Origin of the sequence: Pseudomonas sp. B6002 (genome assembly GCF_013385985.1) — a bacterium.
GTDB lineage: Bacteria > Pseudomonadota > Gammaproteobacteria > Pseudomonadales > Pseudomonadaceae > Aquipseudomonas.
The window spans coordinates 353,750-409,910 of record NZ_JACAOY010000010.1; the positions used below are offsets into that span (position 1 = coordinate 353,750).

Genomic DNA, 56,161 nt, shown 5'->3' on the forward strand with positions numbered 1-56,161 from the left:
CAAGTGGCCGACCGCGTCGATCACACACTCCAGCGTTGCGGCATCGGTGATGCGCAACCCTTCGTGGTAAGCCGGGGTCAGGCCGCGTGCTTCAAGACGGGTTTCGATCTGTGGGCGCGAACCATGGACCAGCACCAGCCGCACGCCCAGGCTGTGGAGCAACACCAGGTCGTGGACGATATTGCCGAAGTTGGGGTGTTCCACACCGTCGCCCGGGAGCATGACCACAAAGGTGCAGTCGCGGTGGGCATTGATGTAGGGCGAAGCGTGACGAAGCCAATTTACGTAGTCGGGCATAACACCTGGGCCTGTAATAAAAAGCAGCCGAAAAGGATGAATCGTGAAAGCGCACAGCGGGCTGATGGTTATCGTCGGAACAGGCTTGGCGACACGCTCACTCTCCTTTCTATGTACGAACAGGTTGGGGTTAATTTATGCGGGTTTCAGGCAGTAGTGTTCGATCAGTTCCCGCAATAGACGCACTGTAGGCGTCAAGCGTGACATTTCGAGGTACTCGCCCGGCTGATGGGCACAGGCGATATCGCCAGGGCCAAGCACCAGGGTTTCACACCCAAGGCGCTGAAGATAAGGCGCTTCGGTGCCGAACGCTACTGCTTCGGCACGATGACCGGTCAAACGTTCGGCCACCCGCACCAGTTCGGCGTCTTCGGGCTGTTCGAACGGGGGCACTTCGGGGAACAACGGCGCGTAGTCGATCTTGACCTGATGGCGCTCGGCCAAGGGTTGCAGCTTCTGCCGGATCGCATCGCGCAGCACCTGGGGGTCCATGCCCGGCAGGGGGCGCAGGTCGAATTCCAGGGAACACTGGCCGCAGATACGGTTGGGGTTGTCGCCACCGTGGATACAACCGAAATTCATGGTCGGCTGGGGTACGCTGAATTGCGGGTTACGGTACTCGCGCTGCCAGGCCAGGCGCAGGCCGCGCAGTTCGCCGATGGCGTCGTGCATGGCTTCAAGTGCGCTGTGGCCCAGGCTCGGATCCGACGAATGGCCACTCTGGCCCAGAATGTCGATGCGTTCCATCATCACGCCCTTGTGCAGGCGGATCGGCTTGAGGCCGGTAGGCTCGCCGATCACCGCCGCACGCCCCAGTGGCCGCCCCGCCTCAGCCAGCGCACGGGCGCCGGACATGGAGCTTTCTTCATCACAGGTGGCGAGGATCAACAGCGGTTGCTTGAACGGTTGATCCAGCAGCGGCAACACCGCTTCGATGGCCAAGGCGAAAAAGCCCTTCATGTCGCAACTGCCCAGTCCTACCCAGCGGCCGTCGACTTCCGTCAGCTTGAGCGGGTCGGTCTTCCACAGCGCGGCGTCATACGGAACCGTATCGCTGTGACCTGCCAACACCAGCCCACCCGGGCCACTGCCGAAACTGGCCAGCAGGTTGAACTTGCCAGGGCTGACCTGCTGGATGTCGATGGCAAATCCCAGGTCGCCCAGCCAACTGGCAAGCAAATCGATCACCGGGCGGTTGGTCTGGTCGAGAGACGTCTGGGTGCAACTGACCGACGGCGCAGCAATCAGCGCGGCGAACTGCTCTTTCATGGACGGTAATGGCATGCGCGGTCTCTCAACTTCCCGGATGAGCCCCACTATAGAGCCATCTGCACGACACAATAAACCGTTGCGGCACGTTGCCGGGCTCAGTCCTGTACACTGCACGGCCTTGGCAGCCACTCTTTTCCCCGGCTGCACTCCCGATCCTGGATTTTCCGGCCATGCAGAAAGAAACCGAAATCAAGCTCCGCGTCAGCCGCGAAACACTCGCCGCGCTGCGCGAGCACCCGCTACTGAAAAAACGCAACAAAAGTGGCTGGGAACGCCGTGAGTTGATGAACCAGTATTTCGACACCCCCGAGCGCGACCTGGCCCAGGCCAAAGTCGCCCTGCGCCTGCGCAAGGACGGTGACGACATCATCCAGACCCTCAAGACCCGTGGCCAGAGCGTCGCCGGCTTGTCGGAACGCAACGAGTACAACTGGGACCTGCCCAAAGCCAAGCTCGACGTGAAGAAGCTGGACGGCGAATGCTGGCCCGAGCAACTGGCCGAGCTGGACAAAAAGACCCTTAAGCCGATCTTCACCACCGACTTCGTGCGTGAGCGCGCCGAAATCGCCTGGGGCCGTGGCAAGGCCAAGGTGGTTATCGAAGCGGCCCTGGACCTGGGCCACGTGGTGGTCGGCAAGCAGAAAGAAGAAATCTGCGAGCTGGAGCTGGAATTGCGTGAAGGCGAACCGGCTGCCCTGCTGGAACTGGCCGCCGAACTGGCCGCCACCCTGGCCCTGATGCCCTGCGACATCAGCAAGGCCGAGCGCGGCTACCGCCTGTACGACGCCAGCAGCTACTCCCTGAGCCTGCCGGCACCTGAGCTGCACGCCGAAATGCCGCTGGACGACGCTTTCGCCGCCATCATGTGGCACCTGCTCGGCAGCAGCCAGCGCCTGGCCGAACAATACCGCTTCAATGGCCACTGGCGCCTGCTGAAGGACTGGGTCGACAACCTGGGCGAACTGCGCGCCCTGGTCGGCAGCCTCGGTCAAGCTGCACCTCGTCAGTCCACCAGTGAACTGCGCAGCGCACTGGATGCCCTGCTGGAAGACTGGCGCCCGCTGGTGCAAGCCGGTGACGACGACGAAGACATCCGCAAAGCCGCGCCTGAGCAATTCATCGAAGAATTGGACGACGTGCGTTGGGGCCTGTTCTCGCTGAACGCTTCCCGCTGGTTGCTGGCCCGTACCTGGACCGCCGACCGCAACGTGCGTGGCAATCGCCAGGGCGCGGCCCAAATCACCAACTGGCTGCCGCGCCTGCTGGCAGACGACGCCGTCGCCCTGCAACTGCCGCGCTACCAGCAGCAGCCGGAAGACCTGGCCGAGCAACTGCCGCGTATCGAACGCATCCAGGCCTGGCTGCACCATGCGCGCCATGTGGTGGACATTCCGGAGCTGGACCGTTTGTACGGCGAGCTGAACAAGTTGGCGCAACTGGCCAACCAGCTGATCACCGATGAGTCGCTGGATGCGCGGATGCATCAGGCGATTGCGGTGTACCAGAACCGGGCCTGGAAGACCCTGCTGCGTCTGTAAAATCGCATTCGCGGGCAAGCCCGCTCCCACATTGAACTGGGTTTACACATTTACATTTGTGAATACAGTCAGTGTGGGAGCGGGCTTGCCCGCGAAGAGGCCCTCACTGTCAGCGCAACACTGGCAGGCTCGTGGTGGACTTGATCTCCGACAACGCCACAATCGAATTGACCTCCTGAATCCCCGGCACCATCGACAGCTTCTCGAAGAAGAACCGCTCGTACGCTTCGATATCCGCCGTCACGATGCGCAGCAGAAAATCCACCGCCCCCATCAGCACATAGCACTCCAGCACTTCCGGAAAACCGCGAATCGCCTCGGTGAATTCAGTGAAGTTGGACCGACCGTGGGCGTTGAGTTTGACCTCGGCGAAGATCTGCGTGTTGAGGCCGATCTTCTTGCGGTCCAGCAAGGTGACCTGGCCACGGATCACCCCCTCTTCCTTGAGCCGCTGGATACGCCGCCAGCACGGCGATTGAGACAGGCCCACTTGCTCGGCGATCTGCGCACTGGACAGCGAGGCGTCCTCTTGCAGCAGGGCCAGGATACGACGGTCGTAGGCGTCCAGCTCGCTATGCATAAAAATACCTTTGATAGTCGATATATTGAATTGAGTAATTCATATAGCGGCCAATATGGCTGATCTTAGATAAGAAATCTCCCGTGCCGAATGTAAAAATTTCTCTAGTCGAATCTGGAGAGCCAGCATGCACGCCGTCGAAACCGTCCACCCCGCCACCCGCGTCGATGCGTGGGCCGTCAACAGCGCACATTGCCAGGCGCATTACCGCATCGTCGCCGAAGCTGAGCCGGACGTGCTGTGCCGCGTGCTCAACTATTTTGCACTGCAGTTCCTGACGCCCAGCCAGGTCCAGGTGAACCGCGAGGACGACCTACTGAGCGTGGATATCGTGATGAATGGCCTAAGCTGGCACCGGGCCCAGGTGATCGGTGAAAAGATTCGAAATGTGATCAGCGTGTGCAGCCTGGAACTGTGGGCAGCTGATTCCGTGGAGCCTCAAGAGCGGGTAGCCGTCGCGCTGTAAAAGCCTGCAATACAAGCCGGGAGGCGCTGAGTCATGGGCTGACTAGCCTTGGGATTACGCCCCAAGCCAGCCCAGGAAACCTGCAATGCCCGTTGATCAACCTTTGGAACTGCATCGGCTGTTACCCGCCATGGTCGACAGCGGCGTGATAACACCCGAAACCGCCCGGCAGTTGTCTGCGCTACCCGCCAACAATGCGTTGCACCCCTTGGAGTGCATTGCAGCACAGGGGCCTTGCCTGGAAACCCTGACGCAATGGCTTGCCCGGCACGTTGGGCAGCCTTATCTGCGCATCGATCCGTTGAAGATCGACGCGGCGACCGTGGTGCCATTGATGTCCCACGCTTTCGCTTTACGCCACACCATTCTCGCGGTGGCCGTGGACGCGCACACCGTGACCATCGCCAGCGCCCAGCCCGGCATCACCGCCTGGGAAGCCGGCCTGGCACAGGTGCTCAAGCGTTCGATCAAACGCGTGGTCGCCAACCCACAGGACATACGGCGCTGCATCGGCGAGTTTTACCGCTTGGCCAAGTCGGTCAGCGGTGCCGATCAAAAGTCTGCTGTGCCTGGCACTGCCGAACTGCTCAACCTCGGCGCCCACGACAAGGAGCCGGATGCCAATGACGCGCATATCGTCAATATCGTCGACTGGCTGCTGCAATACGCCTTCGGCCAGCGGGCCAGCGATATCCACATCGAACCCTGCCGCGACCAGGGCCGCGTACGTTTTCGCATCGATGGGTTATTGCACGACGTCTACCAGTTCCCGCCCCAGGTCACTATGGCTGTGGTCAGCCGCCTCAAAAGCCTGGGCCGGATGAATGTGGCAGAAAAGCGCAAACCCCAGGATGGGCGAGTCAAGACCAAGAGCCCCACAGGCACCGAGGTGGAACTGCGCCTGTCCACCTTGCCCACTGCGTTTGGCGAAAAACTGGTAATGCGCATTTTCGACCCACAGGTCCTGCTCAAAGGCTTTGACCAGTTGGGTTTGTCTGCAGATGATCAGCAACGCTGGCACGCCATGACGCGCCAGGCCAATGGCATCATCCTCGTCACCGGGCCTACGGGTTCGGGCAAGACCAGCACCCTCTACACCACGCTCAAGCAACTGGCGACCCGCGAGGTCAACCTGTGCACGGTGGAAGACCCGATCGAAATGGTCGAGCCCGCCTTCAACCAGATGCAGGTACAGCACAACATCGATCTGACCTTCGCCAGCGGCATTCGCGCCCTGCTGCGGCAGGACCCGGACATCATCATGATCGGTGAGATTCGTGACCAGGAAACGGCCGAAATGGCGATTCAGGCCGCGTTGACAGGGCATTTGGTGCTGTCAACCCTGCACACCAACGATGCACCCAGCGCCATCAGTCGCTTGCAGGAACTCGGCATTGCTCATTATTTGATCAAGGCTACGCTGATAGGCGTAATGGCACAGCGGCTGGTGAGGGTGTTGTGCCCTCACTGCAAACGCGCTGTGAAAGACACTGAAGCCCATGAGGCGGTCGGGTGCGCGGAGTGTCGTGACAGTGGCTACCGGGGCCGGGCCGGCCTCTATGAAATCATGGTGGTGGACGAAGCACTCAAGGGCTTTATCACGCCCGGCGCCGATATACACGCGCTACGCCGCGCGGCGCTTGAACAAGGCATGTGCAGCCTGCGCATGGCCGGTATCGACAAGATGAACGCCGGCCTCACCACCCTGGCTGAAGTCTTGCGCGTAACGCCTGGGGATTCAGAAACAAATCCTTTGATTGTCGGGGCATGAAACCGTTCTTATCCGTGACGAGACCGTTACAATCGGCCGAACGTCGTTTCACTGACACTTTCAGATAGGGAATCGTTATGCAGATCGGAACCGTACTGCTTCTTTTCGTGGGCCTGGCCGTGGCCATCCTGTTCATGGGCTTCAAGGTGGTGCCCCAGGGCTACCAGTGGACCGTCGAACGTTTCGGCCGCTACACCAACACCCTCAAGCCCGGCCTCAACATCATCATCCCGGTCATGGACCGCATCGGTCGCAAGATCAATGTGATGGAGAGCGTGCTGGATATTCCGCCCCAGGAAGTCATCACTGCCGACAACGCCACCGTGCAGATCGATGCCGTGTGTTTCTTCCAGGTGGTCAACACCGCCCAGGCCGCCTACGAGGTCAATAACCTCGAACATGCCATCCGCAACCTGCTGCAAACCAACATCCGTACCGTATTGGGCTCCATGGAGCTGGACGCCATGCTCAGCCAGCGCGACGGCATCAACGAAAAACTGCTGAAAACCGTGGACGAAGCCACCGCGCCGTGGGGCATCAAGATCACCCGTATCGAGATCAAGGACATCAGCCCGCCCGCCGACTTGATGGCCGCCATGTCCGGTCAGATGAAAGCCGAACGGATCAAGCGTGCGCAGATTCTGGAAGCCGAAGGCCTGCGCGCCTCGGCGATCCTGACCGCCGAAGGTAAGAAGCAGGCACAGATCCTTGAGGCCGAAGGTAGCCGACAGGCGGCTTTCCTTGAGTCCGAAGCCCGTGAACGCCAGGCCGAAGCGGAAGCTCGCGCGACGCAGGTCGTGTCGGAAGCCATCGCGTCGGGCAACGTGCAGGCGGTCAACTACTTCGTGGCGCAGAAATACATCGACGCCCTGGGCAAGCTGGCGTCAGCCAACAACAGCAAGGTCATCCTGATGCCGCTGGACGCCAGCCAGGTGATTGGCGCCGTGGGTGGCATCGGCGAGATCGTCAAGGCCACCTTCGACAGCAAGAAAGGCTGAAGCCATGTGGGAATTCCTGCAGCACCTGTCGTTCTGGGACTGGCTGGCACTGGGCACGGTGCTGCTGATCCTTGAGGTATTCGGCGCCGGCGGTTACCTGCTATGGATGGGCATTGCCGCCGCCGCCGTGGGTGTCATCAAGTTTCTGGTGCCACCGCTTGGGCTGGAGTGGCAACTGCTGTTGTTTGCGGTGCTGTCGATATTGACAGCAGTGTATTGGTGGAAACGCCAACGCAGCAGCGCAAAGGCCAGCGACCAGCCGGGGCTGAACGAACGCGGTTCGGAGCTGGTGGGGCGTGTCTTCGTGGTGCACCAGGCGATCGTCGATGGCCGAGGCAAGATAAAAGTCGGTGATGGAGTGTGGATGGCAACCGGTCCGGACAGCCCTGTAGGCGCTCAAGTACGGGTGATTGGTCAGAATGGCGTGGTTTTAACAGTTGAAACTGTTTAGTCAGTGATGGAACTCGGCTGCGCTTACTACAATCATAAAGTACAGATAACCCACCCGGAGTCACCCATCATGCGTCTTAAATATGCTGTCGCAACCCTCGCTGTGCTTTCCCTCCCTGTCGGTTCAGCCATGGCCGACAGCTTCTGGCGCAATGTCATCTCGTCGGGCGCCACCACCGGCTCGACGTACCTGACCTTCAAGGACCACAAGCTGGTAGTCGCCGCCCAGGACGACGCCGGCAGCTTCGTTGCCAGCGACGGCGGCATTCGTGGCCCGTACCTGGAAGCAGCCATGCAGAAGGTTCGCGCTGACAATCCGGGCCTGCAAGCCACGGATATGGAATTGGCTAACGCCATCCTCGCGAAAAATGCTGTGGCCGAGTAACAAACGCCCCATAAAAAATGCCGCTTATTCAAGCGGCATTTTTTTGTCCGTAACATGACGATTCGTTCACGGGCGACAGGCTATATTCAGTCGAGCCGTGTAACCATGCCGGTACTGATACGTCCCTCACTCATTGCCAATCTGAAACGGATGCCTTCGTCGTTATGAGCCAACTGCCCTTTCTGCCGTTTTCCAAACCTACCATTGATGAAGCCACCATCTCGGCGGTCGGCGATGTATTGCGCTCAGGCTGGATCACCAGCGGTCCCAAAGTGCAGGCCTTCGAGGCACAGTTGTCGGAATACTTTGGTGGGCGCCCGGTGCGCACGTTCAACTCAGGCACCTGCACCATGGAAATTGCCCTGCGCATTGCGGGCATCGGCCCTGGCGATGAAGTGATCACCACACCGATTTCCTGGGTTGCCACGGCCAACGTGATTCTGGAAGTGGGCGCCACCCCCGTGTTTGCCGATATCGACCCTGTCACCCGCAATATCGACCTGGCCCAGGTCGAGGCAGCCATCACCCCGCGCACCAAGGCAATCATTCCGGTGTACCTGGCGGGCCTGCCGCTGGACATGCCGATGCTTTACGCCCTGGCCAACAAGTACAACCTGCGCATCGTCGAAGACGCCGCCCAAGCCCTGGGTTCCAGTTGGGATGGCGAGCGCATTGGCGCGACCGGTGACTTCGTGTCGTTCAGCTTCCAGGCCAACAAGAACATCACCTCGTCGGAAGGTGGCTGCCTGGTGTTGAATAACGCCGAAGAAGCCCGTCTGGCCGAAAAATATCGCCTGCAGGGCGTTACCCGCACCGGCTTCGATGGCTTGGACGTGGACGTGCTGGGCGGCAAGTTCAACATGACCGACATCGCCGCCGCCATTGGCCTGGGTCAGTTCGCTCATATCGAAAAGATCACCGCTCACCGCCAGAACCTGGCGCGACACTACTTCAAATGCTTCGGCAGTGACTTCGAAGAGCAATACGGCGCGCAACTGCCGCCCGCAGATTTCGAAAACAGCAACTGGCACCTGTTCCAACTGGTACTGCCGGAACGTCAGGATGGCCTGCCTGCCCGCGCCACCTTCATGGAGCAGATGCAAGCTCACGGCGTGGGTATTGGCTACCACTACCCGCCGATCCACCTGCTGAGCCTTTATCGGGCACAGGGGTTCAAGGAAGGCATGTTCCCGGTCGCGGAGAAGGTGGGGCGTTTGATCGTGTCGTTGCCGATGTTTACGGCGATGACAGAGGCTGATGTGGAGCGGTCGGTGGCGGCCGTAAAAGCGGTATTGAAACACTGACCCTGTAGGAGCCGGCTTGCCGACGATGAGGCCCTCAAGCATTGCAGCGAACTTGAGGCCGCCATCGCCGGCAAGCCGGCTCCTACAGTAGATTGCGGTGTTACTCGCCGATGGCGGCTTTGTAGCCGGCTGCATCCAGCAGTTTTTCCAGGTCAGCCGGGTTGCTCGGCTTGAGCTTGAAGATCCACGCACCGTAAGGGTCGGAGTTCAACAGCTCAGGGCTACCGCTAAGCTCTTCGTTGACAGCAATTACTTCGCCAGCAATTGGTGCGTAGATATCCGAAGCAGCCTTTACCGACTCAACCACACCCGCCTGGCCTTCAGCCTCAAACTGAGCGCCGACTTCGGCCAATTCAACAAACACCACGTCACCCAACGCTTCCTGGGCATGGTCGGAGATACCGACGGTCACTGTTCCGTCAGCTTCCAGACGGGCCCATTCGTGACTTTCGGCAAAACGCAGGTCGGCAGGGATATCGCTCATAGTCTGTGTCCTCAAGAAGAAATGTCAGCGGCCTTTGGCCTGCCGGAAATAGGTTAGATCAAGGTTTTGCCATGGCGCACGAAGGTCGGTTTGACCACTCGAACCGGGTACCACTTGCCGCGGATTTCCACTTCGGCCCGATCGGCAGTTGCCGTCGGTACGCGCGCCAGGGCAATGGATTTGCTCAGCGTAGGAGAGAAACTACCACTGGTGATCTCCCCTTCGCCAACATTGGCGATGCGAACCACTTGGTGGGCACGTAGAACGCCACGTTCTTCCAGTACCAGCCCTACCAGTTTGAACTGTACCCCGGCCGCTTTTTCCGCTTCCAGCGCGGCACGGCCGATGAAGTCTCGCTCGACGGGTTCCCAGGCGATGCTCCAGGCCATATTCGCCGCCAGCGGTGAAACATCCTGGTGAATGTCCTGGCCGTACAGGTTCATGCCGGCTTCCAGGCGCAGTGTATCGCGCGCCCCAAGACCAATGGGTGAAATGCCAGCACCCACCAGGTCGTTGAAAAAACCAGGGGCCTGATCGGCGGGCAGTACGATTTCCAGGCCGTCTTCGCCGGTGTAGCCCGTACGGGCAATAAACCAGTCGCCGTCGGCCTGGCCTTCGAAAGGCTTGAGCTGGTGGATCAGGGTGCTGCGCGATTGGGTGACCAGCTCGGCAATCTTCTGCCGGGCGTGAGGGCCTTGAATGGCGAGCATGGCCAATTCGGGCCGCTCGTGCAGTTGCACCTGATAGCTGCCCAGTTGCGCCTGCATCCAGGCCATGTCCTGGTCGCGGGTGGCCGCGTTGACCACCAGCCGGTAACCGTCGTCGGTTCGGTAGACGATCATGTCGTCCACCACGCCGCCCTGCTCGTTGAGCATGGCGCTGTAGAGCGCACGGCCGCAGCCATGCAAACGATCCACATCATTGGCCAGCAAGTGCTGGAGCCATTCCTTGGCCTGGGGGCCTGTGACATCGATCACGGTCATATGAGATACATCGAACACCCCGCAGTCGCGTCGCACCTGATGGTGTTCTTCAACTTGCGAGCCGTAGTGCAGAGGCATATCCCAACCGCCAAAATCGACCATTTTCGCGCCGAGGGCGAGATGCAGGTCATACAAAGGCGTACGCTGTCCCATGGGTTTCTCCTTCCGGGCTTGGCGAAGGTGCGCAGGGTTGCCGTTTGCGCTGGACACTTCTGATTACAAGGCCTGCAGCCACACACAGCGACCCGATCCGAAAGACGGACCGCACCGAATGCCGCGCATTGTAGCCGCAAGCCGTAGGACTGGCACCTAACCGATTTGCCGTGCGGAGCGACGGATCAGCCCGATCACCGGCAACAGGCCCACCAGCACCAGCGTCAGCGCCGGTAGTGAGGCCCTCGCCCACTCGCCTTCGCTGGTCATTTCAAAGATGCGAACCGCCAGGGTGTCCCAGCCAAACGGGCGCATCAGCAAGGTAGCGGGCATTTCCTTGAGTACGTCCACGAACACCAGCAACGCGGCGCTCAGGGTCCCCGGCAGCAATAACGGCAGATACACTTTGCAAAACAGTCGTGGCCCACTCACGCCAAGGCTGCGCGCGGCTTCCGGTAATGACGGCCGGATGCGCGCCAGGCTGTTTTCCAGCGGCCCATAGGCCACCGCCAGGAAGCGCACTAGATACGCCAGTACCAGCGCGGACAGGCTGCCCAGCAACAGCGGCTTGCCTGCACCACCGAGCCAACCGGACAGCGGCACCACCAGCTCACGGTCCAGGTAACTGAACGCCAGCATGATAGACACGGCCAGCACCGAGCCCGGCAAGGCATAACCGACGTTGGCCAGGCTGATGCCGGAGCGTATCGCCCGGGTCGGTGCCAGGCGGTTGGCAAAGGCCAGTATCAACGCCACGCTGACCGTGATCAGCGCGGCAATCCCGCCCAGGTACAGGGTGTGAAGGATCAGGCCCGAATAGCGTTCATCCAGGTCGAACCGGCCGCGCTGCCAGAACCAGGCCACCAGTTGTACCATCGGAATGACAAAGGCACAGGCGAATACCAGGCCGCACCAGGTGCTCGCCGCAGCAGCCTTGAACCCGTGCAGGTGATACAACGCCTTGCCCCGTGGCCGCTCATTGCTCGGCCGGCTGGCCCCTCGGGCACGGCGTTCGCCATAGAGCACCAGCATCACCACCAGCAGCAACAGGCTGGCCAACTGTGCCGCACTCGACAGGCTGAAAAAGCCGTACCAGGTCTTGTAGATGGCCGTGGTGAACGTATCGAAGTTGAACACCGAAACCGCGCCGAAATCCGCCAGGGTCTCCATCAAGGCCAAGGCCACGCCGGCTCCGATGGCGGGCCGTGCCATGGGTAGGGCCACGTGCCAGAACGCTCGCCACGGCGATTGCCCAAGCACCCGTGCCGCTTCCATCAAGCCTTTGCCCTGGGCCAGGAACGCCGTGCGCGCCAGCAGGTAGACGTAGGGGTAGAACACCAGCACCAGCACGATGATCACGCCGCTGGTGGATCGCACCCGTGGCAGGCGCAGACCGGTGCCGAACCATTCGCGCAACAGGGTTTGCACAGGGCCGGCAAAGTCCAGCAGGCCGACGAAGACAAACGCCAGCACATAGGCCGGGATGGCGAACGGCAGCATCAATGCCCAATCGAGCCAGCGCCGACCGGGGAATTCGCAGAGGCTGGTAAGCCAGGCCAGGCTGACGCCGAGGAGGGTCACGCCGACGCCGACGCCAAGCACCAACGTCAGGGTGTTGTCCAGCAGGCGCGGCATCTGGGTGTCCCAGAGGTGGGACCATATCTGTGGGTCGATGCTTTGCCAGGACAGCAACAGCACGCTCAGCGGCAGCAGCACCAGGGCGGCGACGGTGAAGACCGGCAGGTACCAGCGGCGTTGGGCGGGGTGGGCCAAGGAAAAGCTCTCAGAATTATGAAGAATTTAAAGTCGCCGCTAACCAATGTGGGAGCTGGCTTGTGTGGGAGCTGGCTTGCCTGCGATACAGACACCTCAGTACATCAGTCATACCGAGGTGATCCTATCGCAGGCAAGCCAGCTCCCACACAAACTGCTCCCACATATGAACTGCTGTGTTTTCTAAATGTGCATCAGTTCCAGCCGGCGCGATCCATCAAGCGGATAGCCTCAGCCTGGCGCTTGCCCGCCACTTCCACCGGCAGGGTGTCTGCCACGAACTTGCCCCAGGTCGCCACTTCGGCAGACGGCGGCACGGCCGGGTTGGCCGGGAACTCCTGGTTCACATCGGCAAAGATCTTCTGGGCTTCAGCCGTGGTCATCCACTCCACCAACGCCTTGGCAGCTTCCGGGTGTGGCGCGTGCTTGGTCAGGCCGATGCCCGACAGGTTCACGTGCACGCCACGGTCGCCCTGGTTCGGCCAGAACAGCTTCACCGCCAGGTTCGGATTCTGCTTGTGCAGGCGGCCGTAGTAGTAGGTGTTGACGATGCCCACGTCGCATTGCCCGGCGTTGATGGCCTCGAGCACCGCAATGTCATCGGAGAACACGTCGGTGGACAGGTTATTAACCCAGCCCTTGACGATCTCTTCAGTCTTCTCCGCGCCATGGGTTTCAATCAGGGTCGCCGTCAGCGACTGGTTGTAGACCTTTTTCGCCGTGCGCAGGCACAGACGGCCTTCCCACTGCTTGTCGGCCAGGGCTTCGTAGGTGGTGAGATCACCCGGTTTTACCCGGTCGGTGGAATAGGCAATGGTTCGCGCGCGCAAGCTCAAGCCGGTCCAGGTGTGTTTGGACGAGCGATATTGCAGGGGGATGTTCTTGTCGATCACCTCAGAGGTGAACGGTTGCAGGATGCCCATCTGCTCGGCCTGCCACAGGTTGCCGGCGTCCACGGTGAGCAGCAGGTCGGCGGTGGCGTTTTCGCCCTCGGCCTTGATGCGCTGCATCAGCGGGGCTTCCTTGTCGGTGATGAACTTCACCTGTACGCCGGTCTTCTTGGTGTAGGCGTCGAACACCGGTTTGATCAGTTCGTCGATGCGCGAGGAGTAGACCACCACTTCGTCGGCGGCCTGCACGGTGGTGCTGCCGATCAGGGTGAGTGCCAGGGCAGTCAGGAGGCGCTTGGGTGCCAACATGGGTGCGGTCTCTCATTTGCAAAAAGAGGGCAAATGATAAGGACTCACATTTGGTGGCGCTTGGTGGAGGCGTTACCAGATGTTGCGTAGCCGGCTTTTTGCGGTGGGGCTGAGGGCCTCATCGCCGGCAAGCCGGCTCCTACAGGGGTTGTGTTTCGAGGTCAGGGTTTGGCGAGGTCGGGGAGGTCGCCGGTCAGGCCGAGGGCTTGGCGTACGAAGACGGCCTTGGCTTCGGGCATCTGGTCGACCATCTTCAAGCCGGCGTTGCGCAACCAGCGCAATGGCAGTTGGTCGGCCTGGAACAGTCGCTCGAAACCTTCCATCGCCGCCATTAACGCCAGGTTGTGCGGCATGCGCCGGCGTTCGTAGCGGCTCAGCACTTTCACATCCGCCAGGCGCTCGCCGCGTTCAGTCGCCGAGAGCAGCACCTCAGCCAAGGTCGCCGCATCGAGAAAGCCCAGGTTCACGCCCTGCCCGGCCAATGGATGGATCACGTGGGCCGCGTCGCCGATCAACGCCAGGCCTTCGGCCACGTAGCGTTTGGCATGACGTTGGCGCAGGGGCACGCAAACGCGCGGGTCTGCACTGATCACAGTCCCCAGCCGCCCTTCAAAGGCACGCTCCAGCTCATGGCAAAAGCTTTCATCATCCAGCGCCATCAAGCGCTCGGACTCAGCCGGCGTGGTGGACCAGACGATCGAGCACCAATCTTCCTGCCCATCGCGCACCAACGGCAAAAACGCCAGTGGGCCGGTGTCGGTAAAGCGTTGCCAGGCCGTGCGCTGGTGCGGCTGGCTGCTGCGCACGCTGGTGACGATGGCGTTGTGCAGGTAATCCCACTCGCGGGTCGCGGTGCCGGTCAGGCGGCGCACGGCGGAGTTGGCGCCATCGGCGGCCACCACCAGGGGTGCACGCAAGGTGCGGCCGTCGGCCAGGGTCAGCAGCCAGTCATCGCCGGAGCGGCGCATCTGCTCCAGACGTGCGTTGGCCAGCAGGCCCAGATCACAGTCGTGCAGGCGGTCGAGCAAGGCGTCTTGCACCACACGGTTCTCGACGATATGCCCGAGCACCTCGGCATGCACGCTGGCGGCCGAAAAGTGGATCTGCCCGGTGCCGCTGCCGTCCCACACCTGCATCTCGCCGTAAGGGCTGGCGCGGCGCGAGACGATGCCGTCCCACACGCCCAGACGCTCCAGAATACGCTGGCTGGCGGCCGACAAGGCGCTCACACGGGGTTCGAAGGCGGCCTCGCGGTCGAATGGCTTGACGCTCAGCGGGCTGCCGTCGAGCAGCAGCACCTGCAGGCCACTGCCCTGCAACGCCAGCGCCAGGGCGCTTCCGACCATTCCGGCCCCGACAATCAGCACATCTGCGCGCATGTCCATGCTTTAAGCCTGTCTCGCTGGCGGCTTGCGCCGCACGTAAAGGGTTTTGTCGACTCGCGCCACCAGGGTGCCGGAGCCGTCATGAATCTGAACCTTGAGGTGAGGCAAGTACTTCTCGCCACCTTCGGTCTGCCGGCGAATCTCATCGAGCAACGCGTCGTCGATGGAAAACTCGGCGTACACCGGGCCTTTGCCCGGCGAAACGAAATCGATGCTCGCGGCCTTGTCCCAGACGATGTAATCGCGACCCAGGTTCTCCATCAGCATCAGCATGTAGAACGGGTCGACCATCGAATACAGGCTGCCGCCAAATTGCGTGCCTACATAGTTACGGTTGTACCAACCCAGGCCCATCCGCACTTTGACGTGACGAAAATCGGCGCTCATGTACCGTACGCTGACCCCCGCGCCCAAGTAGGGCGGATACAGGGTCATAATCCAGCGCAACAGCCGCGCCTTGCCCAGGCGCTCGGTCAGCCACTTACGCATCGGGACGCGTGCCCAGGCCCATGGCCTGACGGGCGAACCAGCGTTTGGCCGGTGGCAGCAAGTCCAACCCCAGCAGGCCGAGGTTACGGCCCAACGCCACCAGCGGTTGCGCGCTGCCGAACAGGCGCGTGACCTGGTCGGAAAAACCCACGGTCATCTTCTGGTCCAGGCGTTGGCGCTCAAGGTAGCCCTGCAAGGTCGCCAGGTCGCCCGGCACCGCAGGCCCGGCCAACAAGGCCTCGGCCAGGGCATTCGCGTCACGCAGAGACAGGTTGAAGCCCTGCCCGGCAATCGGGTGCAGGCTGTGGGCAGCGTTGCCGAGGATGGCCAGGTGCGAGCGTACTTGTTCTTCGGCCTCGACCAGGGTCAACGGGTACAGGTGGCGGGCACCGACTTGCTTCAAGGTGCCCAGGCGGTAGCCGAATACGCCCTGCAGTTCGCTGAGGAAGGCTCGCTCGTCGAGGTTGGCCAGGCGCTGGGCGTCCATGCCGATGCGCGTCCAGACCAGCGCGCAACGGTTGTCCGGCAGCGGCAGCAGGGCCATCGGGCCTTCATCGGTGAAGCGCTCGAAGGCTTCGCCGTTATGGGGTTCGCTTGGGGTGATGTTGGCGATCAGTGCGCTCTGGTTGTACGGGCGGGTCTTCACGCCAATGCCCAGTTGCTCGCGCAGGCCGGAACGGCCGCCATCGGCGAGTACCGCCAGGTCGCATTCCAGCACGGTTTCATCGTTGAGGGTCAGGCGGTAGCCATCAGGCAATGGCTCCATGCGGGTGACTTCGGCCGGGCAACGCCAGCTGACCACGTCCTTGTCCAGGCCTTGCCACAGGCATTGACCCAGCCAGGCGTTTTCCACGACGTAACCCAGGGCCGGCACGCCCTCCTCTTGCGCGGTCAACCGTGCGGTGGAGAAGCGCCCACGGTCCGACACGTGAATCTGCTTGATCGGCTCGGCACGCCGGGAAATTTCCTGCCACAGGCCCAGGCGTTGGTAAATCTGACGGGCGCCAAATGACAGTGCCGAGGACCGTGCGTCGTAGCTCGGCTGATAACTGTCACCGGGTGCGAAGGGTTCGATCAGTACGATCTTCCAGCCTCGTGCCTTGGCCCCGGCCTGCAACGCCAGCGCCAGGCTGGCACCCACCAGGCCGCCGCCGATGATGGCGAGGTTGACCCTGCTCATCGGGCGGCTGCCATCAGCGCTTCGATCTCGGCAACGGCCTTGGGCACGCCACCGGTCAGAATTTCACAGCCTTGCTTGGTCACTACCACGTCGTCCTCGATGCGTACGCCAATGCCACGCCATTTCTTTGCCACGTTCTGGTTGTCCGGCGAAATGTAGATCCCCGGCTCCACGGTCAACGCCATGCCCACTTCCAGCACACGCCACTCACCGCCCACCTTGTACTCGCCCACATCATGCACATCCATGCCCAGCCAATGGCCGGCGCGGTGCATATAGAAAGCCTTGTAGGCTTCGCTGGCGATCAACTCGTCAACGTCGCCCTGCAACAAGCCCAGCTTTACCAGCCCGGCCGTGATCACCTGGACGGTCGCTTCATGCGCCTGATTCCAATGCTTGTCCGGGGCGATCTCGGCAAACGCGGCTTCCTGGGAGGCCAGCACAATCTCGTAGATTGCCTTCTGTTCCGGCGAGAACTTGCCATTGACCGGCCAGGTGCGGGTGATGTCACTGGCGTAGCAGTCGATCTCGCAACCGGCATCGATCAGCACCAGGTCGCCATCCTTGAGCACTGCATCATTCTGCTGGTAATGCAGGATGCAGCTGTTGCGCCCGGCGGCAACGATGGAGCCATAGGCCGGCATTTTCGCGCCGCCCTTGCGGAACTCGTAATCCAGCTCGGCTTCCAGGCTGAACTCATGCAAACCGGCGCGGCTGGCCTGCATGGCCCGCACATGCGCCGCGCAGGAGATTCGCGCCGCTTCGCGCATCACCTTCACTTCTGCCGCCGATTTATACAGGCGCATGTCGTGCAGCAGATGATCCAGGGCAACAAACTCGTTCGGCGGCTGGGCGCCCAGGTGCGCTTTAGAGCGGATCACGTTGATCCACTCCATCAGGTGGCGATCGAACTCGGCGTTGCTGCCCATGGCCGAATACACCCGATCGCGGCCTTCGATCAGGCCGGGCAGGATGTCGTCGATGTCGGTAATGGGGAATGCGTCGTCGGCGCCAAAGTCACGGATCGCGCCTTCGGTCCCGGCACGCAGGCCGTCCCACAGTTCGCGTTCGGCATTGCGTTCGCGGCAGAACAGCACGTACTCGCCATGCTGGCGACCGGGCATCAGCACGATCACCGCTTCCGGCTCAGGGAAACCACTGAGGTACTGGAAGTCGCTGTCCTGGCGGTACACGTGCTCGACATCACGGTTACGGATCGCCACGGCGGCGGCGGGCAGGATCGCGATGCTGTTGGGTTCCATCTGCGCCATGAGCGCCTTGCGGCGCCGGGTGTATTCCGCTCTGGGGATATGAATCATGGGCAGATGGGCTTCCTTTCTTAGTGAAGCGACGGCTTGGGCGCAGCCGGCTCAGCGGACTTTTTGGTCTCGGTGAACAGCAACAGCGGCGCGACGCGCAGGTATTCCATCACTTCCATATAGTCGCTTTCGCCGTCTTCGGATTCTTCCAGTGCATCTTGCACCTGAGAGATGGCTGCCAAATCCTGCAACACTTCCTGTGCATCGGTGCTCAACTCCAGGCCGCCGGCGTTCACGCCGAAGCCATGAAGGAAACCTTGGCACCATTGGCCCAGGGCGGCGGCACGTTCGGTGAGCGGCGCGTCGTCGGTCGGCAGCAGCAGAACCACGGTGACGTCGTCACCGGTCAGCTCGCCCTTGACCATTTCCTGCAGGCCGATCAGCGCGTTGCGCACGTTGTCTTCGGGTTCTTTCTCCAGCAGTTCGGCCACATCGGCCAGCCAGTTGTCGGCATCGAAACCGACACCAGTGCAGCTGCGACCCAGCAACACGCCGTGCAGTTCGGCAGGCGAGCATGGGTGGCCGCTGGTGCTCAGCAGTTTGGAAAAAGCGTCGTACGGGGAGTTCTGAATGGGCATGGTGAGCTAGGCGCCAGACGGCGCAATGTCTAGAATGGAGCGCTGTATCCTAGCACCGGCAGACGTACCAAGACTATCGAGGGCGTCAGATCGTTTATCCTGAAGTTGCCATTCATCAGACAAATCCAGTGGAACCCAATGGAAGACACCGACCTGCAAGCGCTGATGGCCAGACTCGAACTGCTAATTGATCGGGTCGAGCAACTTAAGAGTCAAAACGGACTCCTATTAGCTCAGGAAAAGACCTGGCGCGAGGAACGCGCTCACCTCATTGAAAAAAACGAAATCGCCCGGCGTAAGGTCGAATCGATGATTTCGCGCCTGAAGGCCCTGGAGCAAGACTCATGAGTTCAAGCAATAGCGTAACCGTGCAGATCCTCGACAAAGAATATTCGATCATCTGCCCCCAGGAAGAGCGCAACAACCTGGTGAGCGCCGCCCGTTACCTGGATGGCAAGATGCGTGAAATCCGCAGCAGCGGCAAAGTGATCGGCGCCGACCGCATCGCCGTGATGGCCGCGTTGAATATCACCCATGATCTGCTGCACAAGCAGGAACGGCCTGACGTGCAGGCCAGCGGCTCGACGCGCGAGCAGGTGCGTGACCTGCTGGAGCGTGTCGATCTGGTGCTTTCCAGCGATTCAGACGCACCCAAGGGCTGATTGCCGAAGCTGTTTAAGGTATACTCGCCCCACTCCCTGGCGTGTTTGCCAGTCGGCGATGTCCCTGAGCCGATTCGCACTACCCTGGAAGTTGCACGTTGGGCTGGTGTGCATGTCCGCTAGACGGAAAGCCTTAAAGCCTACTGCATCTTCCACCTTGAACTTTCGGGTTCAAGGGCTAAGTCGACAGCGGCTCTGTCGGGGAGCCTGAATTCCCAAACTCAATGCCAGTCTTCGGACTGGCATTGTTTTATGAGCCGGAAAACCATGACCGAACCTGCGCCGCTTTCCCGTCCGCAACTTCGACGCATGTTGCGCAAAGCCCGCCGCGCCCTCACGCCGAGCGAGCAGCGCAAGGCCGCCCACGGCCTGTATCGGCAACTGGCACAGCAGCCGCTGTTTCGCCGGGCCAAACACATTTCCTTGTACCTGCCGACGGACGGTGAAATCGATCCACGCCTGCTGCTGCGCGCCGCCCAACGTCGGGGCAAAGCCACCTACCTGCCGGTGCTCAGCGCCTGGCCACGGACCAAGATGGTGTTTCAGCGCGTGCGGCCTGGGGATAAGTTATCGCCCAACCGCTTCCGTATTCTTGAGCCACGGGTGAATGCCAAACACCAACGCCAGGTCTGGGCACTGGACCTGGTGTTGCTGCCGCTGGTTGGGTTTGATGATGCAGGCGGTCGCCTGGGCATGGGCGGCGGTTTCTATGATCGCAGCCTAGCTTACCTCGCTCGCCGCCAACACTGGCGCAAGCCAACGCTGCTGGGCCTGGCCCATGAGTGCCAGAAGGTCGATCGCCTGGCACAGGCAAGCTGGGACGTGCCGTTGGCAGGCACTGTCACCGATAAGCAATGGTATGTCGCGGGAACGCCGCTGGAACCAGCGACGCCTTGAAGCCGTGTTAACGCTTGAACGGTTGCGGCTTCTGCTGAGCCAGTTCAACGGGTGCATCGGTCTTGTTCGACCACAAGCTTTGCGCATATCCGGTGGTCACGACGCCCAGACCAAACAAAATAACCAAAATCCATAGTAAATCCGGTTTACGTTGCATCGATTGCCCCCCTTCAGGCACCTCGTACACGATGACAACAACGTTCCAAAGTAGTCCGTTGCAGCTGCGTCAAGCTTAAAATCCCGGCATTCTGCGGTAACGTGAACCAACACGCAAACCTTGGCGCCAACCGACTGTCGGTTTGTCATAAAATTGCCAGACAACTTGCCCAACGCCTTTTTCAGGAGCCCCAAAATGGCCTACTGGCTGATGAAATCCGAGCCCGACGAACTCTCGATCAAGGGCCTGGAAAAGCTGGGCGAAGCCCGCTGGGACGGAGTGCGCAACTACCAGGCGCGCAACTTCCTGCGCGCCATGGCGGTGGGCGACGAGTTTTTCTTCTATCACTCCAGCTGCCCCGAACCTGGCATTGCCGGCATCGGCAAAATCGTCGAGGCGGCCCACCCGGACCCCACCGCGCTTGAACCGGAAAGCCACTACTTCGACGCCAAGGCCACCCCAGAGAAAAACCCGTGGAGCGCGATCAACGTGACGCACGTCAAAACCTTCCCCAACGTGCTCGGCCTGGGCTACCTGAAACAGCAAGCCGCCCTTGCCGAACTGCCGCTGGTACAAAAAGGCAGCCGCCTTTCGGTAATGCCCGTGACCGCCGAACAATGGGCGGCGGTGATCGATTTGCTGTGAAGCGTTACTGGATGATCAGGTTGTTGAACAACAGGTCTTCCACCACCGGCTTGCCGGTCTCGTCGTTCATCACTTGTTGAGTCTGCTTCAGGGCTTCCTGGCGCAGCTTCTCTTTGCCTTCGACACTGCTCATGGTGTCGTTGGTCTGTTGGGTAAACAGCGCCACCAACTGGTTACGAATCAGCGCATCGTTGGCTTTGACGGCGGCGGCGGCTTCTGGCCCGGTCACACGCAGGGCGATGTCGGCCTTGTAGACTTTGAGTTTGGCCGTACCGTCCAGCCCGTAGTTGCCTACGAAGGGCGGGGTCAGGCTGATATAGCTGACCTTCGGCGCCTCCCCTTCTTTCGCTTCTTCGGCCTGGGCTGCCATCGGCAAGGTCAGGGCCAGCATCAACAGGATCCACGCTTTCACAGTTCATTCCTCGAATTCGGTTGCCGGGTAGCATAACGCTAGCAAGGCTGAGCACAAGCTTATGGCGGCTTATCAGGCCCGGGCATGCTCGTTGACCCACGGGCGTACCCTCCTACACTTATCGGCCACGATGCCAAAAGGAATAGTCCGATGAAAGCTGTGCTCTGCAAAGCCTTCGGCCCCGCCGAAACCCTGGTGCTGGAAGAGGTCGCCAGCCCGGCGATCAAGAAGAACGAAATCCTGTTGGACGTGCACGCTGCCGGGGTCAACTTCCCGGACACGTTGATCATCGAGGGCAAGTACCAGTTCAAGCCGCCCTTCCCATTTTCGCCGGGTGGCGAGGCAGCCGGCGTGGTCAGTGAAGTGGGTGAGAAGGTCAGCCACCTCAAGGCTGGCGACCGGGTCATGGCGCTGACCGGCTGGGGCAGCTTCGCCGAGCAGGTCGCGGTACCAGGCTATAACGTGCTGCCGATTCCGCCGAGCATGGATTTCAACACTGCCGCCGCGTTCAGCATGACCTACGGCACCTCGATGCATGCCTTGAAACAACGCGCCAACCTGCAGCCCGGCGAAACCCTGTTGGTGCTCGGCGCCTCGGGCGGCGTGGGCCTGGCCGCCGTGGAAATCGGCAAGGCCATGGGCGCCCGCGTGATCGCCGCTGCCAGCAGCGCCGACAAGCTGGCCGTGGCCAAGGCGGCCGGCGCCGATGAGCTGATCAACTATAGCGAGACCAGCCTCAAGGACGAAATCAAGCGCCTGACCGATGGCAACGGCGTCGATGTGATCTACGACCCGGTGGGCGGTGGCCTGTTTGACCAGGCCGTGCGCGCCATCGCCTGGAACGGCCGTCTGCTGGTGGTGGGGTTTGCCAGCGGGCGCATTCCCGAGTTGCCGGTGAACCTGGCACTGCTCAAGGGCGCATCCGTGGTCGGCGTGTTCTGGGGCTCGTTCGCCCAGCGCCAGCCGCAGGACAATGCGGCGAACTTCCAGCAACTGTTCACGTGGTACGCCGAGGGCAAGCTCAAGCCGTTGGTGTCGCAGGTTTATCCACTGGAACAGGCCGCGCAGGCGATCAATGACCTGGGGCAGCGCCGGGCGGTGGGCAAAGTGGTCGTCCAGACCCGCTAACGGACCTGAAATGCAATCCCTGTGGGAGCTGGCTTGCCTGCTCCCACATTTGATCTCCAACACGTTCAAGAACCTCATCCCGACCCACACTTATCCATTTGCGACATGTTCGTAAGAGAACATGCGATTGCTCTCATTTCCTGTGTTTGCAGATAAGAGGCGATGCTATTTTCGATAACGAAACTGTAACATTCGCATCCGCAGTCAAAACAAGAAATTTGGAGCTCTTGAATGTTTGCTTTCTTTCGACCTGCCGCACACCAGGCGCCCCTGCCTGAAGAAAAAATAGACAGCACCTACCGACGGCTACGCTGGCAGATCTTCGCCGGTATCTTCTTCGGTTACGCCGGCTACTACCTGCTGCGCAAGAACTTCTCCCTGGCCATGCCCTACCTGATCGACGAGGGTTACACCCGCGGCGAGCTGGGCCTGGCCATGTCGGCCATCGCGATTGCCTACGGCTTATCCAAGTTTCTGATGGGCCTGGTGTCCGACCGCTCCAACCCACGCTACTTCCTGACCTTCGGCCTGCTGGTGTCGGCGGGGGTGATGTTCATTTTCGGTTTCGCACCCTGGGCAACGTCCAGCGTGACCATGATGTTCATTTTGCTGTTCATCAACGGCTGGGCCCAAGGCATGGGCTGGCCGCCAAGCGGGCGCACCATGGTGCACTGGTGGTCGCAGAAAGAACGCGGCGGCGTGGTGTCGGTATGGAACGTGGCGCACAACGTCGGCGGCGGCCTCATCGGCCCGCTGTTCCTGCTGGGCATGGCCTGGTTCAACGACTGGCACGCAGCATTCTATGTACCGGCCACCGTAGCGTTGCTGGTGGCGGCGTTTGCCTTCATCACCATGCGCGACACCCCGCAATCGGTAGGCCTGCCGCCGATCGAGCAGTACAAGAACGACTACCCGGAAGGCTACAACGCCAGCCACGAAGAAGAATTCAGCGCCAAGGAAATCTTCGTCAAGTACGTGCTGCGTAACAAAATGCTGTGGTACATCGCCTTCGCCAACGTCTTCGTCTACCTGCTGCGCTATGGCGTGTTGGACTGGGCGCCGACCTACCTCAAGGAAGCCAAGCACTTCGACGTGGATAAAACGTCCTGGGCGTATTTCTTCTACGAGTGGGCGGGTATTCCAGGCACGCTGCTGTGCGGCTGGATGTCGGACAAGATCTTCCGTGGCAACCGTGGCCTGACCGGTGTGGTGTTCATGGCCCTGGTGACCGTAGCGACCCTGGTTTATTGGCTCAACCCACCGGGCAACCCGACCATCGACATGATCGCGTTGTTCTCCATTGGCTTCTTGATCTACGGCCCGGTGATGCTGATCGGTCTGCAGGCCCTGGAACTGGCACCGAAGAAAGCGGCCGGTACGGCAGCAGGCTTCACCGGCCTGTTCGGATACCTGGGCGGTTCGGTGGCAGCGAGTGCAGCCATGGGCTACACCGTGGACCATTTCGGCTGGAACGGCGGGTTTGTGTTGCTGGTGGGCGCATGCCTGTTGGCCATCGCGTTCCTCATCCCGACGCTGTGGCACACCAACAGTGTCAGCGAGGCGCGGTCAGCTACCGCCTGAGCAATCCTTGGCACAACGCTTGAGCCGCGCCTCCAGGTTCTTATCTGGCATGGCGTGGCTACGCAGGGCGTTAACGGTCTGCTCGACATAATCGCGAGTCGTGCCGTAACGCCCGCAAGCGCTCTGTAGCACGTGGTTGAGCACGATATCGGGCAAGTTGCCGGCGTAGCTCGGCAGATGCCGCTCCAGGACAAACCCCAATGCCTGCACCTGGCTGCCATCTTCAAGACGGCAACTGAGCCAGTGTGGCCGGTAGGAGGGATAGGGCATTTCGCGGCACCACAGCGCGTAAAGCGAAGCTTCCAGTTGGTCTTCCGGCAAACGGTAGGCGAACCCGCTGCATGAGCCGCCGCGATCCAGGCCAAAGACCAGCCCCGGCAACTCCGGCGTACCCCGATGCTCCTGGGACCACAGGTACAGGCCCCGGTGATAACCGTGGACCCGGGCCCGCACCCGCTCGGTGGACGAGCATTCCGGGCGCCAGATCAAAGAACCGTAAGCGAATAGCCAGACCGGCCCACCCTTATGCCGCGCCATGGTGGCCTGCATCGAGCTCATCAACTGTTCGTGAGTGAGTTGCGGCCCAAGGTCGAGCCGCGGAGGGTAAGCCAAATGCGAGAGATCGGTTTCAATAACGGTCATGGCGAATCGCTTAGGTCTCCTGCGTACTACCAGTTATAGGCAACTTTACCGTAATAGAACGCGCCGCTGTAACCGTACGGCGAAAAAGTGCTATAGGCGAGGTTGCCGCCGCTGCTGGCGAAAGCATTGACCTTTTCCGGGTATTTGTCGGTGACGTTGTCGCCGCCCAGGGTGAAGGTCCAGTTCTTGAGCTTGTAGTCCGCCGACAGGTCCAGCACCCACGCGGCCTTGAAGGTCTGGTCGTTGACCTTGTCCGCCTGGTAACTGGTGAATTCACCATAGCGCACCAGGTTGCTGTGCAGCGCCCAATGGCCGTAGGTGAAGTCGTTGCCCAGGCTCAGCTTGTGCTGGGGCGTCGTGTCGCCGAGCAAACCAATGCGCTCGCGACGGTCGACCCGCACCAGGTTGGCGCCCAGGCTGTCGAGGATGGCCGGGTTGGCCTTCACGTCCGTGACCTTGGTGTGGTTGTAGTTGTAGCCCACGGTGCTGTTCCAGCGGATGCCGTTGTCGAACTGGTAACGATAGTTGGCAACCAGGTCGACACCGTCGGTGCTGGTGTCGGTGGCGTTGGTGAAGTAACGGGCGCTGGTGTAATTGATGTTGCCGACCCCATTGGCTTGCAGGTAGGCAATGGTCGCCGGGTTGAGGTTAAGGTTGGAGGACAGGCTGATGCGGTCGCGGATGTCGATGCGGTACACATCCACCGTCACGGTCAGGTCATCCGCCGGTTCCAGTACCAGGCCGAGGCTGTAGTTGCGCGACTTCTCGGCCTTCAAGTCTTCGGCGCCGAGCAAACGGGCCACTCTGCTGTTGGCTGGGAACGTGCCGGCTTCCTGGATGGTGCTGCCGATCAACTGCGACGAGGTGTAGGCAAAGTTCTGCTGGGCCAGGGACGGCGCGCGGAAGCCGTTGGAAATACTGCCGCGCAAGGCCACCTGTGGGGTGAAGTCGTAGCGGGCCGACAGCGAACCGCTGACGTTGGAGCCAAAATCGCTGTAATCCTCATGCCGCACGGCGGCCGACGCGCTGAGTTTTTCAGTGAAGTTGGTTTCCAGGTCCAGGTATTGGGCCCAGTTGTGTCGCGAACTGCTGCCGGCGTCGGCATCCCGGAAACCACCCAGGCCCGAACTGCCGGTCTGGTAGTAGGACGCCGGTTCGCCCGCTTCGATTTCATAGCCCTGGTGCAGGTACTCGCCGCCAAACGCCACGGAAACCGGGTACGGCAAAAAGCCCACATCGAATTCACGGGACAGGTCCAGGCTGACCTGTTTCTGGTCATTGCTCAGGGTGCCGTTGTCGAACTTGCGCGGCGTGGCCAGGCCCAGGGAGGTGTTGATGGTTTCAGTGCTCAGCGCATATTGGTTCTTGCCGTAGTTGGCCGACAGGTCGTAATGCCAGTCGTAGGCCAACAGGCCGCGCAAGCCCACTACCAGCGAAGTGTCTTCGAGGTTGCCCTTGATCAGCGGCAGGTAGCCATTGGGGTTGAGCGCCACAATGTTGTTGGAGGCATTGCTGGCGCGATAGAACGCGGCGGTCTCGCCACGCCGCTTGCTGTAGCCGCCGAAGGTGTAGAACTCCAGCCCGTCGTTGAAGGCGTAGGCGGAGTTGAACTGCAGTTTGCCTTCATTGGTGGCCGGCTCGCCTTGGCGGAAGACCCGCTGACCATAGGTGGTCGAACCGACGCTCGCCGGCCGCAAGTCATTGCCGGCGCGGTTGGTGTAGTCGTTGTCGGCACCTTCGCCGGAGAGGTTGAAAAAGCCATTGTCGCCCAACGCAAAGCCGGTATTGCCGCTGAGATTGCGCTGGATACCATCGCCCTTCTTGTACTCGCCAAACTTGGTGGAAACCGAACCGCCGTGGTCGTCGTGCTTGAGGATCACGTTGATCACACCGGCAATCGCGTCGGAGCCGTAGCGCGCAGACGCGCCGTCGCGCAGCACTTCGATATGATCGACCGCCGACAGCGGAATCGCATTCAAATCGGCAGGCGCCGAACCGCGGCCCACCGCACCACCCAGGTTGACGAACGCGCTGGTATGGCGGCGCTTGCCGTTGACCAGCACCAGCACCTGATCCGGCGACAGGCCACGCAACTGTGCCGGACGCACCAGCTCGGCGCCGTCCACCAGGCTTGGGCGTGGGAAATTGATCGAAGGAATAAGTCGCGCCAGCACCGCCCCCAGTTCATCGGAGCCAGTGCTGCGCAAGGTGTCGCCAGAGATCACATCGATGGGCGACAGCGACGCACTGGCCGTGCGCTCCTGGGCGCGGGTGCCGGTGACAATAACCGTGTCGAGCTTAGGTGCATCGGCCGCAGCTGTTTCCGCCGCCTGTGCTGGATTGAATCCCACGGCGGTCAGCAAATTGGCCGACAAAATCGCCGTGTACAGCGCGTGTTTCTTGTAACTCCCCATACCGCTCCCCTTGGAATCAAAGTCAGAACGTCAATGCTCTGAATGCATACGATCGATCCGGCTGGCGGGCGGTGGCGGTCAGTTATTGGTTAGTGGCAGATAATCGGTAGTCCGTTGCGATATAGCCTAAAGATATCTATTGAATAAATTAAATACCCAAAAAGAATAAGCGAAAGCATAAGCGCCCGCGCCCGTTCATCAGGATTGGCCCAGGCAATCCCGGTACTTTCAGCCCCGGTTCAGCCTGGGCCGGCGTCAAGCCGTCAAAATAGTGCCCATGTCACGACCCAACTAGCCGCCTTTCAAACCGACTATCGAGGTCGCACCCATGAAAAAATCCACACTGCCTGGCCTGCTGTTCCTCGCCCAGGCCTCTGCCGCCCTGGCCGGCGAAATGCCTGCGGCCAATGACGACAAGGGTTTCTGGTACGCGCAGACCAGCCTCTACACCCGCCACTTTTCGCCCGACCCCGACCACAACAACCACCAGGACCTGATCGGCCTGGAGCGCAATCAAGCGTCAGGGCTGGTGATTGGCGGAGCGACCTTTCGCAACTCGTTCAGCCAGCGCTCGTATTACGCCTATGCAGGCAAGCGCTACGACATGGCTGACTACCCGGTGTATTTAAAGCTCACAGCGGGGGTGATCCAGGGCTATCGCGGCGAATACCGCGACAAGATCCCGTTGAACCGTTTTGGCGTTGCGCCGGTGATCATCCCGTCGGTCGGCACGCATTACGGGCCGGTGGCGGCGGAAGTGGTGTTGCTGGGGTTCAACGCGGCGATGGTGACCACTGGTGTGCGTTTCTGACAGCAACGCAAATCATTGTGGGAGCTGGCTTGCCTGCTCCCACATCAAATCCGCGTGAAGTCAGGGACGGGGGGCGTAGGCGAAGACGTCGGCACGCATCTGGTGTGCATCCATGCCGGCTTCTACCAGCGCGTCCAGCGTGCCGTAGATCATCGCCGGCGAACCGCTGGCGTAGACATGCACGGCCTTGAGGTCGCTGATGTCTTCGCACACCGCTTCATGCAACAACCCGCAACGCCCTTCCCAACCGCACAGGTCGCTGACGACTTTGTGCAGGAACAGATTGGGCAGTTGCTGCCACTGGTCCCAGTGTTCGATCTCATAGAAATCTTCTGGACGACGCACGCCCCAGTACAGGTGCACCGGGTGCTTGAAGCCGGAGGCGCGGCAATGCTCGATCAGGCTGTGCATCTGCGCCATGCCGGTGCCCGCAGCGATCAGTACCAGGGGCCCGTCCGGCAGCTCGGCCAGGTGGGTGTCGCCAAACGGCAGCTCAATGCGCGCCATCTGGTTGCGCTGCAGCTGTTCGAGCAAGTTGCGGGCGCTGTCCTCGCGGGCCAGCACATGCAGTTCCAGCTCGCGCCCGGCGTGGGGCGCGGACGCCAGGGAGAAGGCGGACTTCTCGCCATTGTCCCGCTCGATCATCAGGTACTGCCCGGCGTGATAGCGCACCGCCTTGCCGGCCGGCGCCCGCAGGCGCACGCGCCACACGTCGCCACCGACTTCCACGCATTCGCTCAATTGGCACGACAACTTGCGCAACGGCAACTCTCCCGGCGCCAGCACGCCATCCCACAACACAATGCAATCTTCCAGCGGCTCGGCGATGCAGGTGTAGAACTCGCCATGATCACGCACCTCACCAGCCTGCGCCACCCGGCCTTCCACCAACAGCGCCGCACACACGTGGCACACACCATTGCGGCAGGCCTGGGGGCATTCATAGCCCAGGCGACGCGCGCCTTCGAGGATTCGCTCGCCAGGGACCAGCTCCAGCACAGCGCCGGAAGGTTGCAGGGTTACACGCATCAATCTATTCCCAATTCTTTCCAGATCGCATCGACACGGGCTGTCACGGCTTCATCCTTGACGATCACCCGGCCCCACTCGCGGGTGGTTTCACCTGGCCATTTGTGGGTGGCGTCCAGGCCCATCTTCGACCCAAGGCCCGACACCGGCGAAGCGAAGTCCAAGTAGTCGATCGGCGTGTTGTCGATCATCACCGTATCGCGCTTGGGGTCCATGCGCGTGGTGATGGCCCAGATCACGTCGTTCCAGTCGCGGGCGTTGATGTCGTCGTCGGTGACGATAACGAACTTGGTGTACATGAACTGTCGCAAAAACGACCACACACCCAGCATTACCCGCTTGGCGTGGCCCGGGTACGACTTCTTCATGGTCACGACGGCCATGCGGTACGAACAGCCCTCGGGCGGCAGGTAGAAGTCGGTGATTTCCGGGAATTGCTTTTGCAGGATCGGCACGAACACTTCGTTGAGCGCCACGCCGAGAATGGCCGGCTCATCCGGTGGACGGCCGGTGTAGGTGCTGTGGTAGATCGGTTTGATCCGATGGGTGATGCGCTCGACGGTGAACACCGGGAAGCTGTCGACTTCGTTGTAGTAGCCGGTGTGGTCGCCGTACGGGCCTTCGTCGGCCATTTCGCCCGGGTGAATCACGCCTTCAAGGATGATCTCGGCAGTGGCGGGCACTTGCAGGTCGTTGCCACGGCACTTCACCAGCTCGGTGCGGTTACCGCGCAGCAGGCCAGCGAAGGCGTACTCGGACAGGCTGTCCGGCACCGGGGTCACAGCGCCAAGGATGGTCGCCGGGTCGGCGCCCAGGGCCACGGAAACCGGGAACGGTTTGCCGGGGTGCTTTTCGCACCACTCGCGGAAGTCCAGCGCGCCACCACGGTGGCTGAGCCAGCGCATGATCACCTTGTTGCGGCCGATCACTTGCTGGCGGTAGATGCCGAGGTTCTGGCGGTCCTTGTTCGGGCCCTTGGTGACGGTCAGGCCCCAGGTGATCAGCGGGCCGACGTCGCCGGGCCAGCAGGTCTGCACCGGGAGCATGGCCAGGTCGACGTCGTCACCCTCGATAACCACTTCCTGGCAGACCGCGTCCTTGACCACCTTGGGCGCCATGGCAATGATCTTGCGGAAGATCGGCAGCTTCGACCAGGCGTCCTTCAAGCCCTTGGGTGGCTCGGGCTCCTTGAGGAAGGCCAGCAGCTTGCCGATCTCGCGCAGCTCGCTGACCGACTCGGCGCCCATGCCAAAGGCCACGCGTTCGGGGGTGCCGAACAGGTTGCCAAGCACCGGGATGTCAAAGCCGGTCGGGTTTTCGAACAGCAGCGCCGGGCCCTTGTTGCGCAGGGTACGGTCGCAAATCTCAGTCATTTCCAGTACCGGTGAAATCGGCATCTGGATACGTTTCAACTCTCCGCGCTGCTCAAGTTGCTGCACGAAATCCCGAAGATCCTTGAATTTCATTAACCATGCCACCCGTAAAATAGGCGTACATCCTACCTGCTCTGAGGGCGGCTGGCAGCTTAATTGGCCGTCAGCCCTCGGGATTGCAGCGAACGGAATAACGGTTCCAGGAAGGCCTCGACGTGCCGTGCGCCGACATCAGAGAGGTGATTGTCGTCGGTGTACAGCGCTCGGCCGTTGAGCTCGACCCGGCACAAGCCATCGGCGCCGCACAGCAAGGGCGCGGGGTCGAGCACCGTGACACCGCTGTCGGCCGCTGCCAACTCGGCAAACAGCTGGGAGATAAAAACCTGGCGCTTGAGGTGCTCGGCCACGGGCAGGCCTTCTCGGTCCACCGGCCGGTGCATCATGGCCAGGCGACTGAGCCGGTAAGGCACGATGATTTCCTGCAGCGGCACCTCCTTGACCAGCCAGACCCTGTGGCCTGCGGCCCGCAACCCTTTGATGCGCTCTCGCAGCCCCTGGGCGAAGCGCTGCTCGGCGATGGCGCGCACGTATTGGCCGGTGGCGGGGTCCTTCAGCGCGTGCTCTTTGTCACCGGACATCTGCCCGTAGAGGTACAAGCTCCAGCGCGCCGCCAACACCACATCGCTGAAGGATTGCTCGGCCATCGCCTTTTCCACGCGATGATTGAAATGAGCGCAGCGGGCAATGTTCTCCAGGCCATCCAAAGGCACACAGCCCGCAAAACTGGCCTCGACCAAGCTGATGTCATGCCGCTTGGCCGCTATCTCAAGTGCTGGAATCAAGGCAGTGGCGTGACTGTCACCCCACACCAGCGCGGACACCGAGCTGCCTTTAGGACCAAAATGGCAAAACAGCCGTTCGTCGGGGGTGTCTTTGTCTGCCATGCACGCCATCAACTCAGGGCTCCACTTTTTTGCCTGGGCATAACGCAGGGCCTGCTCGGACAGACGCGACGGCACACCATCGGCCTTGCGCAACGCCACACCGGTTAAGCCCAGGCACAGGATCCCGACACACGCCGCCGCCAGAATCGCCTCGCGCCCAGGCAGCAAGCGCTTTTCCCGAAACGGGGTTTCCACAAGCCGCCAGGAAAGGTAGCCCAACACCAGGCTCAGCAGCATCAGACCGCCCAGCTCCATCGGGCTCAGACCATCAACCGCGGCATAGCTGGCATACACGAACACCGGCCAGTGCCACAGGTACCAGGAATAGGAAATCAGCCCCACGCCCACCATCACCCGTGAACTCAGCACGCGCCCGACCCAGGTGGGTTGCTGGCCGTTGGCCCAGATCAGGCCGACCACACCCAGCACCGGCAACAACGCGGCAGCGCCGGGAAACGGTGTGGCTGAATCGAAGGCGAATACGGCGATCAGTATCAGCGCCATCGACAACAGGCTGACCCCTTGGGCCAGGGCGGGCGACGCACGCCAGTCGCGCACGGGCATCACCGCCAGCATGGCGCCGGCCAGCAACTCCCAGGCGCGCAGGTGCAACAGGTAGAACGCCTTTTGCGGCGTATGGGCCACCGCCCACAGGCTCATGCCGAACGACACCAGCAAAATCCCGAACAACGCCAGGCGCCAATGTTTCAGGCGGCTGGCCAGTAAGGTCAGCAGCAGCGGGAAGATGATGTAGAACTGCTCTTCTACCGCCAGCGACCAGGTGTGCAACAGCGGCTTGATGTCGGAGGCAGCTTCGAAGTAGCCGTGCTGGCGGGAAAACAGCAGGTTGGAGGTGAAGATCACCTGGTAGTGCACTGACCGCCCAAGCTCCTCGTAGTCCTTGGGCGCCAGCAAGAACCAGCCCACGGCCAGGGTGGCCGCCATCATCACAAACAGCGCCGGCAGAATGCGCCGGGCACGCCGCGCCCAGAAATCCACAAAACTGAAGCGCCCCGCCTGGCGCTCCCGCCAGATGATCGAGGTGATCAGGAAGCCTGAAATCACAAAAAACACGTCAACGCCGACGAAGCCGCCCGTGACACCGGGCACCCCAAAATGGAACAGCACCACAGCCAGAACCGCAACGGCGCGCAGGCCATCGATGTCTCTTCGGTAAGCAAGAGCAGTCATAAAACGTAGTCAGCCTGATACGAATGGAAGTGAGCGTAGCCTCGCTCACCTTTTTTGTTTCTTTACTGACACTTATGCCGCACAAACCTCCCTTTTCTGACGCAAAAAAAATGGCGCCCCTTAGGACGCCATTTTTTCGGACCTGAAACGTCGTTTTACTTACGCTTCATCGACAGGAAGAACTCGTCGTTGGTCTTGGTGGTTTTCAGCTTGTCGACCAGGAACTCGATGGCGGCTACTTCGTCCATCGGGTGCAGCAGCTTGCGCAGGATCCACATGCGCTGCAGTTCGTCGTCGGCCGTCAGCAACTCTTCGCGGCGGGTGCCGGAACGGTTGATGTTGATCGCCGGGAATACGCGTTTCTCCGCGATACGACGGTCCAGGGGCAGCTCCATGTTGCCGGTACCCTTGAACTCTTCGTAGATCACTTCGTCCATCTTCGAGCCGGTTTCAACCAGTGCGGTGGCGATAATGGTCAGCGAGCCGCCTTCTTCGATGTTTCGCGCAGCACCGAAGAAACGTTTCGGTTTCTCCAGGGCGTGTGCATCGACACCACCGGTCAATACCTTGCCGGAGCTCGGGATCACGGTGTTGTAGGCACGGGCCAGACGGGTGATGGAGTCCAGCAGGATCACTACGTCCTTTTTGTGTTCGACCAGGCGCTTGGCCTTCTCGATCACCATTTCGGCAACCTGCACGTGGCGGGTTGGCGGCTCATCGAACGTCGAGGCAACCACTTCGCCGCGCACGGTGCGCTGCATTTCGGTCACTTCTTCCGGACGCTCATCGATCAACAGCACGATCAGGTGAACTTCAGGATTGTTACGCGCGATGTTCGCGGCAATGTTCTGCAGCATGATGGTCTTGCCGGCTTTCGGCGGGGCGACGATCAGGCCACGCTGGCCTTTGCCAATCGGGGCGCACAGGTCGATCACACGACCGGTCAAGTCTTCGGTGGAACCGTTACCGGCTTCCATCTTCATGCGCACGGTCGGGAACAGCGGGGTCAGGTTCTCGAAGAGAATCTTGTTCTTCGCGTTCTCGGGACGATCAAAGTTGATCGTGTCGACCTTGAGCAGCGCGAAATAACGCTCGCCTTCCTTTGGAGGGCGGATCTTGCCAACGATGGTGTCACCGGTGCGCAAGTTGAAGCGACGGATCTGGCTCGGCGAGACGTAGATATCGTCTGGGCCGGCGAGATAGGAGGCGTCTGCAGAGCGGAGGAAGCCGAAGCCGTCCTGGAGAATCTCCAGCACGCCATCACCGGAGATTTCCTCACCGCTTTTCGCGTGCTTTTTCAGCAGGGAGAAAATCACGTCCTGCTTGCGCGAACGGGCCATATTTTCTATGCCCATTTCTTCGGCCAGCTGGAGCAGGTCGGTAATCGGCTTTTGCTTGAGTTCAGTCAGATTCATATAGGAATGACGTAATCATTTATGGAGGGGGGAAATTAAGCTTTTGGCTTAATGAGGCCGCGCCGCGGAGAAGGCGACAGGATCGCGTACTAATCGAAAAGGAGTGCGTCGGCGACGGCATGCAGGGGGCAGTGGAGAAACCAGTGCGGGGCCGAATGTAACACCTGAGTTTGGGAGCGTCTAGCCCTGTTTCACGAAAAAGCCCCGCTATTTGCGGGGCTTTTTTGACGACGCTTAGATGTTCGCGTCGAGGAAAGCTTGCAGCTGGGACTTCGACAGCGCACCGACCTTAGTCGCCTGAACTTCGCCGTTCTTGAACAGCATCAACGTAGGAATACCACGCACGCCGTGCTTGGCGGGGGTTTCCTGGTTGTCGTCGATGTTCAGCTTGGCAATGGTCAGTTTGCCTTCGTAAGTGGTCGCAATGTCGTCCAGAACAGGCGCGATCATTTTGCAAGGGCCACACCATTCAGCCCAGTAGTCAACCAGCACCGGGCCCTGAGCCTTGAGTACTTCGGCCTCAAAGGTCGCGTCGGTGACGTGCTTGATAAGATCGTTGCTCATGGATGTCTCCGGATTGTAAGCAAAAAAAACGTGGCCCATCATAGCCGCCCTTCCCCCGTTCAGGAAGCCGCCTCTGATTGAGTCTTGCTATGGTGGTGCATGAGTTTGGGTATAGCTCAACTCACGGCGCGACGGGAGTCACGAAGGCGATGCCGGTGCGCAATGCCGCGTTGCGTACGTGTTCCTGCATGGCTTTCTGCGCGGCAGCACTGGCGCGCCGGGCCAGGGCACGCAAGATCTTGCGGTGTTCCTGCCAGGTCTCCATGGCCCGCTCCGGCCGGATAAACGGTAGTTTCTGGCTCTCCAGGAATACCTCGGCACTGGCACTCAGGATGCTCACCATCGCCTGGTTGCCGCTGGCCAGCAGAATGCGCTGGTGGAATTCGAAGTCCAACCGCGCCGCCGCTTCAAAGTCACCCGCCTTGAGCACCTTGCGCATCGCTTCAACATTGTCTTGCAGGCTATCAAGCTCATCGAGTGTCAACGTGACCGCCGCCAGCCCTGCCGCAAAGCCTTCGAGGGCATAGCGCAACTGAAAGATATCCAGCGGCGTGGCCTGCGCCGCAAAAGGCCAGGCAAACCCCGGCGACTCCTCCACCGCCTGCACGAACACCCCTTTGCCCGGTTGCACACTGACCACCCCCAAGGCGCTCAGAGATGACAGCGCCTCGCGCAAAGACGCCCGGCTGACCCCCAACTGCACCGCCAGGTCGCGCTGGGACGGCAGGGCATCACCCGGCCCGAAGCCTTGCTCATTGATCAGTTTGCGGATGGCCTGCAGGGCCGCTTCCGGTACGGCTTGGGCGATGGAATTCATGGAAAACTCAAGGTTGCAGTCAACGGTGCGGCTAGTTGTAAAGCTATTCGCAGCCCACGGCAAGCCACGCCCCAAAGGGGCTCGCGGGGTTTTGTCGACGCTCGAAAAGGGTGCGAAAAATCTGCGCACTGTTCAGACCAGTAAGACCACCGCACCTCAACAAACACCAGCGTTGCAAGCCAACTTGAAGGGGCTGGCATGGGCTGTGCACTGGACCAAGACAGATTTCCCTTCGCCCTTCCCGGAGAGTTGCCATGACCAAGCGCTACAGCGCCCTGCTCACAGCCCTGTTTGCCAGCCTGATGCTGAGCCAGGCCCCCGCCCAGGCCAACGGTCTGGACGATATCGTCGCCCGTGGCACCCTCAAGGTCGCCGTGCCCCAGGACTTCCCGCCGTTCGGTTCAGTCGGCCCGGACATGAAACCCCGCGGCCTGGACATCGACACCGCCAAGCTGCTGGCCGACCAACTCAAGGTCAAGCTGGAACTGACGCCCGTCAACAGCACCAACCGTATCCCGTTCCTCACCACTGGCAAGGTCGACCTGGTGATTTCCAGCCTGGGCAAGAACGCCGAGCGTGAAAAAGTCATCGACTTCTCCAGGGCCTATGCGCCGTTCTACCTGGCTGTGTTTGGCCCGCCTGACGCGCCTGTCAGCACCACCGACGACCTCAAGGGCAAGACCATCAGCGTGACACGCGGTGCGATCGAAGACATCGAGCTGACCGCCGTAGCCCCCAAGGAAGCCACCATCAAGCGCTTCGAAGACAACAACTCGACCATTGCCGCCTACCTGGCCGGCCAGGTCGACCTGATTGCCAGCGGTAACGTGGTGATGGTGGCGATCAGCGAACGCAACCCCAAACGCGTACCTGCGCTGAAGGTAAAACTCAAGGACTCGCCGGTGTACGTGGGCGTGAACAAGAACGAGCCGGCGCTGCTGGAAAAGGTCAACCAGATCCTGGTCGCCGCCAAGGCCGACGGCAGCCTGGAAAAGAACGCGATGCAATGGCTTAAAGAGCCGCTGCCCGCCGACCTTTGACGCAACGGAGCTGATTGATGGCGTATCAATTTGACTTTGTGCCGGTGCTGGCCAATACCGACCTGCTGTTGCGCGGCGCGCTGTTCACCCTGGAACTGACGGCCATCGGCGCGATCCTGGGGGTGGCCCTGGGCACCGTCGGCGCCGTGGTGCGGGCGTGGAAGATCCAGCCGTTCGCCTGGTTCTTCGGGGTGTATGTCGAGTTGATCCGCAACACGCCGTTCCTGGTACAGCTGTTCTTCATCTTTTTTGGCCTGCCGTCCCTGGGGCTGAAAATCACCGAGTGGCAAGCCGCAGTGTTGGCGATGGTGATCAACCTCGGCGCCTACTCCACCGAGATCATTCGCGCAGGCATCCAGGCCGTTCCACGTGGCCAACTGGAAGCGGCGGCAGCGTTGGCAATGACCCGTTTCGAGGCGTTCCGCCACGTGGTGCTGCTGCCGGCGCTGGGCAAGGTATGGCCGGCCCTGAGCAGCCAGATCATCATCGTGATGCTCGGTTCGGCGGTGTGTTCGCAGATCGCCACTGAAGAACTGAGCTTTGCCGCCAACTTTATCCAGTCGCGCAACTTCCGCGCCTTTGAAACCTATGCACTGACCACCCTGGTGTACCTGTGCATGGCGCTGATGATTCGCCAGTTGCTCAACTGGATCGGCCGCCGTTACGTGATGAGGAACAGCCGATGAGTGATTTCTCTTTCTGGGACATCGTGCGCAACCTCGCTACCGGCCTGCAATGGACCTTGCTGCTGTCGCTGGTGGCGTTTGTCGGCGGCGGGGTGATCGGCCTGCTGGTGATGACGATGCGCATCAGCACCAAGGCCTTCCCGCGCAATGTGGCCCGTACCTATATCGAACTGTTCCAGGGCACGCCATTGTTGATGCAGCTGTTCCTGGTGTTTTTCGGCATCGCGCTGCTCGGTGTGGATATCTCGCCCTGGCTGGCAGCTGCGATTGCGCTGACCTTGTTTACCAGCGCCTACCTCGCCGAAATCTGGCGAGGCTGCGTCGACTCCATCGCCCACGGGCAGTGGGAAGCCTCGGCCAGCCTGGCGCTTAACCCGCTGGAGCAACTGCGCTACGTGATCCTGCCCCAGGCCCTGCGAATTGCCGTGGCGCCCACCGTGGGTTTCTCGGTGCAGGTGATCAAAGGCACCGCGGTGACCTCGATCATCGGCTTCACCGAACTGACCAAGACCGGCGGCATGCTCGCCAACGCCACCTTCGAACCCTTCATGGTCTACGGACTGGTGGCCCTTGGTTACTTCTTGCTCTGCTACCCCTTGTCCCTCAGTGCGCGCTACCTGGAAAGGAGACTGCATGCCTCTGCTTAGAATTTCCGCCCTGCATAAGTATTACGGCGATCACCATGTGCTCAAGGGCATCGACCTGACCGTTGAAGAAGGCCAGGTGGTGGCGATCATCGGCCGCAGCGGCTCGGGTAAATCCACCTTGCTGCGTACCCTCAACGGCCTGGAATCGATCAACGACGGCGTGATCGAAGTCGACGGCGAATACCTCGACGCCGCCCGCGCCGACCTGCGCACCCTGCGGCAGAAAGTCGGCATGGTGTTCCAGCAGTTCAACCTGTTCCCGCACCTGACGGTGGGCGAAAACGTCATGCTCGCGCCACAAGTGGTGCAGAAGGTGCCCAAGGCCAAGGCGGCCCAGTTGGCCAAGCAGATGCTGGAGCGCGTCGGGCTGGGCGAGAAGTTCGACGCCTTTCCTGATCGCCTGTCCGGGGGCCAACAGCAACGCGTGGCGATCGCCCGCGCCCTGGCCATGTCACCCAAGGTGCTGCTGTGCGATGAAATCACCTCCGCCCTCGACCCGGAACTGGTCAACGAAGTGCTCAGCGTGGTGCGTCAACTGGCCAAGGACGGCATGACCTTGATCATGGTGACCCACGAAATGCGCTTTGCCCGGGAAGTGGGCGACAAGCTGGTGTTCATGCACCAGGGCAAGGTGCATGAAGTGGGGGACCCCAAGGTGTTGTTCGCCCACCCGCAAACGCCCGAGTTCGCCAACTTCATCGGCTCGGTGGAACAGGCAGACTGACCAGCTCGAAACTGCCCTGCCCCTCCAGCACCGTGTAGCTGCGTACGCGCAGGGCGTCGGCGGGCAGGTCGGTATCGATCTCAACCTGGGCCGTCAATCGACGACCAACCCAGGGCGCCGACAGTATCCGGCCCGGCAGTAGCTGGCCGCCGGACTGCTCCCCCATCATTGCCCACTCCACCGCACGTCCATCCAATTGGGCATGCTTGAGGCTTATTCGAAAGCGCCCCTCGCGCCCAAAGCGAAAACTCTCCCCATCGGCCGCTGTACCGTTGAAGCGCAACGCCATTGTCGAGGGCTCCACGCACAGAATGTTCAGATGCACCGTGCGCGTGCCCATCGCCACCGAAGCACGTTCAACCAGGCGCTCACTGCGGATAGCACCATAATCGACACGAGGCTGGCTGATGGACAATCGACAGTCATTTGCCCGTGCACTCAAGGCAATTACCGCCCCACACAAGAGCAGGCCCAAATGCATTGCTTTAACGGCCATGGCACACCGCCGACGTGGTTTCATACAGTTTGTCATTGTTGAGTTCTGCTTCGGGGGCCAGGCGCAGTTGGCAGGAGGATGAGTCAGACAGTGAAACCCGCAGGCTCTGCGGCTCTCTGACGTCACTCAGGAAAATCATGCCATCACCCACCACGCTGGTCAGGAAGCGGTTATCCGCGCCGAACACCGACGCGCCCTGGGGCAGTGGCCGACCTTGCTCATCGCTGGCCTTAAGCAACACGCGGCGCACCTTCACCACCTCGAAGTCGACGGTATTGAACGACCCTCGGCCGGCGGCAATCACCTGAGTGCCATTCTTCAAATCGACCCGCTTGGGCAGGGATCGGGTTAGCACTTCGATACGGCTGTTGGTGTAGGCCGGCAGGCCGGCGATGACCGCCTTCCCACGTGGGTCGGTCCAGACCGGGCCTTGAGGGGTGTCGATTCTTGCCGAGCCGATGTCGCCCACCGAGACGATGCCGAATGTGTCCTGGACCGTGTAGGGCGAGAAGGTCACTCCACGCTCGTGCGCCACGACACCGCCGCGCAACTGCCCCGAATAACTGGTGCTCTGCGAGTCACGGCTGGCGCCCAGGCCGACCTGGGTATAACGCGGTATCAGGTTGAGTTGGCCGCGCACCGATTGCTCCCGGGCCTTGAAGTCCCGCTCGCTTCCCACTTCGTAACTCACCGCGTCGTTGACCCGCTCACTGAGCGCCGTCCCGGCGTTGAACTGCTGGCCCCGACGACTGGCATAACTGCTGACGCGACGATCACCGCCCAATGGCACACTGACCTGCAGACGCAAGGAAAGCCCCTCATCCAGTGCTGTCTCCCGCCTGCGGTTTCCCGGTGTGGCGTCGTGCCTCGCCCCTCGACCGCCAACCTGTGAATCGGCAATCAACGCGACGTCCGTGCCACTGAACGATTTGTTCCATGATGCAAAAACATGCTCCACCGACCGCCCATCAAATTGGGCGCTGCGCGTATAGCCCAGGGAGAACCCACCCATCACAGGGTCAACCCAACTGAGGCCCGCCGTGTATTGGTTCTTGAAACGGGAATTGAGATCGCCCGCCCTGAGCGTTCGACCGGTTTCAACTACTTCGCGATAGCCAGGGGTCTGATGGGTGGCACTCAGGTTAAGGTCAAGGTCGGCGTACACCGGGCTGCTTACCGACAGGGTACTGCGGGCCCCGGAGACTGATTGGCGGTTGTCCCGGGATACGTTCTGACGTGCGGCCACATTTACCCGCTGAAAAAAAACGCTGCCCAGGGTGCCGCCCGCCGCCCAGTAATCTTCGGCACTCAACAGGCCCAGGCCCAAGCTTGAATCACGCCCCAGGCCCCAGGTGCCACTGCCCATCGCAAACATTGGGGTATGACTGTCACCGTCCGAAAGCCCCCGCACCTTGCCCACCGAAAAGTAATAGCCGGGTGCAGCAGGCGCTACGCCCCTGAACGACGCCGCCGACACCACAAAACTACGCTTTGCGCCTCGTACATCGATCACGGTGACGTCCAGGTCGCTGGTGCCGTTGAGCAACGGCAGTCCGGTCAGCCGAAAAGGCCCTTCAGGCACCAGCGTGCTGTGAATCAGCACCCCGGACTGGCGGACTTCAATACGCGACTGGCTCTGGGCAAGGCCCTCGACCACTACGTTGTTTGCGCCTGCCTGGGTTCGGGACAGTCCATCGGGGGATAACTGGAAACCCGAAAACTGCGTACCCCCGAATACCGGATTACTACTGGACAACTGCCCCACCTGGAAGGTTGATTGCAGCGCAGCCAGATCCCGCTGGGCATAGGCATAAAGGTGTTCGGTACGCGACTCACCGTTGTCGGAAACATAAAATTGGCGGCTTCGCACAATCCAGTCCCCCAGGTTGAAACCGGCCTCCGTGTAGGCCGACACAAACCGGCTGGGTTCGCCCCGTGTACGGCTGTCAAAACCCAGCACGTCGTAATTGAACACGGCGGCCGTGCCCCCCGACGAAAAGCGCCCAGCCTCCCATTCGGGCTCGCGCAACGATTGGGTTGGCACGACCAGCACCACCTCGTCATTGCCCGGACGCAACCGCACCATGGTCGTCGGGAACGCGCCAAGAAAATCATGGCAAGCCTGATCCGCTGTCGCCCTTTCATGGGCAACCTCGGCGGGCGTCACCAAACCGGCCTTTTCCAGGAACCCCGGGGTAAAACACAATTGGCCGCGCTGATCGAACCGCGCATCGACCAACCCCAGTGGGTTGCCATTGACCCGCAGCCCCACCACTTGGACACCCTCACGAAAACGCGCGGCACTGCGAAAGTAATCAGAGACCTTAGGATCAATACCATGGGTAGTCAGGGCCGCGAGGTCGAACCCTTCGCCCAGCTCCAAGGCAGACACCAAGCCAGGCAGCCCGCACAGCGTCGCCAGCCCCACGAACAATGAGGGGCGACCAAGCCAGAGCGTGGCGAAACCGTTGCTGGCTCGCGTTGTTAGGTTGGACATGGCCCCCTCAACCCTCGCTGGCGTTGATAGGAGCCTGATAGCTGTCGGCTGCAAACCCATAGACCGTAGCCGGCTGGATCTCAACGGTCGTCCCCTCAAGCCGGCCTTCCAGCCGTGCCGTCAGGGTTTCCCCCGGCAAAATGTAAGTGCGCGGCAACGTGGCCAGCCCATTGTGTGGCAGCAACTTCACATCAGGTGCCAGCCGTACGACGTACGCACTGCTGTTGTGAACAACCAGGCGTTCGCCATCACGGGCCCACCTCAGCAGCTCCCAAGGGGTGGCGTGTCGGGGCAGGCCCTCTGGGTGCAGGATCAGCGGCAGGTTCTGTCGCAGGGTGATACCAATGGTCGCAGCGCCCGCAGCCCGAGCCTGAGGAATGCCTTCAAAGGACACACGCTTCAAACGCTGGGTCTTCAAGGGCTCCTTGAGTGTGCTGATGAAGCGCACTAACTGCGTCTCGCCCGCCTCTACACGGGTGATGGGTGGGGTGACGACAAGCAAGGGTTCCTGATCTTCCGGGAGGCTCTCCACCACTGAATGAAGCAGTGCAGGGCCATCATCCGTGTTCTTCACATTAAGGGTGGCCTCACCCTCCTCCTCATAAAGAACAATCAACGTGGTTTCAGGCCGCATGCCGTCCGCTACAGTAATACCCGGCAAACAGCCGTTAACCATTGCACTTAAAGCAAAAGCCTTACTTATTATGGAAAGACCGCGCACTTAGTTCCCCCGGAGCTGGCCACGCCAACTTCTAATAATCAAACACCCACACAAAAACAGCCGACAAGAAACAAATGGATTCTTTATCGGCTGTTGCCAACTATTTAGAGGTAGCTCAATACCAGTGTGGCGCGCCCATCAATGGAAACGTCGCGGCTCAGGTCCAGATCCTGCGCTTTGTTGATAACAGCCTTCACGGCGATGGTGCCAGTCAACTGGGCAATCGATGCCGGTGTTGCTGCGGTGCCGCTGCGCCACGAGTACTGAGCAGGCGCTTGGGCAACTTTGCCATCGCTGTTCTGCCAGGCTCCCGTGCCGGTGCGCATGATTGGGTTGAGCACCAGGCCCGGAGCCCTCAGGTCCTTGAGCGTGATCGAGTAGCCTCCGGTTCGCCGGGCGCCTGTGGAGCCAAGGCCGTAGTTCTGCGCTTCGCTAAAGCCCGTACCCAGGATACCGGGCACCTTGCTACCGGCCTGCAGATCGGTGAAGGTCAGGCCAAACATCGCAGGCGTGGCCCCACAGCTGACCACCAGGGAAGTGCTGCGCTCCTCACGCGGGTTGAACGCCGTCTGGGACAACTCACCCGACCGTATGACGCCGTAATCGATAATGCCGCTGCCGGTCAGGCTGAGGTTGCAGGACGCCGGGGTAATCGTCCCTCTTACCACCAATTGCGCACTGGTGGTGGCTTGTGCACTGACTGCCACAGACAAGCACGCCAAGCTGATTGCAAATCCAACTATTTTTTTCATATTCGACCTGTCACTGAAGTTTTCCGGTGTATTTATTTTTGCCCTGCCAATACAAATTCATAAATAAATAACACCACGGCAAAATTGCCGAGTGACAGTCTGTCGCTTTGGCACTTCACTTAAGAATAAGACGGAACCTTCTTTATTGTGGGAACGATTAAAACAATAGGTCGCCCGTGCCTGATCAAACAGTAGTCCCAAACATATCAATGGTGTTGCCAGCAGCTTTTAACTTGTAGGCCAAATCGAAATCTTAAGAACAACCACTGAAAGTTAAAGACTCCTACAGAGTCGTCAAACATCTCGACTCAAGCCTGGAATGACAGCCTACATTTCCTACATTTACTTCCCACAAGCCCCCTCAGAGAAATTCCCGGCGCACTACGCGTTGGCGTCAGCGGTCGATCGTGGCACGATGGCAAGGTTATCGACCGAGACCCCCAAACCATGCCGCAATCCCAAGCCAAGAATCTGTCCCTGATCGCCGCCATCGACCTGGGCTCCAACAGCTTTCACATGGTCGTGGCCAAGGCCCAGAACGGCGAAATCCGCATCCTTGAGCGGCTCGGCGAGAAAGTGCAGCTGGCTGCCGGCATCGACGACGAGCGCCAGCTCAACGAAGAATCCATGCAACGCGGCCTCGATTGCCTCAAACGTTTTGCCCAACTGATCAACGGCATGCCCCAGGGCGCTGTGCGGATCGTCGGCACCAACGCCCTGCGTGAAGCGCGCAACCGCGGCGAATTCATCCGCCGCGCGGAAGAGATCCTGGGGCACCCGGTAGAAGTCATCTCCGGCCGTGAAGAGGCCCGCCTGATCTACCTCGGCGTATCCCACACCTTGGCTGATACCCCTGGCAAACGCCTGGTCGCCGACATCGGTGGCGGCAGTACCGAATTCATCATTGGCCAGCGGTTTGAACCGTTGTTGCGCGAAAGCCTGCAGATGGGCTGCGTCAGCTACACCCAACGCTATTTCAAGGACGGCAAGATCACGCCGGCGCGCTACGCCCAGGCCTACACGGCAGCCCGCCTGGAGATCATGAGCATCGAGCATGCCCTGCACCGCCTGACCTGGGATGAAGCCATCGGCTCGTCCGGCACCATCCGCGCCATCGGCCTGGCCCTCAAGGCCGGCGGCCATGGCACCGGCGAGGTCAACGCCGAAGGCCTGGCATGGCTCAAGCGCAAGCTGTTCAAGCTGGGGGACGCCGAAAAGATCGACTTCGATGGCATCAAGCCCGACCGCCGTACCATTTTCCCAGCCGGCCTGGCGATTCTCGAAGCCATCTTCGACGCCCTCGAACTGCAACGCATGGACCACTGTGACGGTGCCCTGCGCGAAGGCGTGCTCTATGACCTGCTGGGTCGCCATCATCATGAAGACGTGCGTGAGCGCACCCTCACGTCGCTGATGGAGCGTTATCACGTCGACCTGGAACAGGCCGCCCGCGTAGAGCGCAAGGCCCTGCACGCCTTCGACCAGGTGGCCGAGGACTGGGACCTCGAAGACGGTGTCTGGCGCGAGCTGCTGGGCTGGGCCGCCAAGGTGCATGAAGTGGGCCTGGACATCGCCCACTACCATTACCACAAGCATGGCGCCTACCTGATCGAGCACTCGGACCTCGCCGGCTTCTCCCGCGAAGACCAACAGATGCTCGCCCTGCTGGTACGCGGCCATCGTCGCAACATTCCCCGGGACAAGTTCGCCGAGTTCGGCGACGAAGGCATCAAGCTGATTCGCCTGTGCGTGCTGCTGCGCTTTGCGATCCTGTTCCACCACATCCGTGGCACCCAGGAAATGCCCCAGGTGACCCTGCGCGCCGACGGCGACAGCCTGGACGTGGTATTCCCCAAAGGCTGGCTGGATGAAAACCAACTGACCCAGGCGGACTTCGCCCAGGAAGCCGAGTGGCTGACGCGGGTGGGTTTCAGCCTGAACCTGCGCTAACCCAAACGACGCCCCCCCTGTAGGAGCCGGCTTGCCGGCGATGGCAGCCTCAAGCCCAGCGACGACTGCACTGACGTCATCGCCGGCAAGCCGGCTCCTACAGGGGTAAAGCGCCAGCATAAAAAACGGCCCTCGATGGGGCCGTTTTTTATGCTGCTGGGTAACGCCTCAATTCACCGACAAAATCGGGCTACCCAACTTCTCCAGCAACGTCGCCTGCGCACTGCGCGGGTTCTGGTTGCCGGTTGGCGTGTTGCGCACGTAACGGCCGTCCGACTGCAGGCTCCAGCTGTGGGTGTTGTCGGTGAGGTAGCTTTCCAGCTCCTTCTTGACCCGCATAATCAGCTTCTTGCCTTCCACCGGGAAGCAGGTCTCTACCCGCTTATCGAGGTTGCGCTCCATCCAGTCAGCGCTGGAGAGGAACATCTGCTCTTCGCCGCCGTTGAGGAAGTAGAACACCCGCGTGTGCTCCAGGAAGCGCCCGATGATCGAGCGCACATGGATGTTGTGCGACACGCCGACAATGCCCGGGCGCAGGCAGCACATGCCACGCACTACCAAATCGATGCGCACACCGGACTGGCTTGCCTTGTACAACGCGCGGATGATCTTCGGATCGGTCAGCGAGTTGAACTTGGCAATGATGTGCGCCGGTTTGCCGTCGAGGGCGAACTGAGTCTCGCGGGCAATCATGTCGAGCATGCCCTTCTTGAGGGTGAACGGCGCGTGCAGCAGCTTCTTCATGCGCAAGGTCTTGCCCATGCCAATCAGTTGGCTGAACAACTTGCCGACGTCTTCGCACAAGGCGTCGTCGGAAGTCAGCAGGCTGTAGTCGGTGTAGAGCTTGGCGTTGCCGGCGTGGTAGTTGCCGGTGCCCAAGTGGGCGTAACGCACGATCTCGCCGGCTTCGCGGCGCAGAATCAGCATCATCTTGGCGTGGGTCTTGAAGCCGACCACGCCGTAGATCACCACCGCACCCGCCGCTTGCAGGCGGCTGGCCAGTTGCAGGTTGGACTCTTCGTCAAACCGCGCTCGCAGCTCGATCACCGCGGTAACTTCCTTGCCGTTACGCGCGGCGTCGACCAGGGCGTCGACGATTTCCGAGTTGGCGCCGGAACGGTACAGGGTCTGGCGTACGGCCAACACGTGCGGGTCCTTGGCAGCCTGGCGCAGCAGGTCGACCACCGGGGTGAAGGACTCGAATGGGTGCAGCAGCAGGATGTCCTGCTTGCTCACCACGCTGAAGATGTTCTCGCTGTTTTGCAGCAGTTTCGGGATCTGCGGGGTGAACGGGGTGTATTGCAGCTCCGGGTGACTGTCCAGGCCGGTGATGCTGAACAGGCGCGTCAGGTTCACCGGGCCATTGACCTGGTACAGCTCGGTCTCGCCCAGGTTGAACTGCTTGAGCAGGTAGTCCGAGAGGTGTTTCGGGCAGGTGTCCGCCACTTCCAGGCGCACCGCATCGCCGTAACGGCGCGAGAACAGCTCGCCGCGCAGGGCACGGGCCAAGTCTTCGACGTCTTCGGAGTCCAGCGCCAGGTCGGCGTTACGGGTCAGGCGGAACTGGTAGCAGCCCTTGACCTTCATGCCCTGGAACAGGTCATCGGCGTGCGCATGGATCATCGACGACAGGAATACATAGTTGTCGCCAGGGCCACCCACTTCCTCGGGTACTTTAATGATCCGTGGCAGCAAGCGTGGCGCCGGGATGATCGCCAGGCCAGAATCGCGACCGAACGCGTCGATACCTTCCAGCTCGACGATGAAGTTGAGGCTCTTGTTCACCAGCAGCGGGAACGGGTGCGTCGGGTCAAGGCCGATCGGGGTGATGATCGGCGCGATCTCGTCGCGGAAGTAGCGGCGCACCCAGGTCTTGATCTTGGTGGTCCAGTGGCGGCGACGGATGAAGCGGACCTGATGTTTTTCCAGTTCCGGCAGCAGGATGTCGTTGAGGATCGCGTACTGGCGGTCGACATGGCCGTGCACCAGCTCGCTGATGCGCGCCAGCGCCTGGTGGGGTTGCAGGCCGTCTGCGCCGGCCTGTTCACGGGCAAAGGTGATCTGCTTCTTGAGGCCGGCCACGCGGATCTCGAAGAACTCGTCCAGGTTGCTGGAGAAGATCAGCAGGAACTTGAGCCGTTCCAGCAACGGATAGGACTCATCCAGCGCCTGTTCCAGCACGCGGATGTTGAATTGCAGTTGTGACAGCTCGCGGTGGATGTACAGGCTGCTGTCATCCAGGTTGGTGACGGCCGCCACCGGGGCCGGCACAGGCGGCTCGGCCACCACGGCGGGCGGTGCGGGCTCCAGCTCCGGCGGGGTCTCGGTGACTTGTTCAACCACCGGGTGAGCGTCTTTTACAGCAACTTCGGAGAGTCCTTCGGTATTCATCGAGTGTTCCTGTGAGGGCTATTGTTGCTCTCTAAGCAATTGGGCAGCGCGGGCGGCGAAGTAGGTCAGAATGCCATCAGCGCCAGCACGTTTAAAGGCAGTCAGGGATTCGAGGATCACCCCTTCACTCAACCAACCATTCTGGATCGCGGCCATGTGCATGGCGTATTCACCGCTGACCTGATAGACAAAGGTCGGCACTTTGAATTCCTCTTTGACCCGGTAAAGGATGTCCAGGTAGGGCATCCCGGGCTTGACCATCACCATGTCGGCGCCTTCGGCGAGATCGGCCGCCACTTCGTGCAGGGCTTCATGGCTGTTGGCCGGGTCCATCTGGTACGAGGCCTTGTTGGCCTTGCCCAGGTTCAGCGCCGAGCCCACCGCATCGCGGAACGGACCGTAATAGGCACTGGCGTACTTGGCCGAATAGGCCATGATCCGCACGTTGACGTGGCCAGCCAGCTCCAGGGCTTCACGAATCGCCTGGATGCGGCCGTCCATCATGTCCGACGGTGCAACCACCTGGGCGCCTGCAGCGGCATGAGACAAGGCTTGCTTGACCAGCGCATCGACGGTGATGTCGTTCTGAACATAGCCGTCTTCGTCGAGAATGCCATCCTGACCGTGGGTGGTGAACGGGTCCAGCGCCACGTCGGTGATCACCCCCAGCTCCGGGAAACGCTCGCGCAGGGCGCGGGTGGCGCGCTGGGCGATACCCTCAGGGTTCCAGGCTTCAGCGGCATCGAGGGATTTGAATTCAGAAGGCGTCACCGGGAACAGCGCCAGCGCTGGAATCCCCAGTTCGACCCAACCCGCCGCTTCGATCAGCAATTGATCAATGGTCAAGCGCTCCACACCCGGCATCGAGGCCACCGCTTCGCGCCGGTTTTCACCGTCGAGCACAAATACCGGCAGGATCAGATCATTCGTCGTCAGTACGTTTTCACGGACCAGGCGGCGAGAAAAATCATCACGACGATTGCGGCGCAGACGGGTGGCGGGGAACAGGCGATTGGCAGGGGTAAAGCTCACGACAGACTCCTGAGCCCGCGTTTACGGGCGAGCGTTGCAGTTATAAGCGGCCATTATGACGAAGGAATGACAGTTGTGCTTATCGATGCGACCTGTAGTCGCATTCGTCGTTTATGTAGGAATTGTTCACTTCGTGACACATCTCGATACTTTCATGAATGTTCGCGAAGGCGTAGGCTGCGCGTTCATTTCGCCAGCACCCCAGACCATGCTTCAACAATTTCTGCATGACTTCGGCTACTTTGCGCTCTTCCTGGGCACCTTCTTTGAAGGCGAGACCATTCTGGTTCTCGCAGGCTTCCTGGCATTCCGTGGCTACATGGATATCAAGCTGGTGATGATCGTTGCCTTTTTCGGCAGCTACGCCGGCGATCAGCTCTGGTATTACATGGGCCGCAAACACGGCCGCAAGCTGTTGGCGCGCAAGCCGCGCTGGCAATTGATGGGTGACAAGGCCCTGGAGCATATTCGCAAGCACCCGGATATCTGGGTGTTGAGCTTCCGCTTCGTCTACGGGTTGCGCACGGTCATGCCTGTGGCGATTGGCCTTTCCGGCTATCCGCCGCTGCGCTACCTGATCCTCAACGGCATTGGTGCCGCGATCTGGGCCGTGGCCCTGGGCGCTGCGGCGTATCACTTCGGCGCCGTGCTGGAAGGGATGCTGGGCAGCATCAAGAAATACGAGCTGTGGGTGCTCGGCGCGTTGCTGGTATTGGGCTTCGGCCTGTGGCTGCGCCGTCGCTTCAAGAACGCGCGCATCGCCCGTGAGGCCTGCGCCGACGCCAAGGCCCGGCTCGCTGCCGGGCAGGCTCCGGTAGAAGCACCTAAGACGCCAGTCGAGTAAGCCGGCTTCTACAGCAGTAGAGGCCAATCACGCTGAGCAGGCTGTAACTCACCAGGCCCAGCCAACCCAGGTTGCTGGCCGGCCACAGCCCCACCAGTGGCGCCAGCCATACCAGCGGCACATTCAACGCCAGGCGTACCAGCTCGGCCTTGAAGGCCCAGGGGCGGTTCTCCAGCGCGACCCCCAGGGTAAACAATCCCAGCGCCATCGCACTCCAGCCCAGGACGAGCGCGGCGGTGGGTAAACCCTCGCCAAAATTCATCAGATAGCTGCCAAACCCCACATACGCCGCAAACTGCAGGGCGATGTACACCTGTTGGCGCACATCCAGCGGCACTTCAAATTTGCGGAACTGGCTCAGGTCCGGCTTGGCCATCGGGTACTTGGCCTTCACATCGGCCGGGCGCCAGCCAGTGCGCATGAACCAGATGCGCAGTTTGTCCCACCAACTCTCGGTACGCCGCGCATCACTCCACAGCTGTGCATAAAACTGCAGGTTGGCCCACAGCGGGTTCCAGCTGGCCAAAGGCGTGGTCACGCCGAAAATTACCGGTTCGTTGTCGTCTTCTTCCTGGAACGACCCAAACAGCCGGTCCCAAACAATGAACACCCCGCCGTAGTTGCGATCCATGTAGAGAGCGTTCTGTGCATGGTGGGCCCGATGATTGGACGGCGTGACGAAGAACCACTCGTACCAGCCAAGCTTGGGCACGTGACGGGTATGCACCCAGAATTGGTACAGCAGGTTGAGGGACGCCACGCTGATAAACACCACCAGCGGCACACCGACAACGGCCAGCGGCAGGTAGAAGATCCAGCTCAGCAGAAAGCCGGTGCTGGTCTGGCGCAGGGCGGTGCTGAGGTTGTAGTCCTCGCTCTGGTGATGCACCGAGTGCGCGGCCCACAGGATATTGCGCTCATGGCCCATGCGGTGCAGCCAGTAGTAGCAGAAGTCGTAGAACACAAAGGCGAATACCCAGGTCCACACGCTTTGGGCCGGCAATTCGAAGAGCGCCAGGTGCTTGAGGGCGAAGGCGTAGGTCAGGATCCCCACCCCCTTGGTCAACAACCCTGTGGTGGTGGACAGCACGCCGGTGCTGAGGCTGTTGATGGCATCCGCCACCCGATAGTTGCGCTCGCCGCGCCAGTGGTCGGCAAGCAGCTCCACCACGATCAAGGCGATGAAAAACGGTACCGCGTAAGGCACGAAGTCCATGGTCTGGTCCGGTTTGTTTTTGTTACATCTAGATTAGGTGCAGCCGCGCAAGAGCCCATTGGCAACAGGTGACAAATTAGTAGACATTTAACGCCATGACCCCAGGAGAAATGCCCATGAGCAAAAAGATTGCAGTGATCCTTTCCGGCTGCGGCGTGTACGACGGCGCAGAGATCCACGAAAGCGTGATCACCTTGCTGCGCCTGGACCAGCGCGGTGCTCAGGTCCAATGTTTTGCCCCCGATATTGCGCAACTGCACGTGATCAACCACCTCACCGGTGAAGAGATGCCCGAATCGCGCAACGTGCTGGTGGAGTCGGCGCGGATCGCCCGCGGTGACGTGAAGGATATTCGCGAAGCCAATGCTGAAGAATTTGATGCGCTGATCGTGCCGGGTGGCTTTGGCGCAGCCAAGAACCTGTCCAACTTTGCCGTGCAAGGCGCCGGTTGCAGCGTCAACCCGCAGGTGCTGGAACTGGCTGAAGCGTTTGCCGAAGCGGGCAAGCCGGTGGGGCTGATCTGCATCTCGCCGGCGCTGGCCGCGAAGATCTACGGGCCGGGCGTGACTTGCACCATCGGCAACTGCGCCGACACGGCGGCCGCCCTGGACAAGATGGGCGCCACCCACCAGGAATGCGCCGTCGAAGATATCGTGGAAGACAAGGCGCGCAAGCTGGTAAGCACACCGGCCTATATGCTGGGCAAGAACATCAGTGAAGTGGCGTCAGGCATCAACAAGCTGGTGGACCGGGTGCTCGAACTCACTCACGAAAACGACTGAGCACCCCATTGAATGGAGTGAGCGGGCTTGCCCCGCGCCGCGGTATACCAGGCGCCTCACGCTTACCTGACACACCGCGGCGCGGGGCAAGCCCGCTCACTACAAGGTCAAGCCAGACGCATCAACTGGGTGAGAAGGCGGTCCAGGGCATTGGCGAAGGCTTGCTTGTCCTTTTCACTATGGGGCGGTGGCCCACCGCCCATCTGGCCCTGTTCACGCAGGTCGGTAAACAGGTTGCGCACCGCCAGACGCTCGCTCATGTTCGCCGGGCTGAACTCCTTGCCACGGGGGTCGAGCGCCGTCACGCCCTTCTTTACCAGCCGATCAGCCAGGGGCACATCGCTGCAGATCACCAGCTCACCAGGAACGGCGTGCTCCACCAGGTAATTGTCCGCCGCATCCGGGCCACTGGGCACTACGATCAACTTCACGCACGCAAAACTCGGCTTGATCTGGCTCTGCCCCGCCACCAATACCACCTCGAACTGGCGCTTGAGGGCGAACTTGACCACCTGATCCTTGGCCGCCCGGGGGCAGGCATCGGCATCGATCCATACGCGCATCCATCCACCCTCTCATTAACAACATAGATCCAATGTGGGAGCGGGCTTGCCCGCGATAGCGCCGGATCAGCCAACACCTACATCGGCTGACACACCGCAATCGCGGGCAAGCCCGCTCCCACATTTTTTGACCGCGTTCGTTCAAGCGGCAATGCGGCGCTTTTCGAGCAACCGACTGCGACCATACAACACCACAATTGCCAGGATCGCCACGGCTTGCGCACTCAGCGAGTAAGCGTCGGCGTGAATGCCCAGCCAGTCAAAGTCAAAGAACGGCACCGGCCGCGTGCCGAAGATGCCGGCCTCTTGCAACGCCTTAACACCATGGCCGGCAAACACCACCGACAACGCACACAGCAGCGCCGCGTTGATCCCGAAGAACAGCGCCAACGGCAGCTTCGCCGAACCGCGCAAGATCACCCAGGCCAAGCCCACCAGCAGCACCAGCGCCGTGGCACCACCCGCCAGCACCGCGTTATGCCCGGCAGGCCCGGCTTGCAGCCACAGGGTTTCGTAGAACAGGATCACTTCGAACAGCTCGCGGTACACCGAGAAGAACGCCAGCATCGCAAAACCGAAACGACCGCCGCCGCCCACCAGGCTGCTCTTGATGTAATCCTGCCAAGCTGCGGCATGACGCCGGTCGTGCATCCACACCCCCAGCCACAACACCATCACACTGGCGAACAGCGCCGTGCAGCCTTCGAGCAATTCGCGCTGCGCACCGCTCACGTCAATCACATACGCCGCCAGCGCCCAGGTGGCCAAGCCAGCCAGCAATGCCAGGCCCCAGCCCGCGTTGACGCTGCGCACCGCCGATTGCTGGCCAGTGTTACGCAGGAACGCGAGGATCGCCGCCAGCACCAGGATCGCTTCCAGGCCTTCGCGCAGCAGGATCAGCAAGCCGGAGATGTAGCTCAGCGACCAACTCAAACCATCGCTGCCCAGCAAGCCGGCAGACTCAGTGAGCTTGCCCTTGGCCACGTCCAGGCGCTGTTGCACCTGCTCGACCGGCAGCCCGTCCTGCAACGACTGCCGGTAAGCCATCAGGGCCTTCTCGGTGTCTTTGCGTACGTTGGCGTCGACGTTGTCCAGGGAGCTTTCTACCAGCTCGAAGCCTTCCAGGTAGGCCGCAACAGACAGGTCATACGCCTGCTCATGGTCACCGTTGCGGAACGCGGCGAGGCTCTTGTCCAAGGTGGTCGCGGTGTAGTCCAGCAATTGCGCCGGGCCACGCTTGACCTGCGGGGGCTGGGCCCGCTGGGCGCGGAACGTGGCGGCAGCGTCGGGGCCGTTGGCGGCGAGCACTTCATTGGGGGTCTGGCGCGCCAGGTCAGCGAGGTTGAACGGCTGCTCGCTCTTGGTCGCCGCCGGGTCGGCCGTGAAACCGGCGATGTAAGTGGCCAGGTCCCAGCGCTGGCGGTCGTCCAGTTGGTCGGCGAACGACGGCATGTCAGTGCCTTCGACACCCAGTCCAAGGGTGTTGTAGATCGCATAGAGGCTCAGGCGGTCCAGGCGCGTGGCGTCACGCAGGTTGGCGGGTGGCGGGGTCATGCCCATGCCCGCCGGGCCATCACCTGCACCGGCGGTGCCGTGGCACACCGAGCAATGCTGGGCGTAGAGCGGCGCCCCTCGGGTGGGGTCCGGCGTGATCGCCGGGGCTTGGCTGACTTCATACGCCACGGCCAGCTTGGCGCCCAACTGGCGGGCTTGGCGGGCGACGGCAGCGCCGTCTTCGTGGGCAGTTACAGCGGCAAACAATTCGTCGACACCTTTGATCAACGCCGCACGCTCTGGCCTCTGTGGCAGTTCGGCCACCAGGCCCTGCAACACCCCGAGAAACTCGACCTGTTCACGGTATTCGGATTCGTCGATAACCTTGCCCGCCTCCACCGTTGGAGGGTAGTCAGCACCGATGTAGTCCAGCAAATGCAGGGCTTGTGGAGCACCTTCAGCGGTAGCGGCCAATAAGTTGAAGCTGCACGACATCAGCGCCGGCAACAGCAGCCAGGCGAGAAAACGAAAGGGGGCAGTCATGAATGAATCTCAAAGGGAAATACGAAGTAACACATTGTCAAACCTTAAAGGGTTTGACTCAAGGCGTTAGTGAGTTGGCGTTTGGAAGGCCGGGCATTTTTAGAAATTCGATGCTGGCATTTTGTGGATTGAATCACATCAATAAGCCATTGTTTTGCCAGTAATGGCGCTTATAATGCCGCGCCCTGTTAGTGCGAAAGGGAATTTCGTTCCTCGTTTTTATGAGGAATTACCACACCGGTTGAATACTTTCAGGGAAGAAGCTGCATGGCATTTCGCGCCTTACCTTCGCTCGCGCTCGTCGCGGTCACGTTGCTCTCCGGCTGTTCGATGTTCCGCAGCTATGACACCGAGCTGCAAGCCACCAACCAGCAATTGGCCACCGGCAACGTCGACGGCGCCCTGACCCTCCTGGAAAAGAACAACACCGGCGAAGACAAAGACCTGCTCTATTTCTTCGAAAAAGGTGAGTTGTTGCGGGCCAAGGGCGACCTGACCGGCAGCCAGACCGCGTGGCGCAGCGCCGATCTGCAAGTCTACAAGTGGGAAGAGTCCGTCAAGTTCGACAGCGAGAAGTACCTCGCCCAGTTCGGCAGTTTCCTGGTCAACGACAAGGTGCGCCGCTACGAAGGCTATGACTACGAAAAAGTCATGCTGACCACCCAGATGGCCCTGAACCTGCTGGCCCTGAACGACTTCGACGGTGCCCGCACCGAAATCAAGAAGACCCACGAACGCGAAGCGGTGATTGCCGACCTGCGCGACAAGGAATACCTCAAGCGCGAGGACGAAGCCCAGCGCGAAGGCGTGACCACCCAGATGAAAGACCTGAGTGGCTACCCGGTGGAAGCCTTGAACGCGCCAGACGTGGTTGGCCTGAAAAACAGCTACCAGAGTGCGTTCAGCCATTACCTGGCTGGCTTTGTCTACGAAGCCCTCGGCGAAAAAGACCTGGCGGCCCCCGGTTACCGCAAGGCTGCCGAGTTGCGCCCCAACACGCCGTTGCTGGAACAGGCATTGCTGGACCTGGACAAATCCAAGGTCGAAGCCGACGAAACCGATGTGCTGATCGTGGTCCAGAGCGGCCTGGCACCGGCACGCGACTCGATTCGCCTGCCGATCCCGATCCCGATCAATGGCAACCTGATCATCACCCCGTTGTCGTTCCCTGTGATCAAGGCTGACACGTCTACCGCGACCTTCGCCCAGATCGGCGTCGACGGCAAACAGCAGAACCTCACCGCCCTCAACAGCACCACTGCCATGTCCCGCCGCGCCCTGCGCGATGACATGCCGGGCATCATCCTGCGCACCACGGTGCGTGCGGTCAGCCGTGGCGTGGCGCAAAACAACCTGAACAAGACCAACCCCATGGCCGGCCTGGTGCTAGGCATCGCCTCGGCCGTGACCGAAGGCGCCGACACCCGCACCTGGCGCACCTTGCCGGACATGACCCAGGTGACCCGCCTGCGCCTCAAACACGGCGAGCATCAGGTCAGCCTGCCCAACGCCCTGGGCGGTACGGTGGTGACGGTCAAGGCCGACCAGCGCTACCAGGTGATCACCTTGCGCGTGGTCGGCAACCAGGTGTTCGCCGGGGGCCTGGCCGCCCATGTCGTGCCAAGCAGCACGCCCCAGGCCATCGCCACACTCAAGCAACCTTAAGGAGCACGCTATGCGTCATTTCATCCTCGGCGCCCTGGCGCTGGTCCTGCTCGCCGGCTGCGCCACCCCGCCGCCACCGGAGCCCGGCAGCGCTGCGAGCAAAATCGTGGTGATGGGCAAGTTCAAGGGTATCGCCGTCGGCGCCATCCGCGTTGCACGCGAGAACGGCTTCCTTACCGCCAAGGTGCAGTTGAGCAACATCACCAGCAGCAACCAGACGATGTATTACCGCTTCGCCTGGCTGGGCGCCGACGGCTTCCCGGTGGGCGACGAAGAAACCTGGAAAGTGCTGAACCTGTACGCCAACCAGGCGACCTTCCTGCCGGCCATTGCCAACCTGCCCCAGGCGGCGGACTTCCGCCTTGAAGTGAAGACGCCTTGAGCCGTTCCCCTTTTACGTTTCAGAGAGAATTCCCCATGTTTGCACGCTTCTCGATGCTCGCTGTCGTTGCCCTGCTGGCCAGCGGCTGCTCCAACACCTCGCCTGTACTGGGCAGCAAGAACATCAGCTACGGTGACACCAAGGCCGTGGAAACGGTGACCAACGAGTTCGGTTCCACCGACTTGCAGATGATCGCCGAAAGCATGACCCGCTCCCTGGCCCAGTCCGGCATCTTGCAGGGCCGCCCGGTGGTGCAGGTGTATGACGTGAAGAACAAGACCAGCGAATACATCGATACCCGCGAGATCACCACGTCGATCAAGACCCAGTTGATGAAGACCGGCACCGCGCGCTTCGCCAGCGACAATACCGACATGCAGAGCCAGGTCGACCAGCTCAAGCTGCAGAACCAGAGCGGCCTGTACAAGAAGTCCACCGTCAGCAAGACCG

Annotated in this window: 55 protein-coding genes and 1 other RNA gene (2 of these 56 cut by a window edge); 25 read left to right on the forward strand and 31 right to left on the reverse strand. The window is 61.0% G+C overall.

Annotation, left to right across the window (positions count from 1 at the left end; all coding sequences use genetic code 11):
* Both argA and argE read right to left on the reverse strand, forming a co-directional pair.
* Window positions 1–297, reverse strand: partial view of an amino-acid N-acetyltransferase gene (gene argA, locus HX792_RS15160; RefSeq protein ID WP_176996847.1) — the beginning only. The gene continues 1,002 nt to the left of window position 1, outside the view; the window shows 297 of its 1,299 coding nt (coding positions 1–297); the start codon lies at window positions 295–297; its stop codon lies beyond the left edge, outside the window.
* 135 nt (window positions 298–432) lie between these two features.
* Window positions 433–1,581, reverse strand: a complete 1,149-nt coding sequence (gene argE / locus HX792_RS15165) for an acetylornithine deacetylase (protein WP_176996848.1) — start codon at window positions 1,579–1,581, stop codon at window positions 433–435.
* A 158-nt stretch (window positions 1,582–1,739) separates the two neighbouring features.
* On the opposite strand from argE, the gene HX792_RS15170 reads away from it, so the two are divergent.
* Window positions 1,740–3,107, forward strand: coding sequence for an inorganic triphosphatase (locus HX792_RS15170; RefSeq protein ID WP_176996849.1), 1,368 nt, complete (start codon window positions 1,740–1,742; stop codon window positions 3,105–3,107).
* 109 nt (window positions 3,108–3,216) lie between these two features.
* On the opposite strand, the gene HX792_RS15175 is transcribed toward HX792_RS15170, so the two are convergent.
* Window positions 3,217–3,687 carry an Lrp/AsnC family transcriptional regulator gene (locus HX792_RS15175; RefSeq protein ID WP_007928270.1) on the reverse strand — a complete coding sequence of 157 codons (471 nt, stop codon included), beginning with the start codon at window positions 3,685–3,687 and terminating at the stop codon, window positions 3,217–3,219.
* A gap of 127 nt (window positions 3,688–3,814) precedes the next feature.
* Between HX792_RS15175 and HX792_RS15180 the strand changes: the two genes are divergently transcribed.
* The 6 genes from HX792_RS15180 (at window position 3,815) to HX792_RS15205 (ending at window position 9,061) form a co-directional block, all read left to right on the forward strand.
* A complete protein-coding gene (locus HX792_RS15180) occupies window positions 3,815–4,153 on the forward strand; it encodes a hypothetical protein (RefSeq protein WP_176996850.1) in 339 nt (112 codons plus the stop codon).
* Window positions 4,154–4,238: 85 nt separating this feature from the next.
* Entirely contained in the window at window positions 4,239–5,924 is a 1,686-nt protein-coding gene (locus HX792_RS15185; RefSeq protein WP_176996851.1) for a GspE/PulE family protein, read from the forward strand.
* 77 nt (window positions 5,925–6,001) lie between these two features.
* Entirely contained in the window at window positions 6,002–6,922 is a 921-nt protein-coding gene (locus tag HX792_RS15190) for an SPFH domain-containing protein (protein WP_176996852.1), read from the forward strand.
* 4 nt (window positions 6,923–6,926) lie between these two features.
* Window positions 6,927–7,373: an NfeD family protein gene (locus tag HX792_RS15195; protein WP_176996853.1), complete on the forward strand. Its 447-nt coding sequence runs from the start codon at window positions 6,927–6,929 to the stop codon at window positions 7,371–7,373.
* A 69-nt stretch (window positions 7,374–7,442) separates the two neighbouring features.
* The gene (locus HX792_RS15200; RefSeq protein ID WP_021492636.1) at window positions 7,443–7,757 is read left to right on the forward strand and encodes a DUF2388 domain-containing protein; all 315 of its coding nucleotides are present in this window, start codon (window positions 7,443–7,445) and stop codon (window positions 7,755–7,757) included.
* Between the two features lie 164 nt (window positions 7,758–7,921).
* Window positions 7,922–9,061, forward strand: a complete 1,140-nt coding sequence (locus HX792_RS15205) for a DegT/DnrJ/EryC1/StrS aminotransferase family protein (RefSeq protein WP_176996854.1) — start codon at window positions 7,922–7,924, stop codon at window positions 9,059–9,061.
* A gap of 100 nt (window positions 9,062–9,161) precedes the next feature.
* Here HX792_RS15205 and gcvH read toward each other — a convergent pair whose 3' ends face one another.
* The 9 genes from gcvH to HX792_RS15250 all read right to left on the reverse strand — a co-directional run bounded on the left by gcvH (window position 9,162) and on the right by HX792_RS15250 (window position 18,604).
* Window positions 9,162–9,545: a glycine cleavage system protein GcvH gene (gcvH, locus tag HX792_RS15210; protein WP_176996855.1), complete on the reverse strand. Its 384-nt coding sequence runs from the start codon at window positions 9,543–9,545 to the stop codon at window positions 9,162–9,164.
* Window positions 9,546–9,598: 53 nt separating this feature from the next.
* Window positions 9,599–10,681, reverse strand: coding sequence for a glycine cleavage system aminomethyltransferase GcvT (gene gcvT, locus HX792_RS15215; RefSeq protein ID WP_176996856.1), 1,083 nt, complete (start codon window positions 10,679–10,681; stop codon window positions 9,599–9,601).
* A gap of 156 nt (window positions 10,682–10,837) precedes the next feature.
* Entirely contained in the window at window positions 10,838–12,454 is a 1,617-nt protein-coding gene (locus HX792_RS15220) for an iron ABC transporter permease (RefSeq protein WP_176996857.1), read from the reverse strand.
* 194 nt (window positions 12,455–12,648) lie between these two features.
* A complete protein-coding gene (locus HX792_RS15225; protein WP_176996858.1) occupies window positions 12,649–13,653 on the reverse strand; it encodes an extracellular solute-binding protein in 1,005 nt (334 codons plus the stop codon).
* A 161-nt stretch (window positions 13,654–13,814) separates the two neighbouring features.
* Entirely contained in the window at window positions 13,815–15,032 is a 1,218-nt protein-coding gene (locus HX792_RS15230) for a 2-octaprenyl-3-methyl-6-methoxy-1,4-benzoquinol hydroxylase (protein ID WP_176996905.1), read from the reverse strand.
* Between the two features lie 9 nt (window positions 15,033–15,041).
* On the reverse strand, window positions 15,042–15,527 hold the full coding sequence (locus HX792_RS15235) for a DUF4442 domain-containing protein (protein WP_176996859.1): 486 nt from the start codon (window positions 15,525–15,527) through the stop codon (window positions 15,042–15,044).
* Entirely contained in the window at window positions 15,520–16,707 is a 1,188-nt protein-coding gene (ubiH, locus tag HX792_RS15240; protein ID WP_176996860.1) for a 2-octaprenyl-6-methoxyphenyl hydroxylase, read from the reverse strand. Before ubiH ends, HX792_RS15235 begins: the two co-directional genes overlap by 8 nt.
* Window positions 16,704–18,026, reverse strand: a complete 1,323-nt coding sequence (gene pepP / locus HX792_RS15245; RefSeq protein WP_176996861.1) for a Xaa-Pro aminopeptidase — start codon at window positions 18,024–18,026, stop codon at window positions 16,704–16,706. Before pepP ends, ubiH begins: the two co-directional genes overlap by 4 nt.
* Window positions 18,027–18,046: 20 nt before the next feature.
* Window positions 18,047–18,604, reverse strand: a complete 558-nt coding sequence (locus tag HX792_RS15250) for a YecA family protein (protein ID WP_176996862.1) — start codon at window positions 18,602–18,604, stop codon at window positions 18,047–18,049.
* Window positions 18,605–18,742: 138 nt separating this feature from the next.
* Between HX792_RS15250 and HX792_RS15255 the strand changes: the two genes are divergently transcribed.
* From HX792_RS15255 to HX792_RS15270, 4 genes are all read left to right on the forward strand, one after another.
* Window positions 18,743–18,952, forward strand: a complete 210-nt coding sequence (locus HX792_RS15255; protein ID WP_003177365.1) for a TIGR02449 family protein — start codon at window positions 18,743–18,745, stop codon at window positions 18,950–18,952.
* Entirely contained in the window at window positions 18,949–19,266 is a 318-nt protein-coding gene (locus HX792_RS15260; RefSeq protein ID WP_003176812.1) for a cell division protein ZapA, read from the forward strand. Before HX792_RS15255 ends, HX792_RS15260 begins: the two co-directional genes overlap by 4 nt.
* Window positions 19,267–19,296: 30 nt before the next feature.
* A non-coding RNA gene (gene ssrS, locus HX792_RS15265) (6S RNA) lies at window positions 19,297–19,475 on the forward strand.
* 58 nt (window positions 19,476–19,533) lie between these two features.
* Entirely contained in the window at window positions 19,534–20,163 is a 630-nt protein-coding gene (locus HX792_RS15270; RefSeq protein ID WP_176996906.1) for a 5-formyltetrahydrofolate cyclo-ligase, read from the forward strand.
* A gap of 7 nt (window positions 20,164–20,170) precedes the next feature.
* Here HX792_RS15270 and HX792_RS15275 read toward each other — a convergent pair whose 3' ends face one another.
* The gene (locus HX792_RS15275; protein ID WP_176996863.1) at window positions 20,171–20,320 is read right to left on the reverse strand and encodes a hypothetical protein; all 150 of its coding nucleotides are present in this window, start codon (window positions 20,318–20,320) and stop codon (window positions 20,171–20,173) included.
* Window positions 20,321–20,515: 195 nt separating this feature from the next.
* Between HX792_RS15275 and HX792_RS15280 the strand changes: the two genes are divergently transcribed.
* The gene (locus HX792_RS15280; RefSeq protein WP_176996864.1) at window positions 20,516–20,965 is read left to right on the forward strand and encodes an EVE domain-containing protein; all 450 of its coding nucleotides are present in this window, start codon (window positions 20,516–20,518) and stop codon (window positions 20,963–20,965) included.
* Between the two features lie 4 nt (window positions 20,966–20,969).
* Here HX792_RS15280 and HX792_RS15285 read toward each other — a convergent pair whose 3' ends face one another.
* Window positions 20,970–21,377, reverse strand: coding sequence for a flagellar basal body-associated protein FliL (locus tag HX792_RS15285; protein WP_176996865.1), 408 nt, complete (start codon window positions 21,375–21,377; stop codon window positions 20,970–20,972).
* 150 nt (window positions 21,378–21,527) lie between these two features.
* On the opposite strand from HX792_RS15285, the gene HX792_RS15290 reads away from it, so the two are divergent.
* Window positions 21,528–22,505 (forward strand): NADPH:quinone oxidoreductase family protein, encoded by a 978-nt coding sequence (locus tag HX792_RS15290; protein ID WP_176996866.1) that lies wholly within the window; start codon window positions 21,528–21,530, stop codon window positions 22,503–22,505.
* Between the two features lie 231 nt (window positions 22,506–22,736).
* On the forward strand, window positions 22,737–24,086 hold the full coding sequence (gene glpT, locus HX792_RS15295) for a glycerol-3-phosphate transporter (RefSeq protein WP_176996867.1): 1,350 nt from the start codon (window positions 22,737–22,739) through the stop codon (window positions 24,084–24,086).
* Here the strand turns inward: glpT and HX792_RS15300 are convergent.
* Together HX792_RS15300 and HX792_RS15305 are read right to left on the reverse strand one after the other, a co-directional pair.
* Window positions 24,072–24,728, reverse strand: coding sequence for a gamma-glutamylcyclotransferase (locus HX792_RS15300; RefSeq protein WP_176996868.1), 657 nt, complete (start codon window positions 24,726–24,728; stop codon window positions 24,072–24,074). The two genes, glpT and HX792_RS15300, sit on opposite strands and share 15 nt — an antisense overlap.
* Before the next feature lie 26 nt (window positions 24,729–24,754).
* Window positions 24,755–27,142, reverse strand: a complete 2,388-nt coding sequence (locus HX792_RS15305) for a TonB-dependent siderophore receptor (protein WP_176996869.1) — start codon at window positions 27,140–27,142, stop codon at window positions 24,755–24,757.
* A gap of 328 nt (window positions 27,143–27,470) precedes the next feature.
* Here HX792_RS15305 and HX792_RS15310 point away from each other — a divergent pair, with 328 nt between their 5' ends.
* On the forward strand, window positions 27,471–27,953 hold the full coding sequence (locus HX792_RS15310) for a sn-glycerol-3-phosphate transporter (RefSeq protein ID WP_176996870.1): 483 nt from the start codon (window positions 27,471–27,473) through the stop codon (window positions 27,951–27,953).
* Window positions 27,954–28,013: 60 nt separating this feature from the next.
* On the opposite strand, the gene HX792_RS15315 is transcribed toward HX792_RS15310, so the two are convergent.
* The 6 genes from HX792_RS15315 to HX792_RS15340 all read right to left on the reverse strand — a co-directional run bounded on the left by HX792_RS15315 (window position 28,014) and on the right by HX792_RS15340 (window position 35,286).
* Entirely contained in the window at window positions 28,014–28,982 is a 969-nt protein-coding gene (locus HX792_RS15315) for a CDP-6-deoxy-delta-3,4-glucoseen reductase (RefSeq protein ID WP_176996871.1), read from the reverse strand.
* Window positions 28,982–30,448 carry a 4-hydroxy-3-polyprenylbenzoate decarboxylase gene (ubiD, locus tag HX792_RS15320; protein WP_016973080.1) on the reverse strand — a complete coding sequence of 489 codons (1,467 nt, stop codon included), beginning with the start codon at window positions 30,446–30,448 and terminating at the stop codon, window positions 28,982–28,984. Before ubiD ends, HX792_RS15315 begins: the two co-directional genes overlap by 1 nt.
* Before the next feature lie 59 nt (window positions 30,449–30,507).
* Window positions 30,508–32,490 (reverse strand): acyltransferase family protein, encoded by a 1,983-nt coding sequence (locus HX792_RS15325; protein ID WP_176996872.1) that lies wholly within the window; start codon window positions 32,488–32,490, stop codon window positions 30,508–30,510.
* Window positions 32,491–32,645: 155 nt separating this feature from the next.
* Entirely contained in the window at window positions 32,646–33,905 is a 1,260-nt protein-coding gene (gene rho, locus HX792_RS15330; RefSeq protein ID WP_016973082.1) for a transcription termination factor Rho, read from the reverse strand.
* Window positions 33,906–34,139: 234 nt separating this feature from the next.
* Complete coding sequence (gene trxA, locus HX792_RS15335; RefSeq protein ID WP_176996873.1) at window positions 34,140–34,469, reverse strand: thioredoxin TrxA; 330 nt, start codon at window positions 34,467–34,469, stop codon at window positions 34,140–34,142.
* Between the two features lie 121 nt (window positions 34,470–34,590).
* On the reverse strand, window positions 34,591–35,286 hold the full coding sequence (locus HX792_RS15340) for a FadR/GntR family transcriptional regulator (protein ID WP_176996874.1): 696 nt from the start codon (window positions 35,284–35,286) through the stop codon (window positions 34,591–34,593).
* A gap of 254 nt (window positions 35,287–35,540) precedes the next feature.
* Between HX792_RS15340 and HX792_RS15345 the strand changes: the two genes are divergently transcribed.
* Genes HX792_RS15345 through HX792_RS15360 form a run of 4 tightly spaced genes read left to right on the forward strand, consistent with a single transcriptional unit; the run spans window position 35,541 to window position 38,383 of the window.
* Window positions 35,541–36,326 (forward strand): transporter substrate-binding domain-containing protein, encoded by a 786-nt coding sequence (locus tag HX792_RS15345; RefSeq protein WP_176996875.1) that lies wholly within the window; start codon window positions 35,541–35,543, stop codon window positions 36,324–36,326.
* Window positions 36,327–36,343: 17 nt separating this feature from the next.
* On the forward strand, window positions 36,344–37,012 hold the full coding sequence (locus HX792_RS15350; RefSeq protein ID WP_176996876.1) for an amino acid ABC transporter permease: 669 nt from the start codon (window positions 36,344–36,346) through the stop codon (window positions 37,010–37,012).
* On the forward strand, window positions 37,009–37,659 hold the full coding sequence (locus HX792_RS15355) for an amino acid ABC transporter permease (protein WP_176996877.1): 651 nt from the start codon (window positions 37,009–37,011) through the stop codon (window positions 37,657–37,659). Before HX792_RS15350 ends, HX792_RS15355 begins: the two co-directional genes overlap by 4 nt.
* On the forward strand, window positions 37,646–38,383 hold the full coding sequence (locus HX792_RS15360) for an amino acid ABC transporter ATP-binding protein (RefSeq protein WP_176996878.1): 738 nt from the start codon (window positions 37,646–37,648) through the stop codon (window positions 38,381–38,383). The genes HX792_RS15355 and HX792_RS15360 overlap by 14 nt, the downstream gene beginning before the upstream one ends.
* On the opposite strand, the gene HX792_RS15365 is transcribed toward HX792_RS15360, so the two are convergent.
* From HX792_RS15365 to HX792_RS15380, 4 genes are all read right to left on the reverse strand, one after another.
* Complete coding sequence (locus tag HX792_RS15365) at window positions 38,355–38,879, reverse strand: hypothetical protein (protein WP_176996879.1); 525 nt, start codon at window positions 38,877–38,879, stop codon at window positions 38,355–38,357. The two genes, HX792_RS15360 and HX792_RS15365, sit on opposite strands and share 29 nt — an antisense overlap.
* Window positions 38,869–41,376: a fimbria/pilus outer membrane usher protein gene (locus tag HX792_RS15370; RefSeq protein ID WP_176996880.1), complete on the reverse strand. Its 2,508-nt coding sequence runs from the start codon at window positions 41,374–41,376 to the stop codon at window positions 38,869–38,871. The genes HX792_RS15365 and HX792_RS15370 overlap by 11 nt, the downstream gene beginning before the upstream one ends.
* A 7-nt stretch (window positions 41,377–41,383) precedes the next feature.
* Window positions 41,384–42,052 (reverse strand): fimbria/pilus chaperone family protein, encoded by a 669-nt coding sequence (locus HX792_RS15375; RefSeq protein ID WP_176996907.1) that lies wholly within the window; start codon window positions 42,050–42,052, stop codon window positions 41,384–41,386.
* Between the two features lie 149 nt (window positions 42,053–42,201).
* Entirely contained in the window at window positions 42,202–42,849 is a 648-nt protein-coding gene (locus HX792_RS15380; RefSeq protein WP_176996881.1) for a DUF1120 domain-containing protein, read from the reverse strand.
* 447 nt (window positions 42,850–43,296) lie between these two features.
* Here HX792_RS15380 and ppx point away from each other — a divergent pair, with 447 nt between their 5' ends.
* Entirely contained in the window at window positions 43,297–44,799 is a 1,503-nt protein-coding gene (ppx, locus tag HX792_RS15385) for an exopolyphosphatase (RefSeq protein WP_176996882.1), read from the forward strand.
* 168 nt (window positions 44,800–44,967) lie between these two features.
* Here the strand turns inward: ppx and ppk1 are convergent, their stop codons facing one another.
* Both ppk1 and hemB read right to left on the reverse strand, forming a co-directional pair.
* Window positions 44,968–47,190 (reverse strand): polyphosphate kinase 1, encoded by a 2,223-nt coding sequence (gene ppk1, locus HX792_RS15390; protein WP_176996883.1) that lies wholly within the window; start codon window positions 47,188–47,190, stop codon window positions 44,968–44,970.
* 18 nt (window positions 47,191–47,208) lie between these two features.
* On the reverse strand, window positions 47,209–48,222 hold the full coding sequence (gene hemB / locus HX792_RS15395; protein WP_176996884.1) for a porphobilinogen synthase: 1,014 nt from the start codon (window positions 48,220–48,222) through the stop codon (window positions 47,209–47,211).
* A 208-nt stretch (window positions 48,223–48,430) separates the two neighbouring features.
* Here hemB and HX792_RS15400 point away from each other — a divergent pair, with 208 nt between their 5' ends.
* Window positions 48,431–49,066: a DedA family protein gene (locus HX792_RS15400; protein WP_176996908.1), complete on the forward strand. Its 636-nt coding sequence runs from the start codon at window positions 48,431–48,433 to the stop codon at window positions 49,064–49,066.
* On the opposite strand, the gene HX792_RS15405 is transcribed toward HX792_RS15400, so the two are convergent.
* Complete coding sequence (locus HX792_RS15405) at window positions 49,047–50,282, reverse strand: sterol desaturase family protein (protein ID WP_176996885.1); 1,236 nt, start codon at window positions 50,280–50,282, stop codon at window positions 49,047–49,049. The two genes, HX792_RS15400 and HX792_RS15405, sit on opposite strands and share 20 nt — an antisense overlap.
* A gap of 116 nt (window positions 50,283–50,398) precedes the next feature.
* On the opposite strand from HX792_RS15405, the gene elbB reads away from it, so the two are divergent.
* Window positions 50,399–51,064, forward strand: coding sequence for an isoprenoid biosynthesis glyoxalase ElbB (gene elbB, locus HX792_RS15410; RefSeq protein WP_176996886.1), 666 nt, complete (start codon window positions 50,399–50,401; stop codon window positions 51,062–51,064).
* 107 nt (window positions 51,065–51,171) lie between these two features.
* Here the strand turns inward: elbB and HX792_RS15415 are convergent, their stop codons facing one another.
* Entirely contained in the window at window positions 51,172–51,627 is a 456-nt protein-coding gene (locus HX792_RS15415; RefSeq protein ID WP_176996887.1) for a YaiI/YqxD family protein, read from the reverse strand.
* Window positions 51,628–51,768: 141 nt separating this feature from the next.
* Window positions 51,769–53,664, reverse strand: coding sequence for an FTR1 family protein (locus HX792_RS15420; protein WP_176996888.1), 1,896 nt, complete (start codon window positions 53,662–53,664; stop codon window positions 51,769–51,771).
* Between the two features lie 267 nt (window positions 53,665–53,931).
* Between HX792_RS15420 and HX792_RS15425 the strand changes: the two genes are divergently transcribed.
* The 3 genes in view from HX792_RS15425 to lpoB are tightly spaced (at most 35 nt apart) and all read left to right on the forward strand, a layout consistent with a single transcriptional unit that may run on beyond the window.
* Window positions 53,932–55,329 carry a COG3014 family protein gene (locus HX792_RS15425; RefSeq protein WP_176996889.1) on the forward strand — a complete coding sequence of 466 codons (1,398 nt, stop codon included), beginning with the start codon at window positions 53,932–53,934 and terminating at the stop codon, window positions 55,327–55,329.
* 10 nt (window positions 55,330–55,339) lie between these two features.
* On the forward strand, window positions 55,340–55,711 hold the full coding sequence (locus tag HX792_RS15430) for a YcfL family protein (RefSeq protein WP_038844227.1): 372 nt from the start codon (window positions 55,340–55,342) through the stop codon (window positions 55,709–55,711).
* Window positions 55,712–55,746: 35 nt separating this feature from the next.
* Window positions 55,747–56,161: the 5' portion of a penicillin-binding protein activator LpoB gene (gene lpoB / locus HX792_RS15435; protein ID WP_176996890.1), read on the forward strand. Its footprint extends 173 nt past the window's final position; the window shows 415 of its 588 coding nt (coding positions 1–415); it begins with the start codon at window positions 55,747–55,749; its stop codon lies off the right edge, out of view.

Coding starts and splice junctions, on each gene's coding strand:
- HX792_RS15315 (WP_176996871.1), bottom strand. CDS start 28,982: ATGCGTGTAACCCTGCAACCTTCCGGCGCTGTGCTGGAGCTGGTCCCT.
- HX792_RS15375 (WP_176996907.1), bottom strand. CDS start 42,052: ATGGTTAACGGCTGTTTGCCGGGTATTACTGTAGCGGACGGCATGCGG.
- HX792_RS15190 (WP_176996852.1), top strand. CDS start 6,002: ATGCAGATCGGAACCGTACTGCTTCTTTTCGTGGGCCTGGCCGTGGCC.
- HX792_RS15270 (WP_176996906.1), top strand. CDS start 19,534: ATGACCGAACCTGCGCCGCTTTCCCGTCCGCAACTTCGACGCATGTTG.
- HX792_RS15305 (WP_176996869.1), bottom strand. CDS start 27,142: ATGGGGAGTTACAAGAAACACGCGCTGTACACGGCGATTTTGTCGGCC.
- argE (WP_176996848.1), bottom strand. CDS start 1,581: ATGCCATTACCGTCCATGAAAGAGCAGTTCGCCGCGCTGATTGCTGCG.
- HX792_RS15345 (WP_176996875.1), top strand. CDS start 35,541: ATGACCAAGCGCTACAGCGCCCTGCTCACAGCCCTGTTTGCCAGCCTG.
- gcvT (WP_176996856.1), bottom strand. CDS start 10,681: ATGGGACAGCGTACGCCTTTGTATGACCTGCATCTCGCCCTCGGCGCG.
- HX792_RS15310 (WP_176996870.1), top strand. CDS start 27,471: ATGAAAAAATCCACACTGCCTGGCCTGCTGTTCCTCGCCCAGGCCTCT.
- HX792_RS15405 (WP_176996885.1), bottom strand. CDS start 50,282: ATGGACTTCGTGCCTTACGCGGTACCGTTTTTCATCGCCTTGATCGTG.
- HX792_RS15175 (WP_007928270.1), bottom strand. CDS start 3,687: ATGCATAGCGAGCTGGACGCCTACGACCGTCGTATCCTGGCCCTGCTG.
- HX792_RS15350 (WP_176996876.1), top strand. CDS start 36,344: ATGGCGTATCAATTTGACTTTGTGCCGGTGCTGGCCAATACCGACCTG.
- ubiH (WP_176996860.1), bottom strand. CDS start 16,707: ATGAGCAGGGTCAACCTCGCCATCATCGGCGGCGGCCTGGTGGGTGCC.
- HX792_RS15360 (WP_176996878.1), top strand. CDS start 37,646: ATGCCTCTGCTTAGAATTTCCGCCCTGCATAAGTATTACGGCGATCAC.
- HX792_RS15200 (WP_021492636.1), top strand. CDS start 7,443: ATGCGTCTTAAATATGCTGTCGCAACCCTCGCTGTGCTTTCCCTCCCT.
- HX792_RS15415 (WP_176996887.1), bottom strand. CDS start 51,627: ATGCGCGTATGGATCGATGCCGATGCCTGCCCCCGGGCGGCCAAGGAT.
- ubiD (WP_016973080.1), bottom strand. CDS start 30,448: ATGAAATTCAAGGATCTTCGGGATTTCGTGCAGCAACTTGAGCAGCGC.
- HX792_RS15340 (WP_176996874.1), bottom strand. CDS start 35,286: ATGAATTCCATCGCCCAAGCCGTACCGGAAGCGGCCCTGCAGGCCATC.
- HX792_RS15280 (WP_176996864.1), top strand. CDS start 20,516: ATGGCCTACTGGCTGATGAAATCCGAGCCCGACGAACTCTCGATCAAG.
- HX792_RS15225 (WP_176996858.1), bottom strand. CDS start 13,653: ATGTTGGCACCCAAGCGCCTCCTGACTGCCCTGGCACTCACCCTGATC.
- HX792_RS15185 (WP_176996851.1), top strand. CDS start 4,239: ATGCCCGTTGATCAACCTTTGGAACTGCATCGGCTGTTACCCGCCATG.
- HX792_RS15420 (WP_176996888.1), bottom strand. CDS start 53,664: ATGACTGCCCCCTTTCGTTTTCTCGCCTGGCTGCTGTTGCCGGCGCTG.
- HX792_RS15400 (WP_176996908.1), top strand. CDS start 48,431: ATGCTTCAACAATTTCTGCATGACTTCGGCTACTTTGCGCTCTTCCTG.
- ppk1 (WP_176996883.1), bottom strand. CDS start 47,190: ATGAATACCGAAGGACTCTCCGAAGTTGCTGTAAAAGACGCTCACCCG.
- HX792_RS15355 (WP_176996877.1), top strand. CDS start 37,009: ATGAGTGATTTCTCTTTCTGGGACATCGTGCGCAACCTCGCTACCGGC.
- HX792_RS15255 (WP_003177365.1), top strand. CDS start 18,743: ATGGAAGACACCGACCTGCAAGCGCTGATGGCCAGACTCGAACTGCTA.
- HX792_RS15380 (WP_176996881.1), bottom strand. CDS start 42,849: ATGAAAAAAATAGTTGGATTTGCAATCAGCTTGGCGTGCTTGTCTGTG.
- HX792_RS15205 (WP_176996854.1), top strand. CDS start 7,922: ATGAGCCAACTGCCCTTTCTGCCGTTTTCCAAACCTACCATTGATGAA.
- trxA (WP_176996873.1), bottom strand. CDS start 34,469: ATGAGCAACGATCTTATCAAGCACGTCACCGACGCGACCTTTGAGGCC.
- HX792_RS15235 (WP_176996859.1), bottom strand. CDS start 15,527: ATGCGTAAGTGGCTGACCGAGCGCCTGGGCAAGGCGCGGCTGTTGCGC.
- gcvH (WP_176996855.1), bottom strand. CDS start 9,545: ATGAGCGATATCCCTGCCGACCTGCGTTTTGCCGAAAGTCACGAATGG.
- elbB (WP_176996886.1), top strand. CDS start 50,399: ATGAGCAAAAAGATTGCAGTGATCCTTTCCGGCTGCGGCGTGTACGAC.
- HX792_RS15275 (WP_176996863.1), bottom strand. CDS start 20,320: ATGCAACGTAAACCGGATTTACTATGGATTTTGGTTATTTTGTTTGGT.
- HX792_RS15170 (WP_176996849.1), top strand. CDS start 1,740: ATGCAGAAAGAAACCGAAATCAAGCTCCGCGTCAGCCGCGAAACACTC.
- glpT (WP_176996867.1), top strand. CDS start 22,737: ATGTTTGCTTTCTTTCGACCTGCCGCACACCAGGCGCCCCTGCCTGAA.
- HX792_RS15250 (WP_176996862.1), bottom strand. CDS start 18,604: ATGCCCATTCAGAACTCCCCGTACGACGCTTTTTCCAAACTGCTGAGC.
- HX792_RS15430 (WP_038844227.1), top strand. CDS start 55,340: ATGCGTCATTTCATCCTCGGCGCCCTGGCGCTGGTCCTGCTCGCCGGC.
- HX792_RS15290 (WP_176996866.1), top strand. CDS start 21,528: ATGAAAGCTGTGCTCTGCAAAGCCTTCGGCCCCGCCGAAACCCTGGTG.
- HX792_RS15365 (WP_176996879.1), bottom strand. CDS start 38,879: ATGGCCGTTAAAGCAATGCATTTGGGCCTGCTCTTGTGTGGGGCGGTA.
- ppx (WP_176996882.1), top strand. CDS start 43,297: ATGCCGCAATCCCAAGCCAAGAATCTGTCCCTGATCGCCGCCATCGAC.
- HX792_RS15180 (WP_176996850.1), top strand. CDS start 3,815: ATGCACGCCGTCGAAACCGTCCACCCCGCCACCCGCGTCGATGCGTGG.
- HX792_RS15370 (WP_176996880.1), bottom strand. CDS start 41,376: ATGTCCAACCTAACAACGCGAGCCAGCAACGGTTTCGCCACGCTCTGG.
- HX792_RS15325 (WP_176996872.1), bottom strand. CDS start 32,490: ATGACTGCTCTTGCTTACCGAAGAGACATCGATGGCCTGCGCGCCGTT.
- HX792_RS15260 (WP_003176812.1), top strand. CDS start 18,949: ATGAGTTCAAGCAATAGCGTAACCGTGCAGATCCTCGACAAAGAATAT.
- HX792_RS15230 (WP_176996905.1), bottom strand. CDS start 15,032: ATGCGCGCAGATGTGCTGATTGTCGGGGCCGGAATGGTCGGAAGCGCC.
- pepP (WP_176996861.1), bottom strand. CDS start 18,026: ATGATTCATATCCCCAGAGCGGAATACACCCGGCGCCGCAAGGCGCTC.
- rho (WP_016973082.1), bottom strand. CDS start 33,905: ATGAATCTGACTGAACTCAAGCAAAAGCCGATTACCGACCTGCTCCAG.
- HX792_RS15195 (WP_176996853.1), top strand. CDS start 6,927: ATGTGGGAATTCCTGCAGCACCTGTCGTTCTGGGACTGGCTGGCACTG.
- HX792_RS15300 (WP_176996868.1), bottom strand. CDS start 24,728: ATGACCGTTATTGAAACCGATCTCTCGCATTTGGCTTACCCTCCGCGG.
- HX792_RS15425 (WP_176996889.1), top strand. CDS start 53,932: ATGGCATTTCGCGCCTTACCTTCGCTCGCGCTCGTCGCGGTCACGTTG.